60 protein-coding genes (1 of these 60 cut by a window edge) are annotated in these 54,706 nt (G+C 74.2%); 25 read left to right on the top strand and 35 right to left on the bottom strand.

Annotated features, from left to right (window positions below; translation table 11 throughout):
- Positions 1 to 53: 53 nt before the first annotated feature.
- From NFX44_RS03000 to NFX44_RS02985, 4 genes are all read left to right on the top strand, one after another.
- The gene (locus tag NFX44_RS03000; RefSeq protein ID WP_262282003.1) at positions 54 to 1,184 is read left to right on the top strand and encodes a sensor histidine kinase; all 1,131 of its coding nucleotides are present in this window, start codon (positions 54 to 56) and stop codon (positions 1,182 to 1,184) included.
- The gene (locus tag NFX44_RS02995) at positions 1,181 to 1,846 is read left to right on the top strand and encodes a response regulator transcription factor (RefSeq protein WP_262281914.1); all 666 of its coding nucleotides are present in this window, start codon (positions 1,181 to 1,183) and stop codon (positions 1,844 to 1,846) included. Before NFX44_RS03000 ends, NFX44_RS02995 begins: the two co-directional genes overlap by 4 nt.
- Positions 1,847 to 1,934: 88 nt before the next feature.
- Positions 1,935 to 2,651, top strand: a complete 717-nt coding sequence (locus NFX44_RS02990; RefSeq protein ID WP_262281913.1) for an NADPH-dependent F420 reductase — start codon at positions 1,935 to 1,937, stop codon at positions 2,649 to 2,651.
- Complete coding sequence (locus NFX44_RS02985) at positions 2,648 to 3,715, top strand: LLM class flavin-dependent oxidoreductase (RefSeq protein ID WP_262281912.1); 1,068 nt, start codon at positions 2,648 to 2,650, stop codon at positions 3,713 to 3,715. Before NFX44_RS02990 ends, NFX44_RS02985 begins: the two co-directional genes overlap by 4 nt.
- A gap of 41 nt (positions 3,716 to 3,756) precedes the next feature.
- Here the strand turns inward: NFX44_RS02985 and NFX44_RS02980 are convergent, their stop codons facing one another.
- Positions 3,757 to 4,221, bottom strand: coding sequence for a MarR family winged helix-turn-helix transcriptional regulator (locus NFX44_RS02980; protein WP_262281911.1), 465 nt, complete (start codon positions 4,219 to 4,221; stop codon positions 3,757 to 3,759).
- Positions 4,222 to 4,359: 138 nt separating this feature from the next.
- Here NFX44_RS02980 and NFX44_RS02975 point away from each other — a divergent pair, with 138 nt between their 5' ends.
- On the top strand, positions 4,360 to 4,920 hold the full coding sequence (locus tag NFX44_RS02975) for an NADPH-dependent FMN reductase (protein WP_262281910.1): 561 nt from the start codon (positions 4,360 to 4,362) through the stop codon (positions 4,918 to 4,920).
- A 99-nt stretch (positions 4,921 to 5,019) separates the two neighbouring features.
- Here NFX44_RS02975 and NFX44_RS02970 read toward each other — a convergent pair whose 3' ends face one another.
- Positions 5,020 to 5,775 carry a GAF and ANTAR domain-containing protein gene (locus tag NFX44_RS02970; RefSeq protein WP_262281909.1) on the bottom strand — a complete coding sequence of 252 codons (756 nt, stop codon included), beginning with the start codon at positions 5,773 to 5,775 and terminating at the stop codon, positions 5,020 to 5,022.
- 218 nt (positions 5,776 to 5,993) lie between these two features.
- On the opposite strand from NFX44_RS02970, the gene NFX44_RS02965 reads away from it, so the two are divergent.
- On the top strand, positions 5,994 to 6,356 hold the full coding sequence (locus tag NFX44_RS02965) for an STAS domain-containing protein (RefSeq protein ID WP_262281908.1): 363 nt from the start codon (positions 5,994 to 5,996) through the stop codon (positions 6,354 to 6,356).
- Between the two features lie 87 nt (positions 6,357 to 6,443).
- Here NFX44_RS02965 and NFX44_RS02960 read toward each other — a convergent pair whose 3' ends face one another.
- Genes NFX44_RS02960 through NFX44_RS02925 form a run of 8 tightly spaced genes read right to left on the bottom strand, consistent with a single transcriptional unit; the run spans position 6,444 to position 13,836 of the window.
- The gene (locus NFX44_RS02960) at positions 6,444 to 7,748 is read right to left on the bottom strand and encodes a MalY/PatB family protein (protein ID WP_262281907.1); all 1,305 of its coding nucleotides are present in this window, start codon (positions 7,746 to 7,748) and stop codon (positions 6,444 to 6,446) included.
- Positions 7,749 to 7,758: 10 nt separating this feature from the next.
- The gene (locus tag NFX44_RS02955; RefSeq protein WP_262281906.1) at positions 7,759 to 9,009 is read right to left on the bottom strand and encodes an acyl-CoA dehydrogenase family protein; all 1,251 of its coding nucleotides are present in this window, start codon (positions 9,007 to 9,009) and stop codon (positions 7,759 to 7,761) included.
- Positions 9,009 to 10,037, bottom strand: a complete 1,029-nt coding sequence (locus tag NFX44_RS02950; protein ID WP_262281905.1) for a phosphotransferase family protein — start codon at positions 10,035 to 10,037, stop codon at positions 9,009 to 9,011. Before NFX44_RS02950 ends, NFX44_RS02955 begins: the two co-directional genes overlap by 1 nt.
- Complete coding sequence (locus NFX44_RS02945) at positions 10,034 to 10,486, bottom strand: MaoC family dehydratase (protein ID WP_262281904.1); 453 nt, start codon at positions 10,484 to 10,486, stop codon at positions 10,034 to 10,036. The genes NFX44_RS02950 and NFX44_RS02945 overlap by 4 nt, the downstream gene beginning before the upstream one ends.
- 15 nt (positions 10,487 to 10,501) lie before the next feature.
- Positions 10,502 to 11,257: a 3-oxoacyl-ACP reductase FabG gene (fabG, locus tag NFX44_RS02940; protein WP_262281903.1), complete on the bottom strand. Its 756-nt coding sequence runs from the start codon at positions 11,255 to 11,257 to the stop codon at positions 10,502 to 10,504.
- 52 nt (positions 11,258 to 11,309) lie between these two features.
- Positions 11,310 to 12,293: an NADPH:quinone oxidoreductase family protein gene (locus NFX44_RS02935; protein ID WP_262281902.1), complete on the bottom strand. Its 984-nt coding sequence runs from the start codon at positions 12,291 to 12,293 to the stop codon at positions 11,310 to 11,312.
- Positions 12,290 to 13,072, bottom strand: a complete 783-nt coding sequence (locus tag NFX44_RS02930; RefSeq protein WP_262281901.1) for an SDR family oxidoreductase — start codon at positions 13,070 to 13,072, stop codon at positions 12,290 to 12,292. Before NFX44_RS02930 ends, NFX44_RS02935 begins: the two co-directional genes overlap by 4 nt.
- The gene (locus NFX44_RS02925; RefSeq protein WP_262281900.1) at positions 13,072 to 13,836 is read right to left on the bottom strand and encodes an SDR family oxidoreductase; all 765 of its coding nucleotides are present in this window, start codon (positions 13,834 to 13,836) and stop codon (positions 13,072 to 13,074) included. The genes NFX44_RS02930 and NFX44_RS02925 overlap by 1 nt, the downstream gene beginning before the upstream one ends.
- Before the next feature lie 173 nt (positions 13,837 to 14,009).
- On the opposite strand from NFX44_RS02925, the gene NFX44_RS02920 reads away from it, so the two are divergent.
- Positions 14,010 to 14,606, top strand: coding sequence for a TetR family transcriptional regulator (locus NFX44_RS02920; protein ID WP_262281899.1), 597 nt, complete (start codon positions 14,010 to 14,012; stop codon positions 14,604 to 14,606).
- Between the two features lie 6 nt (positions 14,607 to 14,612).
- Here the strand turns inward: NFX44_RS02920 and NFX44_RS02915 are convergent, their stop codons facing one another.
- The gene (locus NFX44_RS02915) at positions 14,613 to 15,428 is read right to left on the bottom strand and encodes a hypothetical protein (RefSeq protein ID WP_262281898.1); all 816 of its coding nucleotides are present in this window, start codon (positions 15,426 to 15,428) and stop codon (positions 14,613 to 14,615) included.
- 95 nt (positions 15,429 to 15,523) lie between these two features.
- Here NFX44_RS02915 and NFX44_RS02910 point away from each other — a divergent pair, with 95 nt between their 5' ends.
- Both NFX44_RS02910 and NFX44_RS02905 read left to right on the top strand, forming a co-directional pair.
- On the top strand, positions 15,524 to 15,835 hold the full coding sequence (locus NFX44_RS02910; protein WP_262281897.1) for a hypothetical protein: 312 nt from the start codon (positions 15,524 to 15,526) through the stop codon (positions 15,833 to 15,835).
- Complete coding sequence (locus tag NFX44_RS02905; RefSeq protein ID WP_262281896.1) at positions 15,829 to 16,131, top strand: hypothetical protein; 303 nt, start codon at positions 15,829 to 15,831, stop codon at positions 16,129 to 16,131. Before NFX44_RS02910 ends, NFX44_RS02905 begins: the two co-directional genes overlap by 7 nt.
- A 13-nt stretch (positions 16,132 to 16,144) precedes the next feature.
- Here the strand turns inward: NFX44_RS02905 and NFX44_RS02900 are convergent, their stop codons facing one another.
- Complete coding sequence (locus NFX44_RS02900; RefSeq protein WP_262281895.1) at positions 16,145 to 17,773, bottom strand: isovaleryl-CoA dehydrogenase; 1,629 nt, start codon at positions 17,771 to 17,773, stop codon at positions 16,145 to 16,147.
- The gene (locus tag NFX44_RS02895) at positions 17,770 to 18,369 is read right to left on the bottom strand and encodes a TetR/AcrR family transcriptional regulator (RefSeq protein ID WP_262281894.1); all 600 of its coding nucleotides are present in this window, start codon (positions 18,367 to 18,369) and stop codon (positions 17,770 to 17,772) included. Before NFX44_RS02895 ends, NFX44_RS02900 begins: the two co-directional genes overlap by 4 nt.
- A 215-nt stretch (positions 18,370 to 18,584) precedes the next feature.
- On the opposite strand from NFX44_RS02895, the gene NFX44_RS02890 reads away from it, so the two are divergent.
- From NFX44_RS02890 to NFX44_RS02875, 4 genes are all read left to right on the top strand, one after another.
- Positions 18,585 to 19,403, top strand: a complete 819-nt coding sequence (locus tag NFX44_RS02890; protein WP_262281893.1) for a basic amino acid ABC transporter substrate-binding protein — start codon at positions 18,585 to 18,587, stop codon at positions 19,401 to 19,403.
- 79 nt (positions 19,404 to 19,482) lie between these two features.
- Positions 19,483 to 20,277, top strand: a complete 795-nt coding sequence (locus NFX44_RS02885; protein WP_262281892.1) for an amino acid ABC transporter permease — start codon at positions 19,483 to 19,485, stop codon at positions 20,275 to 20,277.
- Between the two features lie 4 nt (positions 20,278 to 20,281).
- Positions 20,282 to 21,121 carry an amino acid ABC transporter ATP-binding protein gene (locus tag NFX44_RS02880; protein ID WP_262281891.1) on the top strand — a complete coding sequence of 280 codons (840 nt, stop codon included), beginning with the start codon at positions 20,282 to 20,284 and terminating at the stop codon, positions 21,119 to 21,121.
- A gap of 40 nt (positions 21,122 to 21,161) precedes the next feature.
- Positions 21,162 to 21,584 carry a thioesterase family protein gene (locus NFX44_RS02875; protein ID WP_262281890.1) on the top strand — a complete coding sequence of 141 codons (423 nt, stop codon included), beginning with the start codon at positions 21,162 to 21,164 and terminating at the stop codon, positions 21,582 to 21,584.
- A gap of 5 nt (positions 21,585 to 21,589) precedes the next feature.
- On the opposite strand, the gene NFX44_RS02870 is transcribed toward NFX44_RS02875, so the two are convergent.
- Both NFX44_RS02870 and NFX44_RS02865 read right to left on the bottom strand, forming a co-directional pair.
- Complete coding sequence (locus tag NFX44_RS02870) at positions 21,590 to 22,249, bottom strand: response regulator transcription factor (protein ID WP_262281889.1); 660 nt, start codon at positions 22,247 to 22,249, stop codon at positions 21,590 to 21,592.
- Positions 22,237 to 23,526 (bottom strand): histidine kinase, encoded by a 1,290-nt coding sequence (locus tag NFX44_RS02865; protein ID WP_262281888.1) that lies wholly within the window; start codon positions 23,524 to 23,526, stop codon positions 22,237 to 22,239. The genes NFX44_RS02870 and NFX44_RS02865 overlap by 13 nt, the downstream gene beginning before the upstream one ends.
- Positions 23,527 to 23,659: 133 nt before the next feature.
- Here NFX44_RS02865 and NFX44_RS02860 point away from each other — a divergent pair, with 133 nt between their 5' ends.
- The 6 genes from NFX44_RS02860 to NFX44_RS02835 all read left to right on the top strand — a co-directional run bounded on the left by NFX44_RS02860 (position 23,660) and on the right by NFX44_RS02835 (position 29,150).
- A complete protein-coding gene (locus tag NFX44_RS02860) occupies positions 23,660 to 24,307 on the top strand; it encodes a DUF998 domain-containing protein (RefSeq protein ID WP_262281887.1) in 648 nt (215 codons plus the stop codon).
- Positions 24,308 to 24,311: 4 nt separating this feature from the next.
- A complete protein-coding gene (locus tag NFX44_RS02855; protein WP_262281886.1) occupies positions 24,312 to 24,599 on the top strand; it encodes a DUF1905 domain-containing protein in 288 nt (95 codons plus the stop codon).
- A gap of 87 nt (positions 24,600 to 24,686) precedes the next feature.
- Positions 24,687 to 25,850: a low temperature requirement protein A gene (locus NFX44_RS02850; RefSeq protein WP_262281885.1), complete on the top strand. Its 1,164-nt coding sequence runs from the start codon at positions 24,687 to 24,689 to the stop codon at positions 25,848 to 25,850.
- A gap of 68 nt (positions 25,851 to 25,918) precedes the next feature.
- Positions 25,919 to 27,271, top strand: a complete 1,353-nt coding sequence (locus NFX44_RS02845; protein ID WP_262281884.1) for an extracellular solute-binding protein — start codon at positions 25,919 to 25,921, stop codon at positions 27,269 to 27,271.
- A gap of 8 nt (positions 27,272 to 27,279) precedes the next feature.
- Entirely contained in the window at positions 27,280 to 28,230 is a 951-nt protein-coding gene (locus tag NFX44_RS02840; RefSeq protein ID WP_262281883.1) for a carbohydrate ABC transporter permease, read from the top strand.
- The gene (locus NFX44_RS02835) at positions 28,227 to 29,150 is read left to right on the top strand and encodes a carbohydrate ABC transporter permease (protein ID WP_262281882.1); all 924 of its coding nucleotides are present in this window, start codon (positions 28,227 to 28,229) and stop codon (positions 29,148 to 29,150) included. Before NFX44_RS02840 ends, NFX44_RS02835 begins: the two co-directional genes overlap by 4 nt.
- Positions 29,151 to 29,156: 6 nt before the next feature.
- Here the strand turns inward: NFX44_RS02835 and NFX44_RS02830 are convergent, their stop codons facing one another.
- Together NFX44_RS02830 and NFX44_RS02825 are read right to left on the bottom strand one after the other, a co-directional pair.
- Entirely contained in the window at positions 29,157 to 29,927 is a 771-nt protein-coding gene (locus NFX44_RS02830) for an alpha/beta fold hydrolase (protein WP_262282002.1), read from the bottom strand.
- Between the two features lie 185 nt (positions 29,928 to 30,112).
- On the bottom strand, positions 30,113 to 30,877 hold the full coding sequence (locus NFX44_RS02825; RefSeq protein WP_262281881.1) for a DUF427 domain-containing protein: 765 nt from the start codon (positions 30,875 to 30,877) through the stop codon (positions 30,113 to 30,115).
- A gap of 167 nt (positions 30,878 to 31,044) precedes the next feature.
- Between NFX44_RS02825 and NFX44_RS02820 the strand changes: the two genes are divergently transcribed.
- Positions 31,045 to 32,268, top strand: coding sequence for a multidrug effflux MFS transporter (locus NFX44_RS02820; RefSeq protein ID WP_262282001.1), 1,224 nt, complete (start codon positions 31,045 to 31,047; stop codon positions 32,266 to 32,268).
- A gap of 61 nt (positions 32,269 to 32,329) precedes the next feature.
- Entirely contained in the window at positions 32,330 to 33,259 is a 930-nt protein-coding gene (locus NFX44_RS02815) for a diacylglycerol kinase family protein (protein WP_262281880.1), read from the top strand.
- 4 nt (positions 33,260 to 33,263) lie between these two features.
- Here the strand turns inward: NFX44_RS02815 and NFX44_RS02810 are convergent, their stop codons facing one another.
- The 4 genes from NFX44_RS02810 to NFX44_RS02795 form a co-directional block, all read right to left on the bottom strand.
- Positions 33,264 to 33,533 (bottom strand): hypothetical protein, encoded by a 270-nt coding sequence (locus tag NFX44_RS02810; protein ID WP_262281879.1) that lies wholly within the window; start codon positions 33,531 to 33,533, stop codon positions 33,264 to 33,266.
- Positions 33,534 to 33,549: 16 nt separating this feature from the next.
- Positions 33,550 to 33,948 (bottom strand): DUF2267 domain-containing protein, encoded by a 399-nt coding sequence (locus NFX44_RS02805; RefSeq protein ID WP_262281878.1) that lies wholly within the window; start codon positions 33,946 to 33,948, stop codon positions 33,550 to 33,552.
- A gap of 101 nt (positions 33,949 to 34,049) precedes the next feature.
- Positions 34,050 to 34,799: a L,D-transpeptidase family protein gene (locus tag NFX44_RS02800; RefSeq protein WP_262281877.1), complete on the bottom strand. Its 750-nt coding sequence runs from the start codon at positions 34,797 to 34,799 to the stop codon at positions 34,050 to 34,052.
- 82 nt (positions 34,800 to 34,881) lie between these two features.
- Positions 34,882 to 35,214: a hypothetical protein gene (locus NFX44_RS02795; protein ID WP_262281876.1), complete on the bottom strand. Its 333-nt coding sequence runs from the start codon at positions 35,212 to 35,214 to the stop codon at positions 34,882 to 34,884.
- A gap of 128 nt (positions 35,215 to 35,342) precedes the next feature.
- Between NFX44_RS02795 and NFX44_RS02790 the strand changes: the two genes are divergently transcribed.
- From NFX44_RS02790 to NFX44_RS02775, 4 genes are all read left to right on the top strand, one after another.
- Positions 35,343 to 36,095, top strand: a complete 753-nt coding sequence (locus NFX44_RS02790) for a dienelactone hydrolase family protein (RefSeq protein WP_262281875.1) — start codon at positions 35,343 to 35,345, stop codon at positions 36,093 to 36,095.
- A 49-nt stretch (positions 36,096 to 36,144) separates the two neighbouring features.
- The gene (locus NFX44_RS02785) at positions 36,145 to 36,780 is read left to right on the top strand and encodes a maleylpyruvate isomerase family mycothiol-dependent enzyme (RefSeq protein WP_262281874.1); all 636 of its coding nucleotides are present in this window, start codon (positions 36,145 to 36,147) and stop codon (positions 36,778 to 36,780) included.
- Positions 36,781 to 36,859: 79 nt separating this feature from the next.
- The gene (locus NFX44_RS02780; protein ID WP_262281873.1) at positions 36,860 to 38,179 is read left to right on the top strand and encodes an FUSC family protein; all 1,320 of its coding nucleotides are present in this window, start codon (positions 36,860 to 36,862) and stop codon (positions 38,177 to 38,179) included.
- Positions 38,180 to 38,260: 81 nt separating this feature from the next.
- Positions 38,261 to 38,974 carry an RraA family protein gene (locus NFX44_RS02775; protein WP_262281872.1) on the top strand — a complete coding sequence of 238 codons (714 nt, stop codon included), beginning with the start codon at positions 38,261 to 38,263 and terminating at the stop codon, positions 38,972 to 38,974.
- 13 nt (positions 38,975 to 38,987) lie between these two features.
- Here NFX44_RS02775 and NFX44_RS02770 read toward each other — a convergent pair whose 3' ends face one another.
- From NFX44_RS02770 to NFX44_RS02705, 14 genes are all read right to left on the bottom strand, one after another.
- Positions 38,988 to 39,614 carry a response regulator transcription factor gene (locus NFX44_RS02770; protein ID WP_262281871.1) on the bottom strand — a complete coding sequence of 209 codons (627 nt, stop codon included), beginning with the start codon at positions 39,612 to 39,614 and terminating at the stop codon, positions 38,988 to 38,990.
- The gene (locus NFX44_RS02765; RefSeq protein WP_262281870.1) at positions 39,611 to 40,873 is read right to left on the bottom strand and encodes a sensor histidine kinase; all 1,263 of its coding nucleotides are present in this window, start codon (positions 40,871 to 40,873) and stop codon (positions 39,611 to 39,613) included. The genes NFX44_RS02770 and NFX44_RS02765 overlap by 4 nt, the downstream gene beginning before the upstream one ends.
- 101 nt (positions 40,874 to 40,974) lie before the next feature.
- Positions 40,975 to 41,910, bottom strand: a complete 936-nt coding sequence (locus NFX44_RS02760) for a hypothetical protein (protein WP_262281869.1) — start codon at positions 41,908 to 41,910, stop codon at positions 40,975 to 40,977.
- Positions 41,911 to 41,993: 83 nt separating this feature from the next.
- Positions 41,994 to 42,803: a TIGR02452 family protein gene (locus NFX44_RS02755; RefSeq protein ID WP_262281868.1), complete on the bottom strand. Its 810-nt coding sequence runs from the start codon at positions 42,801 to 42,803 to the stop codon at positions 41,994 to 41,996.
- Positions 42,800 to 43,195: a VOC family protein gene (locus NFX44_RS02750; protein ID WP_262282000.1), complete on the bottom strand. Its 396-nt coding sequence runs from the start codon at positions 43,193 to 43,195 to the stop codon at positions 42,800 to 42,802. Before NFX44_RS02750 ends, NFX44_RS02755 begins: the two co-directional genes overlap by 4 nt.
- 21 nt (positions 43,196 to 43,216) lie before the next feature.
- A complete protein-coding gene (gene dinB, locus NFX44_RS02745) occupies positions 43,217 to 44,404 on the bottom strand; it encodes a DNA polymerase IV (RefSeq protein ID WP_262281867.1) in 1,188 nt (395 codons plus the stop codon).
- Positions 44,405 to 44,442: 38 nt separating this feature from the next.
- Positions 44,443 to 45,360, bottom strand: a complete 918-nt coding sequence (locus NFX44_RS02740) for an NADP-dependent oxidoreductase (protein WP_262281866.1) — start codon at positions 45,358 to 45,360, stop codon at positions 44,443 to 44,445.
- Between the two features lie 100 nt (positions 45,361 to 45,460).
- On the bottom strand, positions 45,461 to 45,955 hold the full coding sequence (locus NFX44_RS02735; RefSeq protein WP_262281865.1) for a DUF2231 domain-containing protein: 495 nt from the start codon (positions 45,953 to 45,955) through the stop codon (positions 45,461 to 45,463).
- Between the two features lie 54 nt (positions 45,956 to 46,009).
- Positions 46,010 to 48,160, bottom strand: coding sequence for a glycogen debranching N-terminal domain-containing protein (locus tag NFX44_RS02730; RefSeq protein ID WP_262281864.1), 2,151 nt, complete (start codon positions 48,158 to 48,160; stop codon positions 46,010 to 46,012).
- A 42-nt stretch (positions 48,161 to 48,202) separates the two neighbouring features.
- Positions 48,203 to 48,949: an ABC transporter permease gene (locus NFX44_RS02725; protein WP_262281863.1), complete on the bottom strand. Its 747-nt coding sequence runs from the start codon at positions 48,947 to 48,949 to the stop codon at positions 48,203 to 48,205.
- A gap of 61 nt (positions 48,950 to 49,010) precedes the next feature.
- Positions 49,011 to 52,205 (bottom strand): penicillin acylase family protein, encoded by a 3,195-nt coding sequence (locus tag NFX44_RS02720; RefSeq protein WP_262281862.1) that lies wholly within the window; start codon positions 52,203 to 52,205, stop codon positions 49,011 to 49,013.
- A gap of 196 nt (positions 52,206 to 52,401) precedes the next feature.
- Entirely contained in the window at positions 52,402 to 53,487 is a 1,086-nt protein-coding gene (locus tag NFX44_RS02715; RefSeq protein ID WP_262281861.1) for an endonuclease/exonuclease/phosphatase family protein, read from the bottom strand.
- 95 nt (positions 53,488 to 53,582) lie between these two features.
- A complete protein-coding gene (locus tag NFX44_RS02710; protein WP_262281860.1) occupies positions 53,583 to 53,996 on the bottom strand; it encodes a VOC family protein in 414 nt (137 codons plus the stop codon).
- A 143-nt stretch (positions 53,997 to 54,139) separates the two neighbouring features.
- On the bottom strand, positions 54,140 to 54,706 hold the 3' end of the coding sequence (locus NFX44_RS02705) for an N-acetylmuramoyl-L-alanine amidase (protein WP_262281859.1). 567 nt of this gene lie beyond the right edge of the window; only the last 567 of its 1,134 coding nucleotides appear in the window; the start codon falls outside the window, past its right edge; its stop codon occupies positions 54,140 to 54,142.

Below are 54,706 nucleotides of genomic sequence, written 5' to 3'. Positions count from 1 at the left end.
GGGGAGGCCGGGTCCCCGCCGGGGGGACGACACCGGGGTCGCGGCCGGTGAGAATGGCGGGCGTGAAGGGGATCGGGCCGGCCTCGGCCACGGCCGCCCTCGGCGCCGTGGCGGTGATCGAGGCGATGGCGGGCGCGTACCACCGCCGGCCGGCCGCGATCGCGGTTCTCCTCGCGCTCGCCGTGGTCGCCCCCGTCGCCCTGGTCCGGCTCTGGCCCGCGACGGCGGCCGTCCTGTCCGCCGCGGCGACGCTCTCCGGCCTGATGATCTCCTATCCGGTCACCGTCGCGGGGGCCACCGCGCTGGCGGTGCTCTACGGGATCGCCGGCCACCGGCGTCCACTGAGCACGGCCGGCGCCCTGGTCCTGCCCCTTGCCGCGTACGCGGCCGCGCCGCTGTCCGGCGACCGGCCGGGCGGGCGGTCCGTGGCCCTGCTCCTGCTGGCCGTCGCGGCGGTGGCGGCGGCCACGGGGGCGGCGGTGCGGCTGCGGGACGAGCGGCGTCGCCACCGGGCCGACGAGCAGTCGTCGGCGGTGACGCTGATGGAGTACGCGGCCCGCGGCGAACGGGCCCGCATCGCCCGGGAACTCCACGACGTGGTGGCGCACCACATCACCATGATCGCCCTGCAGGCCGAGGCGGCCCGCCTCGCGACGCCGGGCCTGCCCCCGGAGGGGGCGCGGCGGCTGACCGCCATCGGGGACACCGCGCGGGTCGCGCTGACGGAGATGCGGCGTCTGCTGGGCGTGCTCCGGGAGGACGTGGACGCCGAGCCGACCCGCCGCCCCCAACCCGGGCTCCGCGAGCTCAACGCCCTCCTCGACGAGGTACGCGACGCGGCCGTGGGCAGTGGCGTACGCCTGATCGTGAGCGGCGCCGTCGAGCCCCTCGATCCCGGCGTCGAGCTGACGGCGTACCGCATCGTGCAGGAGGCGCTGACGAACGCCCGCCGCCACGCCCCCGGCGCGGCCGTCGACGTCGAGCTGCACTACCGCGGCGACGACCTCAGCGTGCGGGTCTACGACAACGGCCCCGGCCCCGCCCCGGCCGGTGACCGCGGGCACGGGCTGGCCGGGATGCGGGAACGGGCGGCCATGGTCGGTGGCCAGGTCACGGCCGGCGCGGCACCGGGCGCCGGGTTCCTCGTCGAGGCCGTCCTGCCGACGAAGGGAGCCGCGCCGTGACCGCCACCCGGATCGTCGTGGTCGACGACCAGGACGTCGTGCGCGCCGCCTTCGAGGTCCTGCTGGCGACCCAGCCCGACTTCACGGTCGTCGGTTCGGCCGCCGACGGCGGGCAGGCCGTGCGGATCTGCCGGCAGGTGCGCCCCGACGTGGTGCTCATGGACATCCGGATGCCGGGGATGGACGGCATCGAGGCCACCCGGCGGTTGCTCGCCGACCCGGAGCCGCCCCGGGTGCTGATGCTGACGACGTTCGACCTCGACGAGCACGTGTACGACGCGCTCGGCGCCGGCGCGAGCGGTTTCCTCCTGAAGGACGCGACCGCCGAGCGGCTGTTCGACGCCGTCCGGGTCGTCGCCGCGGGCGAGGCGCTGCTCGCCCCGACGGTGACGCGGCGACTCGTCGCCGAGTTCGTCCGGATGCGGGTACGCCGCCGGGAGCCGGACGCGGCGCTGCGCACGCTCACCGCCCGGGAGACCGAGGTGCTGCGGCTGATCGCCGAGGGACTGTCGAACCCGGAGATCGCCGCCCGGCTGGTCGTGGGGGAGGAGACGGTGAAGTCCCACGTCAGCCGGGTGCTGGCCAAGCTCGGCCTGCGCGACCGCACCCAGGCCGTCGTGGTGGCGTACGAGTCCGGCCTGGTCGTCCCCGGGGACCGGTGACCGCGCCCGGACCCCGTGTGATCGAGATTTCCTTGACCAGTCAAGCATAGGAGATATGTTTGACCGGTCAAGGAAATGAGGTGCAGGCATGCGTGACGACGATCCCGCCGCGGCGGGCGTCGCCCCGGCCGCGACGACGACGCTGTCGTCCCGGCCGCGGGTGGCCGTGCTGGGCGCCGGGCACACCGGACCGGTGATCGCCCGGGTGGCGATGGCCGCCGGGTATCCGGTGACGATCGCGGCCTCCGGCGACCCCGCGAACATCGCCCTGATCGCCGGCGTGCTGGCTCCCGGCGCCGAGGCGCGCTGGGCGGCCGACGCCGTCGCGGACGCCGGGATCGTCGTGCTGGCGATACCGCTGCACCGGTTCCCGGACCTCGATCCCGCCCTGCTCGCCGGCCGGCTCGTCGTCGACACGATGAACTACTGGCCGCCCGTCGACGGCGTCCAGGAGATGTTCGACCACCCGGCGCACGGCAGCAGCGAGATCGTCCAGCGGCGGCTCGCCCGGTCGACGGTCGTGAAGACGTTGAACCACATCGGCTACCACGAGCTGGAGGACGACCGCCGCCCGCCGGGAGCGCCGGACCGCCGCGCGCTCGGCGTCGCCGGGGACGACCCCGCCGCCGTGCGGACCGTGGCCGACCTCGTCGAACGCGTCGGCTACGACGCCGTCCCGCTGGACGGCCTGCGCGCCGGCCGCCTGCTCCAACCCGGCGGCCCGGTCTTCGGCGTGTCCCTGGGCCGGACCGAGTTCACGCGGGCGCTCGCCCGCACCGACCACACAGACAGAGGCTCATCGTGACCACAGCACCGTCGGATCCGGTACGCCCGGCCGCCTTTCCCCTCGTGCTCGGCCTGGACACCTTCGGCGACGTCACCCACGACGCCGACGACCGGCCGCTCTCGCACGCCAGCACGATCCGCGACATCGTCGAGCAGGGCGTCCTCGCGGACCAGGTCGGCGTGGACTTCTTCGGCATCGGGGAGCACCACACCGACGACTTTCCGCTCTCCGCCGCCGACGTGGTGCTGGGCGCGATCGCGGCCCGTACCAGCCGGATCCGGCTCGGCTCGGCCGTCACGGTGCTCAGCTCCGACGACCCGGTACGGGTCTTCCAGCGCTACTCCACCCTCGACGCGGTCTCCGGCGGCCGGGCCGAGGTGATCCTCGGCCGCGGGTCCAGCATCGACTCGTTCCCGCTGTTCGGCTACGACCTGGCCGACTACGAGCGGCTCTTCGAGGAGAAGGCGCAGCTCTTCGCCGAGCTGCGCAAGGGTGGACCGGTGACCTGGAAGGGCACCGTGCGGGCGCCGCTGCACGAGCAGGACGTCGTGCCGCACACCGAGTCGGGACCCTTCCCGGCCTGGATCGGCGTGGGCGGCAACCCGCAGTCGGTGATCCGGGCCGCCCGGTACGACTACGGCCTGATGCTCGCGGTCATCGGCGGGTCGCCGGCCCGCTTCGCCCCCTTCACCCGGCTGTTCCACCAGGCGCTCACCCAGCTCGGCAAGGATCCCCTGCCGATCGGCGTGCACTCGCCCGGGCACGTCGCGGCGACCGACGAGCAGGCCCGCGAGGAGTTCTTCCCCCGCTACCAGGAGGTGATCGGCCGGGTGGCCCGGACCCGCGGCTTCGCCGTACCGACCCGGGAGTCCTTCCTGCGCGAGGTCGGGCCGCACGGCGCGCTGTACGTCGGGTCGCCCGAGACCGTCGCCCGGAAGATCGCCGCGAACCTCGTCGTGCTCGGCGCGAACCGCTTCGAGATGAAGTACGGCATGGGTGGGCTGTCGCACGAGGCCCTGATGACCGGCATCGAGCTGTACGGCACGCGGGTCGTCCCGCGCGTCCGGGAGCTGCTGAGCTGACCGGCGCACGGTCCGGGTCGCCGGGGTGGCCGCGTGAGGATTCAGTCGGCGGTTCCGACGCGCTGGAACGCGCGGGCCAGTTGGACGAGGTCGATGCCCTCGAAGTGGTCGAGGAACCGCCGCCGCACGCTGGCCAGGTGACTCGGCCAGGAGTCCTGGAGCCGGGCGAGACCGGCGTCGGTGAGGACGGCGTTCCACCCGCGCGCGTCCTCGGGGCACTTGACCCGCTCGACCAGGCCCTGCGTCTCCAGCCGGCCGATGGTGCGGGTCATCCCGCTCAGGGAGAGCTGGCACGCCGCGGCGAGTTCACTCATCCGCATCCGCCGGTCGGGTGTCTCGGAGAGGTGCATGAGCGCCGTGTACTCGGTGAGGGGCAGCTGGCGGTCGCCGACCATGTCGGCGTCGATGGCGCGGGGCAGCACGTGCATGATCCGGCCCAGCGAGCGGACCAGCGCTTCCTCCTCGGCGTCGAGGGGGCGCGGGGACTTCGGTGCGGCGGCGGACATGTCCCCATCCTACTTGCTTGACCGAGCAATGACATGCCGGAACGGTGACGACCGCCACGGCCCAAGAGATTGCTTGACGAAGCAACAAACGGCTAGCTTTTCCTTGACCAGGCAAGTACTTCGGAAGGGCCTCACGACATGACCAGGATCGGAATCATCCTCGGCAGCACCCGCCCGGGTCGCAACGGCGAGGCGGTCGCCCGCTGGGTGTTCGACGTCGCCAAGCAGCGCGGCGACGCGGAGTTCGAGCTCGTCGACCTGCTCGACCACCAGCTGCCGCACCTGGACGAGGCGTACCCGCCGGCGATGGGCCAGTACACCCAGCCGCACACGCTGCGCTGGGCCAGCACCATCGCGTCGTTCGACGGGTTCGTGATGGTCACCCCGGAGTACAACCACTCCACCTCGGGTGCCCTGAAGAACGCCATCGACTTCCTCTACGCCGAGTGGAACAACAAGGCCGTCGGGTTCGTCAGCTACGGCTCCGCGGGCGGCACCCGGGCCGTGGAACACCTGCGGCTGATCGCCGGCGAGCTGCAGATGGCCGACGTGCGCTCCCAGGTGGCGCTGTCGCTGTTCACCGACTTCGAGAACTTCAGCGTCTTCAAGCCCAGCCAGTTCCAGCACGACGCGCTCACCACCACCCTCGACCAGGTCGTGGCCTGGAGCACGGCGCTGGCCCCGCTGCGCAACCGCTGAACACCCTCCGACCGGCGACGGCCGCGGGCATCGTCCGCGGCCGTCACCGTACCCGTCGTGGCCGCCGCCGGCCGGGCCGCGTCGCGACCCGTGCCTCCCTCAGGACTGCTGACGCGGCGGCACGAATTCGGGAGCCGGCTGCGGGGACTTGCCGCTGACCTGGGTGATGATCTCGGCGGCCACGTCCCGCAGCTTGCGGTTGCGGTGCTGCGACGCCTTCCGGAGCAGGGCGAACGCCTCCGCCGCGGTGCACCGCTGCTGACCCATGACCACCCCGAGGGCCTGGTCGATGACGCTGCGGGAGACCATCGCGTCGTTGAGCTGCCGATGCAGGAGGGCCTGGTCGGCCTGACGGAGGATGACGCTCAGCGCCGCCGACCCCTGGTCCGTGAACGCCAGGGCCTGCCGCCGCGCCCGCTCGGTGAACGCGTGCGGCTCGGTGGCGTAGAGGTTCAACGCGCCGACGACCTCGCCGTCGACCGTCACGGGCAGCGACAGCGAGCTGGCCACGCCGAGGCGGAGCGCGTGTTCCCGGTAGTCGCACCAGCGGTCGTCCGTACGCAGGTCGAGCACCTCCACGACCTGCCCCTGGCGGAGGGCCTCGAGACAGGGGCCCTCGTCCGCCCCGTACTGGATCTCGTCGCCCTGCGCGGCGAGGTCGCCGCTGCTCGCGACGGTGAACGCGCCGCCGTCCCGACGCATCGTCAACCCGCAGCCCACGGCGGGAGCGACGACCTCCGTCGCGACCCGGACCAGCTGGTCCAGGAACACGTCGACGTGCGGCGAATCGGCGAGCAGCGTCAACAGCCGGCCGTAGGCCGACGCCAGATGCCGGTCAGCAGCATCAGACGGCACCGCTACCTCCTGAACTTCCGTGCCGGCTCCCTGCGGAGCCGTGACCACTGCCTTCCTTTGTCGGGGAGCAAACATTTCCCCGATCGGCAGGGTGCCAATCGGGCGGGACGCGGCTAGGGTCGAGGTGGGTTCGGACATGAGCCCAGGACCAGTGCCCGGTCGCCGACGAGCGAGCCGGGCATCAACCCGGTCCGCCACCCTCACGCGAGGAGCAGCTCATGTCCGTCCATCACGCGCAGCACCCGGCGGCGCCGCAGATCACCCGCCGGGCGACCCTGTCCCTGGCGCTGGCCCGGGAAGGCCCGGCGGTCGTGGTGGAGGTCGGTGGCCCGGTCGACATGGCAACCGTCGACCCGCTCGTCCGCCTCGTCGACCGGCTGCTGTCCGGCCATGCGCCCCCGGTGCTGGTTCTCGACCTGAGCGCGGTGACCTTCTTCTGCGCGGCCGGTGTCAACGCGCTGCTGACGATCCGCGCGCGGGCCGGCTCGGCCGGGTGCACCCTGGTGCTGCGCAGGCCCTCGCGGATCACCGTGGCGGTCCTCGCCATCGTCGGCCTCACGGACGAATTCACCACCGAGTGACCCTGCCCTTCCCTCCACAGCTGTCGCGCACGGTGGCGGTCACCTCGGACCCCCACCGGCGGGCAGATCGCAGGTACCCGAGGTGGATCAACCTGAAACGGCGGGACACCCGTGAGTCGGGCCACCGGAGGTTGCCTTCGCCGGTGCCCTGGGGACCGGTGGATCGAGCTCGTCGACGGCCCGGCCCATCCGGGTGACGGCCTCGGTGAGGATCTCCGGGGAGGTGGCGAAGTTGAGGCGTACGAAGCCGGCGCCGCCGGTGCCGAACACGTGGCCCGAGCTGAGGGCGACCCGCGCCCGGTCGAGGAACATCTTCGCCGGCCCCGCGACGTCGCTGGCCACCCCGGGCCCGCCGGGCGGCTGCTCGGTGGCGAGGCCCAGCGCCGTGCAGTCCAGCCAGGCGAGGTAGGTCCCCTCGGGACGGTGGTGGGTGACCGCCGGGAGGTGCTTGGCGAGCAGGTTCTCCAGCAGGGCGCGGTTGGCGTCGAGGCCGTCGAGGAGAAGGTCGAGCCACGGCCCGCCGGCACGGAACGCGGCGGTGTGCGCGAGGACGCCCAGGTGGCTGGGACCGTGGCCGACCTCCTCCGGCATGCGGCGCAGGTCGGCGGCGGCCCGTGGCCCGGCGACCGCGAGCGCCGCCTTGAGGCCGGCGAGGTTCCACGCCTTGGAGGCGGAGGTCAGGGCGAAGGCGTCCTCGGCGCCGGCCACCGTGAGGTACGGGGTGAAGCGCGCCCCGGGAAGCACCAGCGGAGCGTGGATCTCGTCGGAGACCACCCGCACGCCGTGCCGGCCGGCCAGGTCCGCCACGGCGTCGAGTTCGTCCCGGCAGTGCACCACACCGGTCGGGTTGTGCGGGTTGCACAGCAGGAACGCGGGCCGGGGGCCGAGGGTCCGGGCCCGCCGGAACGCCTCGTCCAGGGCGGCGCGGTCCATCCGCAGGTCGGGTCCGAGCGGAGCCTCGACCACCTGCCGGCCGGCGTGGCTCACGAAGGCGTAGAACGGCGGGTAGACGGGGGAGCAGACCACCACGGCGTCGCCGGGGTCGGTGACCAGCCGGAGCACCTCGACGATGCCCATCATCACGTCGGGCACGACGGTGGTGTGGTCGACGCGGAAGCCGTGCCAGCCCCAGCGCTCGGCGGCGAACTCCCCGAGCGCCTCGGCGTACGCCGTCCCGTGCGGGTAACCGGTGTCACCGAGGTCGATCACCCGGCGCAGCGCGTCGGCCACCGGGGGAGCGAGGGGCACGTCCTGCTCGGCGACCCAGAGGGGAAGCACGTCCGGCGGGTGCATCCGCCACTTCACGCTGCTGCGCTCCCGGAGCTCGTCGAGGGTGAGCACGGTGAGTGGATTCCCGGCGGCGGCGGCGGCGGAGGGGGTGGGGCCTGCCATGCCCACCACCCTAGGCCGTGGGCCCCCCGGTGTCGTTCCGCTGCCGCGCGGCGGCCTGGCGCCGCAGCTCGTGCCGGGCCAGGGCGTTGCGGTGCACCTCGTCGGGGCCGTCGGCGAACCGCAGGGTGCGGATGCCGGCGTACGCCCGGGCCAGCGGGAAGTCCTGGGACAGGCCGGCGGCGCCGTACACCTGGATCGCCTTGTCCAGGATCCACTGCACGGTCGCCGGGGTGGCGATCTTGATGGCCTGGATCTCGGTGTGCGCGCCCTTGTTGCCGACCGTGTCCATCAGCCAGGCCGTCTTGAGCACCAGCAGGCGCAGCTGCTCGATGCGCACCCGCGACTCGGCGATCCACTCCCGGACCACGCCCTGCTCGGCCAGCGGCCGGCCGAACGCGACCCGCTGCTCAGCCCGGGCGCACATCAGCTCGACGGCCCGCTCGGCCAGGCCGATGGAGCGCATGCAGTGGTGGATGCGGCCGGGGCCCAGCCGGGCCTGCGCGATCGCGAAGCCGTCGCCCTCGCCGCCGATCAGGTTCTCCACCGGTACGCGCACGTCGTGGAACACCAGCTCGGCGTGCCCGCCGTGGTCGTGGTCGTCGTACCCGAACACCTCCATGCCGCGGACGATCTCCAGGCCGGGGGTGTCCCGCGGGACCAGCACCATGGACTGCTGGCGGTGCCGCTCGGCGGACTGGTCGGTCTTGCCCATGACGATGAAGATCCGGGCGTTCGGGTTCATGGCGCCGGTGATCCACCACTTCCGGCCGTTGATCACGTAGTGGTCGCCGTCCCGCTCGATCCGGGTGGCGATGTTCGTGGCGTCCGACGAGGCCACGTCGGGCTCGGTCATGGCGAACGACGACCGGATCGCACCGTCGAGCAGCGGCTCCAGCCACCGCTCGCGCTGCTCGCCGGTGCCGAACATCGCCAGCACCTCCATGTTGCCGGTGTCCGGGGCGGCGCAGTTCAGCACGGCGGGCGCCAGGTGGCTGCGCCCGGTGATCTCCGCGAGCGGGGCGTACTGGAGGTTGGTCAGGCCGGCGCCGTGCTCGCCCGGCAGGAACAGGTTCCACAGGCCACGCTTGCGGGCATCGGTGCGCAGCTGCGCGAGCACGGGCACCGAGTCCCAGGCCCAGGGGTCGCCGAGCTGACCGAGCTGCTCGTGGAAGACCGCCTCGGCCGGGTGGATCTGGCGGTCCATGAAGTCCAGGAGATTGTCGCGCAGCCCCTCGGTCCGCGGGTCCAGCGAGAAGTCCATCAGTGCTCCTTCAGGTAGGTCAGGCCGGTGTCGAGGAGGAGCTCGGTGACCTCGCCGAGCTGCGCGAAGCCGGCGCCGACGGTCTGGCCACGCAGGTGGCGGAAGTGGATGCCCTCGAGGATCGCGGCCAGCTTGAAGGCCGCCAGGCCGAGGTGGAAACCGAGGGACGGAAGGGCCCGGCCGCTCGCCGCCGCGTACCGTCCGAGGATCTCGTCCTCGGTCAGGAAGCCGGGCGCGGAGGACGCCTCGGCCACCGCCGTCCCGACGAGCCGGCCGAGACGCTGGTAGAGCACCAGCAGCGCCAGGTCGGTGAGCGGGTCGCCGAGCGTGGCCATCTCCCAGTCGATGACCGCGGCGAGGCGGTCGCGGTCGTCGACGAGCACGTTGTCGAGGCGGTAGTCGCCGTGCACGATGCCCGGCGCCGAATCGGCCGGCACGCCGGACGCCAGGCGGGCGTACAGCTCGTCGGCGGCCGGCAGGTCCCGGCTGCGCGACGCGTCGAGCTGCTTCCGCCACCGCCGCACCTGCCGGCCCAGGAATCCGTCGGGCCGGCCGAAGTCGGCCAACCCCACGGCCGCCGGGTCGACCGCGTGCAGGGTGGCCAGCGTGTCGACCAGGCGGGCGGCGATGTCCCGGGTGCGTTCCGGGCCGAGCGGCTCCAGCTCGGCCGCGTGCCGGTACGCCGTGCCGGCGATTCGCTCCATGACGTAGAACGGCGCGCCCAGCACGCCGGCGTCCGGGCAGAGCGCGTACGTCGCCGGCACCGGCACGTCGGTGGCGCGCAGCGCCGACATGACCCGGTACTCCCGGGCCATGTCGTGCGCGGTCGACAGCACGTGCCCCAGCGGGGGCCGCCGCACGATCCACGCCGACCGCCCGTCGCCGACCTCGTAGGTGAGGTTGGACTTCCCGCCGGTGACCAGCCGGGCGGTCGACAGCCGCGCCGCCCCCGGCACCTCGGCCGCGAACCAGTCGCCGAGCCGGGCCAGGTCGAGGCCGGGCGGGTCCTGCGGGGCCGGACCGGTCACGGGACCAGGATGCTGACGGTCTCGACGACGCAGGCCGGCTTCGCGGCGCCGGCCACCTCGACGGTCACCTTCGCGGTCAGCTGGTAGCCACCGCCGCCGGGCACCAGCGACAGCAGCTCCACGCCGGCCCGCACCTCCGAGTCGACGGGAACCGGGGCGGGGAAGCGGAGCTTGTTGGCGCCGTAGTTCACGCCCATGCTCAACCCCTCCACCCGGTAGACCTGCCAGACCAGCATGGGCACCAGCGACAGCGTCAGGTAGCCGTGGGCGATCGTGCCGCCGAACGGGCTGCGCGCCGCCCGCACCGGGTCGACGTGGATCCACTGGTGGTCGCCGGTGGCCTCGGCGAACGCGTCGATCTGCTGCTGCGTGATCCGGTGCCAGCCGGAGTGCCCGAGGTGGGTGCCTACCGCCCCCTCCAGCTCCTCGATGCCCTGGAAGACCTTCATCGTCGCCGCCTCCTCTCAGGCCTTCGGCCCGCCGGCCACGTACAGCACCTGGCCCGACACGAAGCCGGCCGCCTCGCTCACGAAGAACGACACGGCGTGCGCGATGTCCTCCGGCGTGCCGGTGCGGGCGACCGGGATCTGCGCCGCGGCGGCCTGCTTGAACTCCTCGAACGGCACGCCGAGCCGGGCCGCGGTGGCGGCGGTCATCTCGGTCTCGATGAACCCCGGGGCGATCGCGTTGGCCGTCACCCCGAACTTCCCGAGTTCAAGCGCGAGGGTCTTCGTGAAGCCCTGCAGCCCCGCCTTCGCGGCCGCGTAGTTGGCCTGACCCCGGTTGCCCAGGGCGGAGGTGCTGGACAGGTTGACGATCCGCCCCCAACCGGCCCTGGTCATGTGGCCCTGCACGGCGCGGGTCATGAGGAACGAGCCCCGCAGGTGCACGTTCACCACCGCGTCCCAGTCGTCGGCGGTCATCTTGAACAGCAGGTTGTCCCGGGTGATGCCGGCGTTGTTGACCAGGACGGTGGGCTCGCCCAGCTCGCCGGCGATCCGGTCCACGGCCGCCCGCACCGCCCCCTCGTCGGCGACGTCGGCGCCGACGGCCAGGGCCCGGCCGCCCGCGGTCCGGATCTCGTCGGCGACCGGCTCGCCGGCCGCCTCGTCCAGGTCGACGACGGCGACGGCGAAGCCGTCGCGGGCCAGTCGCCTCGCGACCCCGGCCCCGATGCCACGGGCCGCTCCGGTGACGACGGCGGTGCGGGTGATGGTCATGGCGGTCAACTCCTCGCTGGGTACGGACGGGACAGGTCGGCGCCGAAAACGGTCACGGGACGTACACCACCCGGCCGACGGTGGAGCCGTCGGCCAGCCGCTGCACCCCGTCGGCCACCTCGGCGAGCGGGAGGCGCTCACTGACCAGGGGCCTTACGGCGCCCTGGGTCGCCAGCTCGGTGAGGGCACGGTGGCACTCGACGACGGCGGCTGGGTCGTGGCGCTGGTAGAGACCCCAGTGCAGGCCGACGATCGAGTAGTTCTTCACCAGCGCGTGGTTGAGCGCGGCGGACTGGATCCGGCCACCGGCGAAGCCGACCACGAGGATCCGGCCCTCGAAGGCGACACACTTCGTCGAACGCTGGTAGGTGTCCCCGCCGACCGGGTCGTAGACGACGTCGGCGCCCCGGCCGCCGGTCTCGGCCTTGACCACCGCGACGAAGTCCTCGGCGCGCCGGTCCACCACCACGTCGGCGCCGAGGGCGCGGGCCACCTCCGCCTTCTCCGGGCCGCCCACCACCCCGATGACGCGGGCGCCGGCCGCCTTGCCGAGCTGGACCGCCGCGCTGCCGACGCCGCCGGCCGCGGCGTGTACCAGCAGCGTCTCGCCGGCGCGCAGCCCGGCCCGCCGGTGCAGGCCGAACCAGCCGGTCTGGTAGCCGATGTAGAGGGCCGCCGCTTCGGCGTCGTCGAGCGCCGCCGGCGCGGGGAACGTGCTCGCGGCGTCCAGCAGCGCGTACTCGGCGAACCCGCCGTGCGGCAGCGTCGCGCCGCCGAGCACCCGGTCGCCGACGGCGAACCCGGTCAGCCCGGCGCCGAGGGCGACGACCTCGCCGCACAGCTCGACCCCCGGGGTGAACGGCAGTTCCGGCTTGACCTGGTATTCACCGCGGCACATCAGGACGTCGGGGAAGTTCGCCGGGCTGGCCAGCACCCGGACCACGAGCTGCCCCGGGCCCGGGGCCGGGTCCGCCACGTCGACGAGCCGCAGCACGTCGACCGGCTCGCCGAGCGCGGTCACCCGCCATGCCTTCATCGGAGGCCTCCCTGGTCCTCGATCTGCCGCTGGAGCTTGTTCATGCCGTCGAGCCAGCGGTCGGTGTCGGTGGCGCGGTGCCGGTAGTAGTCGGCCACCCGGGGGTGCGGCAGGACCAGGAACCGGTCGTCGTGCAGGGCCTGCCACGTCGCCTCGGCCACGTCCTCGGGGGTGAGCGCGCCGTCTCGGCTGATCAGCTCCCGCAGCGGTCCGCTGTTGTCGAGCATCCGGGTCCGTACGCCCTGGGGGCAGATGGCCTGCACCACGACCCCGCGATGCCGGTAGGTCGCCGACAGCCACTCGGCGAAGGCGACGCAGGCGTGTTTGCTGACCGCGTACGCCGGGTTCCCGAGCGTCGTGAGCAGCCCGGCCGCGGACGCGGTCACCACGAAGCGGCCCGCGCCGCGCTCGACCCAGCCGGGGATCAGCAGTCGCGCGGCGCGTACGTGGGCCATGACGTTCACCTCGTGGCTGGCCGCCCACTCGGCCTCGGCGGCGTCCAGCCCGCGCCCGCGGTCGATCCCGGCGTTGCCGAACCAGGCGTCGATGTGGCCCAGGTGGCCCCGGGCGGTCTCGACCAGCGCGGCGACGCCCTGCTCCCCGGCGGCGTCGCCGGGAGCCGCGAAGCCGCCGACCGCCTCGGCCACCCGCAGGGCCGCCTCGGCGTCGAGGTCGTTGACCACGACCCGCGCGCCCCCGGCGGCGAGCCGGGCGGCCAGCGCGCGGCCGATGCCGTGCCCGGCGCCGGTGACGACGACGCCCCGGTCCCGCACCGGCATCAGACACCTCCGGTGAGGGTGAGGCCGCCGTCGAGGACGAGCAGCTGGCCGGTGATCCAGGCGGCGTCCTCGGAGAGCAGGAACGCGACGGCGCCGCCGACGTCGGTGGGGACGCCGAGCCGCCGGAGCGGGTACGCGGCCGCCACCTCCTCCTCGCGGCCCTCGTACAGGGCGGTGGCGAACCGCGTCTTCACCACGGCCGGGGCGACCGCGTTCACCCGGATGTCGGGGCCCAGCTCGACGGCGAGCTGCTGGGTGAGGTGGGTGAGCATCGCCTTGCTGGCGCCGTAGAAGCCGATGCCGGCCGCCGGCCGGACGCCGGCCACCGAGGAGACGTTGACGACCGCGCCGCCGTGCTCGCCCATCCACGCCCGGTGGACCTGCTGCACCCAGGACAGCGCGGCGAGGCAGTTCACCTCGAAGACCTTGCGGGCGGCGGCCAGGTCCAGGTCGACAAGCGGCCCGTACGCCGGGTTGATGCCGGTGTTGTTGACCAGGAGGTCCGCGCCGCCGAAGGCGTCGACCGCCCGGGCCACCACCGCGGCCTGGTGGTCGGGGTCGTCGGCGTGGCCGGCGACGCCGACCGCCTGCCCGGCGCCCAGCCGGGCGACCGCCTCGTCCAACGCCGCCTGCTTGCGGCCCGTGATCACCACCCGGGCGCCCTCGGCGACCAGCCGCTCGGCGACGGCCAGGCCGATGCCGCGGCTGGCACCGGTGACGATCGCCGTGCGGCCGGCGAATCTGCTCGACGGGGCCTCCGACACGGCCACCTCCTCCGACTTACTAAGCGCTTGCTTAGAATGTGTCTGAGGGAGTGTGCGACAGCCCGACGGGCCTCGTCAACAGGTCCCCCCGGCCGGGCCTCGTCAACAGGTCCACCCCGGCCGATTTGTGGTATCAATGCCGGCCGAGGCTCAGGAGGGGAAGGACGGACGTGGTGACCGACAGCGCCGAGCAGTCCCGCGCCGACGTGACGCGCGCCCGGCTGCTGGACGCGGCCGTCAGCGCGTTCGCCGAGCGGGGCTTCCACGGCACGACCACCCGGGACATCGCGGCGGCGGCCGGGCTGAGCCCCGCCGCGCTCTACGTGCACCACCGGTCCAAGGAGGAGCTGCTCTACCTGATCTCGCGGTCGGGGCACGAGCACGTGCTGCGGCTGGTGCGGGAGGCGGTCGCCTCGTCCGCCGACCCGGCCACGGCGCTACGGCGGGTGGTCCACGACTTCGTCGTGACGCACGCCCGCGACCACACCACCACCCGGGTGGTGAACTATGAGCTGGCCGCCCTCAGCCCCGCGCACCTGGCCGAGATCCGCGAGATCCGCCACCACATCGAGCAGGCGATCCGGCAGCTCGTGGAGGCGGGCGTCACGGCCGGGGTGTTCGAGACCCCGGACCCCCGGATGGCGGCCGCCGCGCTGCTGTCCCTCGGCGTCGACGTGGGCCGGTGGTACCGGGACGGCGGCGACCTGGTGCCCGAGTACATCGCCGCCCGGTACGCCGAGATGGCGCTGCGCATCGTCGGCGCCCGCTGACCGACCTCACCAGACGCAGGATCGGGGCAGGAACGCCCAGGCGATCCCGGCGGCGAACCGGTTCCCGCGCCACTTCGCCATGATCCACTGGCGATCCCTGGTGACGTAGCGGATGTCGATCTGCGCACCGGCCGGAGCCGTGCCGAGCGGGTGGACGGCGACGGCGGGACCCGACCCGTACGCCGCGGCGGCGCCGATGTTGCCGTACGCGGCGCAGGCCGTGCGGGCGGTGGTGGCCTTGAGCCCGCCGCCCTTGTTCTCGCTCCACACGCCATAGGGGCTGCACAGCGGGTCGACGCCGTTGGCCGTGCAGAACACCTGCTCGGAATGCCACCAGCGCAGCTGGTCGGGGGTGCCGTCGGCGTTGCTGGAGCCGCTCACGGTGGGACCGCCGGCGCAGCTCGAGGACGAGAATCCGCTGCGCTCGATGGCGAACTTGCGCGTGCCGTAGGCGTAGGCGCACCCGTCGAAGCTGCCGCCGGCGAAGCCCCACGGCCACCGGGTGATGCCCTCGGTGTTGCCGGCGCTGGCGTCGCCGGTGTCGCGGATGTCCATGTGGTCGAAGCTGGACTTGACGGTGCCGTCGGCGAACACGAAGTCGCGGGCGAACAGGTAGCCGACCATCGGGCCGTTGGCCTTGTAGCTCAGCAGCACCCAGCCCGGTCCCATGCCGGTCTGCGCCCAGGAGTCCTCGGCCGCCGTCTGCACCCGGTTGACGCCGTATCCCCAGGCGGCCGCGGGGGACGGGGCGACCAGGGCGGTCACCGCGAGGGCGGCGGCCAGCGCCGTCACGATCCGGGTCACGCCACGCCACCGAGCCATCGTCACTCCTCGATCCGGTTGGCGAAAATCTACAGCGTTGTAGCGGGCCGTGGCAATCTGCTACGTTGCCCGCACCTCCAGCGAGGGAGTTGAATATGCGAATGTCTGCCAAGGCGGCTGCGGCCGTGACGGCGCTGGGCGTCGTGCTGGCGGCGCCTCCCGCCGCCCAGGCCTACGTGGTGCCACGCCACGCCGTCACCATCTGCCAGAGCGCCAGCTTCTACGACAACTACGACTCGGCCTCGGGCCCCTACGGCCTCAAACGGGTGCTGGAGTACGGCAACAAGATCGGTCACACACCCGGTGCCCACCCGGTCTACAACGGCTGGGCGGCGACGTTCGACTTCGGCCCCAACGACTGGGGCTACCTGCGCATCGAGTGCATCGGAGGGTACGACTCATGGTGACCTCGTCCTCCCGGTCCAGGCGGCTGGCCCGCCTGGGGGTCGCCGCCGCGACGGCCGTCGCGCTGCTGGCGGTGTCGTCGCCGGCGCTGGCCGCGAACGGCACCATCGGCGTGCGCGAGACCGTGTGCGCCGAGTCGTTGTTCGTCCGCACCGAACCGCTGGGCGCCTGGATGGGCACCCTGTACGCCGGGCAGACCTTCCAGGTGAAGGGGCCCAGGAGCGGCGGCTACATCTACGGCTTCGCCTACGGCCACGTCAACCGCAACGGCTGGGTGCAGGACGGCTGGTTCTGCTGACCCGCGGCTCCGGTCAGCCCACCTTGGGCGCGGCGCGGGCGATGATCGCGGCGAAGTCGACACCGCCGGGCAGGGTGCCGAACGCCTGGCCGTGGTCACCGCCGAGGCGGGAGGCGCAGAAGGCGTCGGCGACGGCCGGGTGGCCGTGCCGCACCAGCAGCGCGCCCTGCAGGACCAGGGCGAGCCGCTCGACGACCCGGCGGGCCCGCAGTTCGAGGTCGTCGTGGTTGGACAGGTCGGCCTGCACCCGGCGCAGCGCGGCGTCCAGCCGCGGGTCCGCGCCGGCGGCAGCGGTCACCTCGACCCGGAACGCCTCCACGACCTCGGGTTCCTTCGCGACCGCGCGCAGCACGTCCAGCGCGGCCACGTTGCCGGAGCCCTCCCAGATCGAGTTCAGCGGCGACTCGCGGAACAGCCGCGGCATGCCCGACTCCTCGACGTAGCCGTTGCCGCCCAGGCATTCCAGGGCCTCGGCGGCGTGCGCCGGCCAGCGCTTGCACACCCAGTACTTGCCCACGGCGAGGGCGAGCCGCTTGAAGGCCGTCTCCCCGGCGTCGCCGCGCGCCGACCGGTCGGTGGCGCCGGCGAGCCGCATCATGAGGACGGTGGCGGCCTCCGACTCGACCGCCAGGTCGGCGAGCACGTTGCGCATGAGCGGCTGGTCGACCAGGTAGCGGCCGAAGGTGCGCCGGTGGGTGGCGTGGTGGACGGCCGTGATCAGCCCCTGGCGCATCCCGGCCGCCGCGCCGATCACGCAGTCGAGGCGGGTCAGGTTGACCATGTCGATGATGGTGCGCACCCCGCGGCCCTCGTCGCCGACGCGCCAGGCGACGGCGTGCTCGTACTCGATCTCCGCGGAGGCGTTGGACCGGTTGCCGAGCTTGTCCTTGAGGCGCATGAGCCGCATCGGGTTGCGCGTGCCGTCCGGCAGGACGCGCGGGACCAGGAAGCAGGTGAGCCCGCCCGGCGCCTGGGCGAGGGTGAGGAAGACGTCGCACATCGGCGCCGACGTGAACCACTTGTGCCCGACGAGCCGGTAGGCGCCGTCCGGGTCGGGGTGGGCGACGGTGGTGTTGGCGCGCACGTCCGACCCGCCCTGCTTCTCCGTCATCGACATGCCGGCCAGCAGGCCCCGCTTGGCGAGCGGCGGGCGCAGCCCGAAGTCGTACGCCGTCGCGGTGAGCAGCGGCTCGTACCGCGCGGCCAGGTCCGGGCTGTGCCGCAGGGCGGGCACGGCCGCGTAGGTCATCGAGATGGGGCAGCCGTGGCCGGCGTCGGGTCGCCACACGTAGAACTTGGCCGCCCGGGCCACGTGGGCGCCCGGCCGTTCGTCGGCCCACGGCGCGGCGTGCAGGCCGTGGCCGACGGCCGTGCGCATCAGCTCGTGCCAGGCCGGGTGGAACTCCACCTCGTCGATCCGGTGGCCGTGGCGGTCGTGGGTGCGCAGGACCGGCGGGTGCTCGTTCGCCAGCCGCCCGTGCTCGATCGCCGGCGCCGAGCCGCCGAGCCGGCCGAGCTCGTGCACCTCGGCGGCGGCCCAGCCGGCGCCCTCCCGGTCCAGCCCGTCGAGCAGTGCCGGGTCGTCCGCCGCGTCGTGGCCGGCCAGCGGGGGAACCTGGTTGAACACCTCGTGTGTCGTCACGGCGATACTCCCAGCGCGCGGTGGATGAACCGGATCAGGTCGGGGATGGTGCCCGGGCCGGCGACCCCGGCGGCCAGCGGGCCGACCATGGCCTCGGCCAGGGCGCCGACCAGCGCGGTCGCGGTCAACTCGGGGTCCTGGGCGGGCAGTTCGCCGCTCGCCACGCCCGCCGCCACGTGACCGGCGATCAGGTCGGCGTAGGCGCGGCGGAAGGTGAGCCGCTCGGCGTCGACCGCCGGGTCGACCGGCTCGGCGAGCAGCGCGTACGCCAGCCGGGGGGACTGCAGGGCGCGGCCGGCGAACGTCTCGACGACGGCCGACATCCGCGCGGCGACGGTGGCCCGCTGCGCCGCGGCGCGCGCCACGGCGTCCACCTCGCGCTGCGAGGCGGTGCGGAACACCTCGGCGAAGAGGTCGGCCTTGGTGGGGAAGTGCCGGTAGACGGTGCCCGTCGCGACGCCGGCCCGCTCGGCGACGGCCGCGACCGAGCAGCCCGCGTAGCCGTGGCCGGCCATGATCGCCAGCGCGGCCGAGATGATCCGCTGCCGGGAGGCGCTCAGCCGGGCCTTCACCCGCTCGGTGCTCCGGTACGCCACGGGAAGAAGTGAACCACCGTTCAATCCTTGTGCGCAAGGTCCGTCCGGTTGCGTCCCGGGTGCCGGGATCACTCGGCGGAATCGGTCACAGCTTGGGTGCGGTCGCCCGTCATGATCTTGGTGCGACTCCACCGATCGGGTACCGTCCCCTGTCACACCGTCGTGCACCAGCCCTGGCTGGCTGTCATACCAGGGTCGAACGGAGGGACACTGCCGTGACGTTCCAGAGCGCAGTCCGCAGGGCTGGCATCGTCGTGGCGATCGCCGCCCTCGCGGCGAGCGCGGGATGCGCCAAGAAGGAGGACGGCGAGACCCAGGCGAGCGGAGTCAAGCTCGTCGAGAAGGGCAAGCTCACCGTCTGCACCCACCTGCCCTACGCGCCGTTCCAGTCCAAGGACGCGAGCGGCAAGGTGGTCGGGTTCGACGTCGACCTCATGGACCTGGTCGCCAAGGACCTGGGCGTCGAGCAGAAGATCGTCGACACGCCGTTCGAGGGGATCAAGTCCGGCCAGGACCTGAACACCGGCAAGTGCGACGCCGCCGCCGCCGGCATGACGATCACCGAGGAACGGCAGAAGGTCATGAACTTCTCCGACCCGTACTTCGACGCGACCCAGGCCATGCTGGTCAAGACCGGCAAGGCGTACAAGACGCTCGACGACCTGCGGGGCAAGAAGCTCGGCGTCCAGGCCGCGACCACCGGCCGCGACTACGCCAAGAAGGTCGCCGAGGAGAAGGGCCTCCAGCTCGTCGAGTTCGAGGACCTCGCCGCCGAGCAGCAGGCGCTGGCCAACGGCCAGATCGAGGCCGCCATCAACGACCTGCCGGTCTGGACCGAGTACATCAAGGAGCACCAGGGCGGCTTCGAGGTCGCGGCCGAGTTCGACACCGGTGAGCAGTACGGCTTCTCGGTGAAGAAGGACGGCAACCCGGAGCTGCTGAAGAAGATCAACGACGCGCTCGCCAAGGCGAAGCAGGACGGCACCTACAACACGATCTACGAGAAGTGGATCGGCAAGAAGCCGACCGCCTGAGCCACCCACCCGGCCGGAGGGCGCGCCCGGCGCGCCCTCCGCCCCGGCACCCCTCCGCACCTCCCAAGGAGCGCCGAACGTGAAGCTGCGACGCCGCCAGCGAGAGCGGCTGTCCCTCTGGCTCCAGTACCTGGCCTTCGTGGCCGTCATCGCCGTGGTGATCCTCGCGGCGGACTGGGGCCGGCTGCGGGAGGCGTTCTTCCGCGTCGACATCATCGAGTCGATGTTCCCGACGGTCATCACCGTCGCGCTGCGCAACACGATCCTCTACACGCTGGGCGCGTTCGCCTTCGGCCTGGTCTTCGGCACCATCCTGGCGCTGATGCGCCTGTCCCGGGTGGCGCCGTACCGGTGGGTGGCGACGGCGTACATCGAGCTGTTCCGGGGCCTGCCCGCGCTGCTCGTGCTCTTCCTGGTCGGCTACGGCATCCCGATCGCCTTCCCCGAGCGGGAGATCCCCGGCGGCGTCTTCGGGTCGATCGCGATCGGCCTCGGGCTCACCGCCGCCGCGTACATGGCCGAGACCATCCGGGCCGGCATCCAGGCCGTGCCGAAGGGGCAGATGGAGGCGGCGCGCACCCTCGGCATGTCGCACTTCACGGCCATGCGCACGATCGTCATCCCGCAGGCGTTCCGGATCGTGATCCCGCCGCTGACCAACGAGCTGATCCTGCTCACCAAGGACTCGTCGCTGGCCTACGTGCTCGGCGTGACGGCGCAGACCATCGAGGTCACGAAGTTCGGCCGGGACACGCTCAACGACCGGGTGAACGCCACCCCGCTGCTGGTGGCCGGGCTGACCTACCTGATCATCACCCTGCCGCTCTCCCAGGTGGTGCGCCGCCTCGAACTCCGCTACGCCAAGGCTCGGTGACCCGATGACGTCCAGCCCGTCCCAGCCCGCCGTCGAGATCCGCGACCTGCACAAGTCCTTCGGGCCGCTCGAAGTGCTCAAGGGCATCGACTTCGAGGTCGGCCACGGCGAGGTGGTCTGCGTCATCGGCCCCTCCGGGTCCGGCAAGTCCACCCTGCTGCGGTGCGTCAACCTGCTGGAGGAGCCGACCGCCGGCAAGATCTGGGTGAACGGCACCGAGATGACCGACCCGGACGTCGAGATCGACGCGGTACGCCGCGGCATCGGCATGGTCTTCCAGTCGTTCAACCTCTTCCCGCACCTCACCGTGCTGGACAACCTCACCATCGCCCAGCGCCGGGTGCTGCGGCGCGGCCGCGCCGAGGCCGAGCGGGTCGCGCGGGCCAACCTGGACCGGGTCGGCCTGAGCGACAAGGCCGGCGCGTTCCCGGCCCAACTCTCCGGCGGGCAGCAGCAGCGGGTCGCCATCGCCCGGTCGCTGTCGATGGACCCCGAGCTGATGCTCTTCGACGAGCCGACCTCCGCGCTCGACCCCGAGTTGGTCGGCGACGTCCTCACCGTCATGCGCAAGCTGGCCGAGGACGGCATGACCATGATGGTGGTGACCCACGAGATGGCGTTCGCCCGGGACGTCGCCGACCGGGTCGTGTTCATGGACGGTGGCGTGGTGGTGGAGCAGGGCCCGCCGGAGGAGGTGCTGGGCGCGCCGCGGCACGAGCGGACCCGCTCGTTCCTCTCCCGGGTCCTCGACCCGACCCACGTCGCGCAGCTCGGCCGGCCCGGCGAGTCCGCCGAACCGCCCGAGGCGCCCGGCCTGCCGGCCGACGACCGCCACCAGCTGTGACCGCCGCGGCGGTGTCGTACCCCTGGCTAGGCTCGACCCCATGGGAGATCCGTTCCGGGTCCGCGTCACCGTCCGCGGCTACGAACTCGACACGCAGGGCCACCTGAACCAGGCCGTCTACCTCCAGTACGGCGAGCACGCCCGGTGGGAGTGCCTGCGGGCGGCCGGCATCCCGCAGGACCGGCTCCTCGCCGGCGGTGTGGGGCCGGTGGCCCTCGAGGTCACCCTGCGCTACCTGCGGGAGCTGCGCGGCGGCGACGAGGTGGATGTGTCCTGCGAGTTCCGCTGGGGCGAGGGGAAGACGTTCCAGATCGTGCAGGACCTGACCCGCCCGGACGGCACCCCGGTCGCCACCATCACCGGGGTGGGTGGCCTGCTGGACCTGGCCTCCCGGCGGCTGGTGCCCGACCCCCGCGTGCGGTTCCGCCAGCTCGCCAGCGACCCGGCGCCGATGAACCTCTGAGCCGCCTAGCGGCCGGCCCGCAGGTAGGCGAGCACGGCCAGCACCCGCCGGTTGGTGTCGTCGGCGGGCGGCAGGTCGAGCTTGGTGAGGATGTTCCCGACGTGCTTGCCGACCGCCGCCTCGGTGACGTGCAGCCGCGCCGCGATCGCCCCGTTGGAGTGGCCCTCGGCGACCAGCGCCAGCACCTCCCGCTCCCGGGGCGACAGGGCCGCCAGGGGATCGCGGGGGCGGCGCAGCAGGTGCCGCACCACGTCGGGGTCGACCGCCGTGCCGCCGGCCGCCACCCGGCGCAGGGTGTCGGCGAACTCGGCGACGTCGGCGACCCGGTCCTTGAGCAGGTAGCCGACCCGCCGGCCGTCGCCGCTGTCGAGCAGCGCGGCCGCGTACCCGCTCTGCACGTGCTGGCTGAGCACCACCACGGCCAGGTCGGGTCGCTCCGCGCGCAGCGCGACGGCAGCGCGGAGCCCGTCGTCGCGGTGCTCGGGCGGCATGCGGATGTCGGTCACCAGCAGCTCCGGCCGGTGGGCGCGGGCCGCGTCGAGCAGCTCGGGCGCCGTGCCCACGGCGGCGACCACGGCGAAGCCGAACCGGGTCAGCAGCCCGACCAGGCCCTCCCGCAGGAGGACCTCGTCCTCGGCGAGCACCACGCGGGTCACGGGCGGCACGGCAGCTCCACCCGGACGAGGGTAGGGCCACCGGGCGGGCTGGCGAGCAGCAGCCGCCCGTCCACCGCGGCGACCCGGTCGGCCAGCCCGGTCAACCCGGTGCCCCGGGCCGGGTCGGCCCCGCCCCTCCCGTCGTCCTCCACCTCCACGACCAGGCGGCGCTCGGGGCGGGTGAGCCGCACCTCGGCGCGGGTCGCCCCGGCGTGCCGGGCGACGTTGCCCAGCGCCTCGGAGACCACGTACCAGGCGGTGGTCTCCACCAGCTCCGGGACCGGCCGGGTGAGGTCGGCGCGCACCGTGACCGGCACGGTGGCCCGGGCGGCCAGCTCGCCGACGGCGCCGGCCAGACCCAGCTCGGCGAGCTGCTGCGGGCGGATGCCCTGCACGATCCGCCGGAGCGTGACCATCAGCTCCTTGGCCTGCTCGTGGGCGATCGCCAGCGGCTTCGCGGCGGGGGAGTCCTCGGGCACGTCGAGCCGGGCCAGGCCGAGCTGGAGGGTGAGGCTGGTCAGCCGCGGCTGCGCCCCGTCGTGCACGTCCCGCTCGATACGGCGGCGTTCCGCCTCGTACGCGCCGACCAGCCGGGCACGGGAGCGGGTGACCTCGCGCAGCGCCGGCCCGTCGGACGGGGCACCGAGCAGCCAGCGGGCCACCCCGGCCTGGGCCGCGACGAGCAGGCCGGCCAGATAGCCCAGCCCCGGCACGGCGAGCAGCGCCGCGACGGCGTACGGGACCGCCGCGCGTGGGGTGTCCACGGTGGTCCACCCGAGCGCGATCCGGTCGGCGCCGCCGGCCGCCCACGGACCCGCGAGCAGGAGGACGTCGACCAGGACGAGCAGCGCGAACATCCCGTACGCCAGCGGCACGGCGCCGCCCAGCCAGGCCGCGTACGCCACCTCGCGCCACGCCGCGCCGGTGGTGTACCGCGCGGCCAGCCCGCGCACCACGGGCCCCGGCAGCGGGCGCCCGTCGACCAGGCCCAGCCGCCAGCGTTCGACCACGGCCAGCGGGGCGCTCGCCAGCGGGGCGACGGCCACCGCGGCCAGCGCGACGACGGTGAGCACGACGACGAGGGGGAGGGCCACGGGGCGGCCCCGCTGCGCCGCGGTCACCACCGCGAGCAGCGGCGCCCCCACCACGAACAACCCGACCGCGAGGACGGCGGCGATCGGCACGGTGGTGACGGCGTACGCCAGCGCGCGCCACGGCCAGGCGGAGATCAGGTAGTGGCGCCGGCGCAGGGCTCCCGCCAGGTCCCGGGGTTCGTCCAAGGTCATGTCGTCACGCTAGCCAGGCGGTGTCCGCGCAGCCCAGCCGTCTGGACCCCCTCCCGAGGTATGCCTGGCCCTACCCTGTTCCGGCCCGTCACGCCCCGTGCGCCGGTCGCCCCTCGCACGTTGGACTGGACGCATGGATCGTGACCGTCTCGGCGCCGCCAGCTGGCTGCTCGCCGCACCCCTGTTCCTGGCCGCGAACGTGGTCGTCGGGCTGGCCTGGCGCCAGCCGCCGTTCAGCTGGGCCACCAACAACATCAGCGACCTCGGCAACGTGACCTGCGGGCTGTGGGACAGCACCCGGCCCCGCCCGGTCTGCTCGCCCTGGCACGGCGTGATGAACGGCGCGACGGCCGCCACCGGAGCCCTCCTCGCCCTCGGGGTGCTGCTCACCTGGCCGGCGCTCGGCCGCGGGGCCGCCGCCACGGGGTCGCGGCTGCTCACCCTCGCGGCCGCGGGCGGTTACGCGCTGGCCGCCGCCGCCCCGGCCGACGTCGACGAGAACCGGCACTTCCTGGCCGCACTGCTGATCTTCGTGCTGGGCAACCTCGCCATGCTGGTGGCGGCGCTGGCCCGGCGGTCGCCGGTGCTCGGCGGGATGCGGGCGGCCAGCCTGGTCCTCGGGTCCACCGGGGTGGCCGGCGTGCTGCTCTTCCTCGCGCAGGCCGACCTGGGCATCGGCGTCGGGGGGATGGAACGGGTGGCCGTCTTCCCGCTGCTGGTGTGGACCGTGCTGGTCGCGGTGCGGATGGTGCGGGCCGGGCGGGATCGACGCCTATCCTGAGCGGGTGGAGCTGGAGTTCAGCGGCGAGGTGTGGTTCTGGCGGGGGCCCGCGCCCTGGCACTTCGTCACGGTGCCCGACGAGCTGTGCGGGGAGCTGGAGGCGGCCTCGGCGTCGGTCACCTACGGCTGGGGGATGATCCCGGTGACCGCGCGGATCGGCGGGACCGGATGGGCGACGTCGCTCTGGCCGAAGGACGGGCGCTACGTCGTGCCGGTGAAGACCGCGGTCCGCCGGGCCGAAGGGATCGCGCTGGGCGACCGGGTGGACGTCCACCTGACCGTCACGCGGTGACGGACGGCGACGGGCGTGGCGCGGGACGGGAAACGGCGGGGTCCGGTGTGGCCGCGCCCGCCCGCTCCGGCGCCGGCCGGACGCCGGGTGACGCCGTTCGAGATCTTCTTCGACCTCGTCTTCGTCTTCGCCCTCACCCGCATCATGGGGCTGATCGGGCAGCGACCCACCCCGACCACCATGGTGCAGGGGCTGATCCTGCTCGTGCTGCTCTGGATCGCCTGGTCCTCGTACACCTGGTTGGGTAACCACACGCGGGCCGAGGTCGGGGTGGTCCGCGCCGGGTTCCTGGTTGCGATGGCGGCGCTGTTCGTGGCGGCGCTGGCCATGCCGGAGGCCTGGACACCGGGCCCGGGCCTGGACGGGCCGCTGCTCGTCGCGCTCGCCTACGTGGTGCTCCGCGTCGTCCACCTGGGGCTCTACCACTGGGCGGCGGCCGGTGTGCCGGGGCTGCGGGCGCGGATCCGGTTCTTCGCGGCGGTCAGCGCCGTCGGTTGGGTGCCGCTGCTGCTCGGCGCGCTGCTGAGCGGGACGGCGCACGCGGTGCTGTGGGTGGTCGCGTTCGTCATCGAGATCGGCGGGCAACGCCTGTCGTACGCGCGCCGCGGCACCTGGCCGCTGCGCAGCGCCAGCCACTTCACCGAGCGGCACGGGCTGGTGCTGATCATCGCGCTCGGTGAGTCGCTGGTCGCCGCCGGGGTGGGCGCCGCGTCGGCGGTGACCGCGCTGCCGGTCCTCGGCGTGGCGCTGGTCGGCTTCGCGATCACCGCCTGCCTGTGGTGGCTGTACTTCGACCGGGCCGGGCCGGCCGCCGCCCGCGTCCTCGCCGGGGCCACGGGGGACCGGCGGGACCGGCTCGCCTCGGACGCCTACAGCCAGACCCACCTCCTGCTGATCACCGGGGTCATCTACCTGGCCCTCGGCGTCGAACAGGTGCTCGGGCTGGTCGCCGGGCTGCACGGCGGCGACGAGCACGGTGGGGCCGCCAGGCTGACCTGGTCCGCCTCGGTCGCGCTGCACGGGGGTGCCGTGCTCTTCCTGGGCGGCCGGCTGCTGTTCCTCCGGCTCACCGGGCAGGCGGTCCCGCCGGCGCAGCCGGCCGTCGTCGTGGTGGTCGCGCTCCTGCTGCCGCTCGGTGTGCTGCTGCCGCCCGCCGCGGCTCTCGGCGTGCTCGGTCTGCTCCTGCTCACCGCGGTCGCCGTGGAGCGGCTGTCCGGGCGGCGCGGGACGACTTCTCCGCCCCGGGTTTGAAATTCCCGGGAACCGGAGAAGTGCTGGTCGCGCGGGCAGGGTGGCCCGTGTGACTACGGGAGGTGGCCATGTCACGGAGACTGCGGGCGACCGCGTTGGCCGGGGTGCTGACCCTGGCGATCAGCGGCTGCGGCGGCGTGGGCGGCGGGGGTGACTCCGGCGGCGGCGCCACCAAGGGCAGCGGTGCCCTGAGCACCATGGGCTTCGGTCTCTCGGACGAGATCGCCAAGACACGGGTGGACGCCTTCAAGAAGGACCACCCGGACGTCCAACTGAAGATCACCGAGGGCGCCTTCGACGAGCAGCAGTTCCTCTCCGCGGTGGCCTCCGGCAACCCGCCGGACCTGGTGTACATGGACCGCAAGCTGATCGGCACGTACGCCAAGCGCGGTTCGATCCAGCCGCTCACCGACTGCGTCGAGAAGCAGCAGATCGACCTGGGGCAGTACCGGCAGGCCGCCAAGGACCAGGTCACCCTCGACGGCACGGTCTACGGCATCCCCGAGTTCTCCCAGGTGCGCGTGCTCTACCTCAACGAGACGGTGCTGAAGGAGGCCGGCCTCACCGCCGACGGCGTGAACCTCGCCGACTGGGCGAGCCTGCCGGCGGCCAACACGAAGCTGGCGAAGGTCTCCGGCGGCCGGCTCAGCCGGATCGGCATCGACCCGAAGATCCCCGAGTTCCTGCCGATGTGGGCGAAGGCCAACGGCGCCGAGATGATCTCGGCGGACGGCGCCAAGGCCAACCTGACCGACCCGAAGGTGGTCGAGGCGCTGACCACCGGCCTGAAGCTCATCCAGGACCAGGGCGGCTGGGGCAGGTTCAAGTCCTTCCGGGACACCTTCGACTTCTTCGGCGCCGAGAACCCCCTGGCCAAGAACCAGATCGCCGCGTGGCCCATGGAGGACTGGTTCCTCAACCAGGCCGCCAAGAACAGCCCCAAGGCGGAGTTGGTCGTGAAGCCCTTCGTGGACCGGCAGGGCAAGCCGCTGACCATGTCCTCCGGCCAGGCGTGGGTGGTCACCAAGGGCGCCAAGAACCCGGAGGCGGCCTGCGCGTTCGTCAAGCAGATGACCGCCACCGACACCTGGTTCGCCGCCGCGAAGGCGCGGGCCGAGGCCCGCAAGGCCGCCAACCTGCCGTTCACCGGCGTCTGGACCGGAAACACCGCCGCCGACAAGAAGATCTTCGACGAGCTGTACCAGCCGACCGGCAACAAGCGCTTCGACGACGCGGTCGCCACCATTCGTGCCGCCCAGGACTCCGCGTTCGCCATGCCGGCCTCGCCGGCCGGCGCCGAGTTCGACAAGGCCTGGACCGACGCGGTGAACCGGGTGCTCTCCGGCCAGGCGCAGCCGGCCCAGGCGCTGGCCCGGGCCCAGCAGGAGGCGACCGCCGCGCTGGACAAGGCCGCGGGCTGAGCCCGGCCATGGCCACCACCGCCACCCCTTCCGTCGCGGGCCGGCGGCGCCGCACGCCGCTGGCCCGGCGGGAGGCCCGCTGGGCGTACGTCTTCCTGGCGCCCTGGATCGTCGGGTTCCTCGTGTTCACCGCCGGCCCGATGGTCGCGAGCCTCTGGCTGAGCTTCACCGAGTACGACGTCATCAACGCGCCGCGCTGGAGCGGGCTGGACAACTACCGGCAGCTCATGTCGGACCCGCAGGTGGCGCGCAGTCTCGGCAACACCGTCTACTACACAGCGCTGCACGTGCCGCTGGTGATGCTGATCTCGTTGGGGCTGGCGCTGCTGCTCAAGCGGGTCGGCCGCTGGCAGGGCTTCTTCCGCACCGTGTTCTACCTGCCGGTGATGACCCCGGCGGTGGCCGTCGGCATCCTCTTCCTGCTGCTGCTCAACACCCAGGACGGGCTCATCAACCGCGGCCTCGCGCTGATCGGGATCGACGGTCCGAGCTGGACCACCGACCCGGGCTGGGTGATGCCCGGGATCGTGCTCATGAGCCTGTGGAGCCTCGGCTCCACGGTGATCATCTACCTGGCCGCGTTGCAGAACGTGCCCCGCGACCTGTACGAGGCCGCCGACCTCGACGGGGCGGGCGCCTGGGCCCGGTTCCGCCACGTGACCCTGCCCATGATCTCGGGCTCGCTCTTCTTCACGTTGATCGTCAACACCATCGCGTCGCTGCAGATGTTCACCGAGGTCTACACCATGTACTTCGGCAACCGGCAGACCCAGAACTCCTTCAACAGCGACGCGGCGTCGTTCTACGTGATCCACCTGTTCCAGGAGGCGTTCCAGTTCCTGCACATGGGCTTCGCCTCGGCGATGGCCTGGCTGCTCTTCCTGATCATCCTGATCATCACGGCGGTACAGGTGAAGCTGAGCAACCGGTTCGTCTACTACGAGGGGGAGGACGGGTGACGACGACGAGTCAGCCGGTCGGCACCGGCGTCGCGAGCACCGTGGTGGCGCCGGCGGCGGCGCCCCGGCCCGACGCCCGGGAGGAGGGCCGGCGACCGCGCTGGCAGCGGATCCTGTTCGTGCTCGCCCTGGTGGGCGCGGCGGTGCTCTTCCTGCTGCCGTTCGTCTGGCTGATCAGCGCCTCGCTGCGCCCCCGGGAGTACGTCTTCGCCCCCGGCTTCCTGCCCACGCCGTTCGCGCCGGACAACTACGCCGAGGCCTGGCAGGCCATGCCGCTGCTCACCTGGCTGTTCAACAGCGTGGTGGTCGGTGTGGCGGCGGCCGCCGCGGCGACCCTGTCCAGCGCCTGGGTGGCGTTCGGGTTCGCGTACTTCCGCTTCCCCGGCCGGAACCTGCTCTTCGGCCTGGTGCTCGCCACCATGATGCTGCCGTTCGCGGTCACCATGATCCCGACCTACCTGATCTGGAACCGGCTCGGCCTCATCGACACCCAGGTGCCGCTCTGGGCCGGCAACCTCTTCGGGTCGGCGTTCTACATCTTCCTGCTGCGGCAGTTCTTCCTCTCGCTGCCCCGGGAGTATTTCGAGGCGGCCCGCGTCGACGGGGCGAGCTATCCGCAGCTGTTCTGGAAGATGGCGTTCCCGCTGATCCGCCCGGCCCTGCTGGTGGCGTTCGTCTTCGAGTTCAAGGCGAGCTGGACCGACCTCGTCAAGCCGCTCATCTACCTGCGCAACGAGCAGCTCTACACCCTGCCCCGCGGGCTCAAGGTGATCCTCGACCGGTTCGGGTACGGCGGCGAGCAGCAGTGGGAGATCGTCCTCGCCGGCAGCGTGATCGCCACCGTACCCATGATCATTCTGTTCTTCCTGGCCCAGCGGCACTTCGTGGAGGGCATCGCCACCACCGGCCGCAAGGGATGACCGCCCTCAGCCCGCCGGCTCGTCGAGGAACGCGAGGGTGACCGCGGCGAACAGCGGCGAGCTGAAGATGCTGTAGTGGGTCAGCCCGGGCAGGATGGCCAGCGCGTGCCCACCCTTGGGCCGGCCCTCGTTCGCCCAGCCGCCGTCGCGCAGGCCGCCGTCGAGCAGCTTGAAGACCTCCACGTAGTGGCTCGGCGGCGCCATGTCGGCGTCAGCGGCGACGATCAGCGTCGGCACCCGCAGGTTGCGGACCTCCTCGGTGAGGTCGAAGTCCTCCGCCATCAGCGCGCCGATCTTGTCGAGCAGCCGGGGGAAGTCCTCCGGGCGCGGCGCCACCCGCTGGTAGAGCTGGTACATCGGGGTGTCCTTCATGAACTCCGCGGCGGCGCCGGTCACCTGGCCCTGCTGCGCGCGCATCTCGGCGTAGATCGCGTCCGACCGGACGTGCGCGGACGCCGCGACGAGCCGGCCGAGCTTCTCCGGGTGGGCCACGGCGGCGCGCAGCGCCACCCCGCCGCCGAGCGAGTAGCCCACCAGGTCGGGCCGGTCCAGCCCGAGGTGGTCGATGAGCGCGGCGATGTCGTCGCCCATCGTCCCCAGGTCGAGCGGGCGGTCGACGTCGGCGGTGCGGCCGTGACCCTGCAGGTCGACGGCGATGACCTGGTGCCGGGCGGCCAGCGCGGGCAGCACCGGCCCGAACATCTCGCCCGACCCGAGCCCGCCGTGCAGCAGGATCAGCGGGTGCCCGGTGCCGTGCGTCTCGTAGTAGAGGTTGATGCCGTTGACCTCGGCGTATTGGCCGACGCCCGCGGCGTCGGTGGTCCAGTCGGTGGCGGTCACGGTGACGCTCCTCCCGTCCGGGGATGGTGGCGGCTGGACCCCGGCGGCACCGGCCGCGAGGTCACGACTGCGGCCTCACCCTATGCAGCCGGCGCGGCCCCTCGCTGCCCCGCCGCGCCGGCTCAGGAGAAGTGCGTCCGCGGCCGGGCGAGGCGTTCCCCGTCCACGACCAGGTCGACCTTCTCGTTGTAGAAGGCCACCAGCCCGGCGATCGGCAGCAGCGCCGCGGTGGGGAAGTCGTACGACCAGGCCAGGTCCGGGTGGACCCGGTCGCCGACGTGCACCGACCAGTAGTCGCTGGTGCGGCCCTTGTACGGGCAGGCGGTCCGGGTCTGCGACGGCACCAGGTGCCGGAAGCGCACGTCCGTGCGGCTCAGGTAGTAGCGGGTCGGCAGGCCGGTCTCGAAGACCAGCACCGGCGAGGTCGACTCGGCCAGGACCGTCCCGTCCAGCTCCACCCGGACGTGCCGGGTGGAGCGCAGCGCGTCCACCCGGGAGTACGGGCTGCGCGGGTGCACGAAGACCTCCTCGTCCTCCTCGAACCAGGCGTCCAGCGCCGACCAGTCGAAGCGGATCGTGTCCGCCAGGCCGGGCGGCGCGTCGGCGCCGTACCAGCGGGCGCAGGAGGCCCGGACGAACTCGCCGACCCGCAGCCCGTGCAGCCGCGCGGCGCCACGCCGGGTCTCCTCGGTGCGTCCCTCGTCGACCAGCAGGCCCGGGCGCACGTCGGCCGCCGGCACGTAGTACTGCGGGTAGGGCGGCCACTCCCAGACGTACCGGGCGCGGGTGGTGTCCAGCACCAGCTCGCCGGCCAGGAAGGCGCGGACCCGGCGGGGCGCCGGCTCGATCCGGCCGACCTCGGCGGCCGGACGCGGGTAGTCGGACACGGTGTCTCCTCCCGGTGGGAATGTGCGGCGGACGGTTCAACGAGCCGATGTGAGCTGGGGCACCTTCGGTGGAGGCGGGAATGAGATCGGCCGCCGGGGATTTGCTGCCAGGTGTGACAACTGCGCAGTCCACACCCGCCCCGACCGTCGAGACACCCGGTGACCTGATGAGCCGCGGGCAGCAGCTGCGCCTCGTGCTGGTGCTCGGCTCACTCATCGCGATCGGGCCGCTGACCATCGACATGTATCTGCCCGCGCTGCCGGCCATCACCGCCGACCTGGCGACCACCTCGGCCGCCGTGCAGCTCACCCTCACCGGCACCCTCGCCGGCCTGGCCCTCGGCCAGCTGCTGATCGGCCCGCTCTCGGACGCGGTCGGCCGGCGCCTGCCGCTGCTCGCCGGGCTCGCGCTGCACATCCTGGCCTCGCTGCTCTGCGTGGTCGCGCCGACCGTCCAGGTGGTGGGCGTGCTCCGGGTGCTCCAGGGGCTGGGCGTGGCCGCGACCACCGTGGTCGCGACGGCCGTGGTCCGCGACCTGTTCAGCGGCTCCGCCTTCGCCCGGCTCTTCTCCCGGCTCATGCTGGTGATGGGCGCGGCGCCGATCCTCGCACCCACCCTCGGCTCCGCGCTGCTCCGCTGGTCGGACTGGCGGGGCGTGTTCGTGGCCCTCGCCGTCTTCGGCCTCCTGCTGGTCCTGGTCGCGGCGGTCGGCCTCCGGGAGACCCTGCCGCCGGAGCGCCGCCGGCACGGAGGCGTGGCCGCCGTCGGCCGGGACTACCGCGCGCTGCTGCGGGACCGGACGTTCGTCGGGCTCGTGCTGGTCGCCGGGCTCGCCATGGCGGCGCTCTTCGCGTACGTGGCCGGATCGTCGTTCGTCTTCCAGCAGCGGTACGGGCTGGACGAGCAGCAGTTCGGGCTGGCGTTCGGCGCCGGCGCGGTCGGGCTCATCACCGCCACCCAGCTCAACGTGCGGCTGCTGCGCCGGTACACCCCGCAGCGGATCCTGGTCGCCGCGCTCACCGTCGGCACCGGGGCCGGGCTGGTCCTGGTGAGCTTCGCCGCCACCGGCGTCGGCGGCCTCCCGGCCGTGCTGGCGTCCCTCTGGGTGGTGCTCGCCGCGGCCGGACTCGCCATGCCGAACGCGCCGGCCCTGGCGCTGTCCCGGCACGGGGAGGCGGCCGGCACCGCCGCCGCGTTGCTGGGCGCCGTCCAGTTCGGCGTCGGCGCGCTCGCCGCTCCACTGGTGGGGGTGCTCGGCACCGGCAGCGTGGCGATGGCCGCGGTGGTCGCCGGTGGCATGGCGGTGGCCCTGATCGTGCTGCTCACCGTGGTCCGACCGGCGCGCCTGGCCCCGGTCGAGCCGGCCGCGGTCGCCGTGGCCGTGCACTGATCGCGGACGGTGGCCCGCCGTTGCCACCGCGGCGGCGGGCCGGCCGATAGGGTCGGGAACCGTGCGGACCAAGCAGGAGCTGGGGGCGGCGATCCGGGAGCGGCGGCGGGCGGCGCTGGTCGTCAACGCGCACTCCCGCCGGGGCCGCCGGCTCTACGACGCCGTCCACTCCCGACTGCGGGCGGCGGGCTTCACGCTGCTCGGCGCCTACCCGGTGCACCGGCCCGGCGAACTGGACCGGGTGCTCGCCGAGGCCGCCGACCTCGGGCCGGACCTGTTGGTCGCCGGTGGCGGCGACGGCACCATCGGCGCGGCCGCCCGGCTGCTCGCCCACCGGGACATGGCGCTGGGCCTCCTGCCGCTGGGCACCACCAACAACTTCGCCCGCACCGTCGGCGTCCCGCTCGACCTCGACGCCGCCGTCGGGCTGTTCACGGGCGGCAAGGTGATCGACGTCGACCTGGGGCTCATCGGCGACACCCGGTTCACCAACCACGTCGGGATCGGGCTGTCGGCCGACATCATGCTGACCGCGCCGCCCCGGCTGAAGCGGGTGGTCGGGCGGCTCGCGTACCCGCTGACCGCGCTGGGGTTGCTGGCCCGGCACCGGCCGCTGCGGGTCACCGTGCGCGCCGAGGGGCGGGAGCACGGCTTCGACACCCACCAGGTGTACGTGGCCAACGGCGGCTTCCACGCCGGCCGGCCGATCACCGCGGACGCCAACGCCGACGACCGGCTGCTGGTCGCGTACCCGGTGGGCGGGCCCACCCGGCGTGGCCTGCTGCGCGAGACGGCGCGCAACGCGGCGGCCGGGCACCGCCGCACCCTCGGCGACGAGCCGTTCCTGGCCGTCCGCCAGCTCTGGCTGGAGACGGACCGGCCCGCGCGGATCGAGGTCGACGGCGAGCCCTACGGCCAGACGCCGGTGCGCATCGGGCTCGACCCGAACGCACTGCGCCTCATGGCCGCGGCGGACAGCCCGGACCGCTGAACGATCAGTCCCGGCGGTCCTCGTCGGGGGTCGGGATCTCCTGGTTCTGCTCCACCGCGTCGGCCGGCGTGACGTCGCCGCGCACCGCGTCGGGCAGGCCGGTGGCGTCGCTGGGCGGGACCAGCACGCCCTGCTCGGCCAGGTCCGCCTCGGTCGCCTCGGGCACCGCGTCCGTGACCGTGTCCGGCGGGCCGACCACCGTCTCGTCCTGCCGCTGCTCCTGCGCGTCGGCCTCCGGGGGCCGGCGCAGCGGATCCTCGTCGCCGATGCTCATCGCGGTCCCCGGCCCGTCACCGGCCACGCTGGACGTACGGCGCGGTCTGGTCGGCCACCTCGCCGTACTCGGTGGGAAGCTGGGCGACCACGTCCTCGTAGCCGGCGGGGTCGACGGCGTCGCGGAGCACGTCGAACACGGCGGTCACCCCGTCCTTGGCCCGGTCCACGTCGATGTCGGCGCGCTCGCTGACCCGCTCCACGAACGCGTCGAGCCCGAACCGCTCACCGGTCTCGCTGCCGCCGAACGCGTACGCCCGCAGCGCCTCGGGAAGCCGGTCGGCCAGGTCCCGGGCCTCTCCGCCGTCGATCCGTTCCGCGAGTGTGGTCAACGTGGCCCTCGTGACGGCCGTGGCCTGCTCCGACGACATGCCGCAGCGCTTCGCCACCGCGCCGATGAACTCGTCCTGGTTCACCTCGACGCCTCCCTCTCGGCTGGAAGAAGCCGTCTTCCCGCGCTCCGCCGCCGCAAACGGAACGGCGGCCCCGGCGCACCGGGGCCGCCGTCGACGGACCGTCAGCGGTAGACGTGCACGGGCGTGCCGATGCGGATGGTGGCCCAGAGCCGGTCCATCGCGGGGACGGGCACCCGGACGCACCCGTGGCTGGCCGGGTAGGTGGGCACGGAGGTGGCGCCGTGCACCGCGTAGCCCCGGTAGAAGTAGTTCGGCCGCCACAGCAGGCCGAGGTCGCTCTGCCGCCAGCCGTCGATGCGCCGCTGCACCGTCCAGTTGCCGGTCGGCGTGGGGGTGCTGGCCTTGCCGCTGGAGGCGTCCAGGATGCGGACCACCACCCCGTTCTTGGCCAGGTAGACCACCTGCCGCGCGAGGTTGGCCTCCACCGAGTAGCCGGGGTGGGTGTACTTCGGCTTCGGCACGACCGGACGGTCGAGCGCCGCCCAGGTGCGCGGCCCCACGATGCCGTCGCGGGCCAGGCCGTTGACCTTCTGGAAGGCGACGACCGCGTGGTGCGTGGACGGCCCGAAGATGCCGTCCACCCCGCCCACGTCGTAGCGCAGGGCGGTGAGCCGCGTCTGCAGTGTGGTGACCGCGGCGCCCCGGGACCCCTGCCGCAGGGTCGGCCTGCTGGTGACGGCGAGCGTGACGGCCGTGGCGGTGGCCGGGGCGACCGACGCGGCCGGGGCGGCCGACGCCGGGGCGGCGGCGGCCGGGCCGGCCACGCCGGCCAGGCCGGCGGCGACCAGGAGGGCCGTCCCGAACGCGGCGGGATGGCGGTGGCGCCTGGTGTGTGACGAGACGGGAATCATCGTCCCTCCCTTCCGAACTCCTACCCGGAAGGTAGTTCGCGGAAGAGGAAAAGTCTGCGCGTTCGTCCGGTTCCTGCCCCGATCAGGCGACCCGGGGCGCCGGTAGAGGCGGCAGGGCCACGCGCCGGGTCGTACCCGAGACGTCGCCCGTGCGTTCGACGGACGGCTCCGGGGCCGCGCCCTCGACGGCGAGGGTCCCCGGCCCGGCCGGGTCGCTCCCGTCGCCGGCGGCGCGGACGGCGGTGAGCAGCGCGACCAGCCGGCCCACGTCGTCGGCGGGCATCCGGAACGAGCCGCGGCACGTCGTGCCGCTCCACAGCGACAGCACCACGGCGCCACGGTCGGGGTGGTAGCTGACCCGCAGCGTCCGGTCCTCGCCGCGCAGGTCGGTGAACAGGTCCCCGAAGCTGGGCATCGGTCGCACCTCTCCCATCCACCCAGGATGCCCGGTCGCGGCGCCCGGTGGAAGGGCTCGCCGCGCCGGCCGCCGCGGGCGGGGGTAGCGTGCACCGCGGAAACGCGCAGCGCAGGGAGGTCCGGACAGTGCAGACGACAACCGTGGACGTGCCGACCGGCGACGGGGTGGCGGACGCCCTCCTCGCCCGGCCCGACGGGGACGGGCCCTTCCCGGCGGTCCTGGTCTTCATGGACGCGTTCGGGCTCCGGCCCAGGATGGCCGAGATGGCCGAGACGATCGCCGCCCGCGGCTACGTGGTGCTGGTGCCGAACCTGTTCCACCGCTTCGGCCGCGCCCCGCTGGTCGACCTGTCCGGCCTGCACGACGAGAACCGGCGCGGCGAGCTGTTCGAGAAGATCTCCCCGATGATCGGCGCGCTGACCCCGGACGTCATCGCCCGGGACACCACCGCCTACCTGGACTTCCTCGCCGGGCAGCCCGGCGTGGCGCCCGGCCCCGCGGCCCTCACCGGCTACTGCATGGGCGGCACCAACGCCCTGCGGGCCGCCGAGGCGCACCCGGACCGGATCGCCGCGGTGGCCGCCTTCCACGCCGGACGCGTGGTGACCGACGCACCGGACAGCCCGCACCTGGGTGTCGGCGCGGTCACCGGCGAGCTGTACTTCGGCCACGCCGACCAGGACCCGTCGATGACCGCCGAGCAGATCGCCACCCTGGAGAAGGCCCTGGACGCGGCCGGCGTCACCTACCGCTCGGAGGTCTACGCCGGGGCCCGCCACGGCTACACCCAGGCCGACACGCCGATGTACGACGAGGCGGCCACCGAGCGGCACTGGGCCGCCCTGTTCGACCTGCTCGGCCGCACCTTCCGCCGCTGACCCCGCCCGGGGCGCCGGCGGGGTGGCGGCCGCCGGTCAGAATGGGGCGGTGGAAACCGACCTGCTGCCGATGATCGCCGCCGAGCGGCGCCGGACGGCCGACCTGATCGACTCGCTCACTCCGGCGCAGCTGGACACCCCGAGCCTCTGCGGCTCGTGGACGGTTCGGGAGGTCGCCGGGCACCTGGTGTCGCCGCTTGTCGGATCACCGTGGACGCTGCTGCCGCTGGTGCTGCGCGCTGGTTTCCGGCCGCATGTGGCCAACGCCCTGCTGGCCCAGCAGGTGGCCCGGAGACCCGCCGCCGAGCTGGCCGCCGCCCTGCGCGAGCACGCGGAGCGCCGGTTCCGGCCGCCCGTGGTCGGATACTTCGGCCAACTCACCGACCTGCAGGTGCACGGGCTCGACATCCGCCGGCCGCTCGGCCTCCCCGCCGACCTGGACCCCGACCGGGTGCGCACGTCGCTGGACTTCCTGACCGGCGGCCGGGCGGTCGGCTTCGTGAACCGGCGCCGGGTGGCCGGGCTGCGGTTCGAGGCCATCGACCTGGGCTGGGCGTCCGGGGCCGGGCCGGTGCTGCGGGGCACCGGCGAGGCGATGCTGCTGACGCTGACCGGTCGCCGGGTGGTCCTGCCGGAACTGGACGGCGACGGCGTCGCGGTGCTGGCCGGCCGCTGGCCCGGCTGACGCCCCGCAGAGCCGGCCGGCGGAGCAGCCGCGCCGCAACCCGGACGATTCACCCGCGCCGCGCCGGGTAACCGCCGCCATGGCCGACGAGCGCCCCGACACCGTCCGCTCGCCTCTCGACCAGGCTGCCGACCGGGCCGGGCGGGAGCTGGCCCACGTCCGCGCCGAGGGCTTCGCGGCGGGCCGGCTGCGGCTGCGGCAGCTGGAGGTCACCATCGTGATCGCCGTGCAGGCCGGGCTGGCCGCGGCGCTCGCCGCGCTGCTCGCCCAGCGCCTGCTCGGTCCCGGCGCACACGTCTTCGCACCGGCCGCCGCGGTCGGCACCATCGCCACCGCCATCGGCCAGCGGGCCCGGCGCACCTTCGAACTGCTGGTCGGGGTGGGGCTCGGCATCGTGGTCGGCGACGTGCTGCGCGACCTGCTCGGCTCCGGGTCCTGGCAGACCGGCCTGGTGGTGACCCTGGCCATCGCGACCGCCCTGCTGGTCGCCGGGCGCGGCGGCGCCCTGGTCGGCCAGGCCGGCGGTACGGCCGTGCTGATCGCCACCCTCGCCCCGGTCGAACCCGGTCTGGAGCTGCCCCGGATCTTCGACGCGCTGGTCGGCGGCATGGTCGGCCTCCTCGTGGTGGCACTGCTGCTGCCGGTCAACCCCCTGCGGGTGCTGGACCGGGCGACCGAGCCGGTCGTCACCACGCTCACCACCGAACTCGATGCCGTCGCCCGGGCGCTGGCCACCCGGGACGCCGACGCGGCCATCCGCTCCCTGGAGCGGATGCGGGCGCTCGACGCCGACGTGGGGCGGCTCAACGACGCGCTCAGCGGGGCCGAGGAGGTGGTCACCCTGGCGCCGGTCCGCTGGCACCGGCGCGCCCGGTTCCACCGGTACGCGGAAGCCGCGCAACACCTGGAGCGGGTGATCCTCTACGCCCGCTCGGTGGCCCGCCGCTCCGCCACCGCCCTGCAGTACGGCGAGCCGATCCCGCCGACCCTGGCCGAGGCCGTGACCCGCCTGAGCGAGGCCGTCCGCATGATGCGCCACGAGTGCCGGGGCGCCGAGGACCTGACCGACACCCGCCGGCTGGTCCGGGAGAGCGCCGAGCTGGCCGGCCGGGCCTGGGCGCAGGGGGTCCGCTCCTACGGCGACGGTGTCGTCACCGACCTGCGTACGGCCGACAGCGAGGTGCTGCGGGCCACCGGGTGCGACCCGGACGACGCCAACCGGATCGTGCGCACGGCGGCCGGGGCGGGCGAGGCGGAACTGCGCCCGCCGCTGCGGGCCCACCTGGCCCGGGCGGTTCCGCGCGACCCGCGGGCCCGGCGGCTGACCCGGGTGGCCCGGCGCCGGCGTGGCCGCCCCGACGCGTTCCGCCCGCCGACGCGCACACCCCGCCCGACCTGATCCCGACGCGCCGGCGAACCGGAGCCACGGGCCGGGAAGTGGCCGCTCCCACGCACCGCTCCCGCTGGCTAGCGTCGGCCCATGAGCATCGACCGCGCAGAGCTGTCCCGGCGCTTCGCCGCGCTGACCACCGCCCACGTGGCCGACGCCTGCCTGCGGGCGGCTGTCCCGGTGCGCTGCGCACCGGCCGGCGTCCGTCCCGTGCTGGCCGGCGGCCGGCTGGCCGGCCGGGTGCTGCCGGCCCGGCACGTCGGCAGCGTCGACATCTTCCTCGAGGCGATCGACCGGGCCGCCCCCGGCGACGTGCTGGTGGTGGACAACGACGGGCGCTGCGACGAGGCGTGCGTCGGCGACCTCGTGGTGCTGGAGGCGCGGGCCGCCGGGCTGGCCGGCCTCGTGGTCTGGGGCCTGCACCGGGACACCGCCGACATCCGGGCGGTCGGGCTGCCGGTGTTCAGCCTGGGCGCCACCCCCACCGGCCCGCAGCGGCTGGACCCGCGGCCGGTCGAGGCGCTGGCCTCGGCGCGGGTCGGGCGGTGGACGGTCGACCCCGGCGACGTGGCCCTGGCCGACGAGGACGGGGTGCTGTTCGTTCCGGCCGGCCGGGCCGGCGAGCTGTTCGGCCTCGCCGAGTCCATCCGGGACACCGAGCGGCGGCAGGCCGACCGGATCCGGGCCGGCGAGCCGCTGCGGGCCCAGGTCGGGTTCGGGGCGTACCTGGCGGGCCGGGCCGACGACCCGGCGCTGACCTTCCGGGAGCACCTGCGCGCGGTGGGCGGCGCCATCGAGGAGTGAGGCCGGCCGGCGCTCAGGCGCCGCGGGCCCACAGGGCCAGGCGCACCCGGTTGGGACTGTCCGTCTTGGTCATGAGGCTGGTGATGTGGGTCTTGACCGTGGTGACGCCGATGTGCAACCGGTCGGCGATCTCGGTGTTGGACAGGCCCTCGGCCACCAGGTTCAGCACGTCCCGCTCGCGGGTGGTCAGGCCGTGCGCCGGCCGCGGCGCGTCGGCGCGCGCGTGCACCGCCCGCTGGACCAGCCGCCGCAGCACCTCCGGGCTGAACGGGCTGTCCCCGGCGGCCGCCCGGCGGATGCCGTCGAGCAGGTCGGCGGGCGGTGCGTCCTTGAGCAGGAACCCGCAGGCGCCCGCGGTCAGCGCGGGATAGAGGTGGTCGTCGTCGCCGAACGTGGTGAGCACCAGCACCCGGGTGGCGGGACGCTCGGCGAGGATCCGGCTGGTCGCCGTGATGCCGTCGACGCCGGGCATCCGCAGGTCCATCACGACCACGTCGGGCAGCAGCCGCGCGGCGAGGTTGACCGCCTCCCGGCCGTTGTCGGCCTCGCCGACCACCGTCAGGTCGGGCTGGGCGTCGCACAGCATGCGCAGGCCGGCGCGGATGAGGTGCTGGTCGTCGACCAGCAGGACGCGGATCACGCCGGCTCCGGCGCGTGCGGGCCGGCGGGCCGCGGGCGGGGCGCCACCGGCTCCGGCGGGCGGGCCGCCGGATCGGGCGGGCCGTCCGGTGCGGTGGCCGCCGCCGGCAGGACGGTCCGAACCCGCCAGCCGGCACCGCTGGGACCGGCCTCCAGCCGCCCGCCCAGCACCTCGACCCGTTCCCGCATCCCGGTGAGGCCGTGGCCGCCGCCGGCCGGCACCGCGGCGGGCGTCGGCCCCCGCCCGTCGTCGGACACCTCCCAGTGGACGGCGCCGTCGACCACCGCCACGGTCAGCCGGGCCCGCGCCGCGGTGCCGGCGTGCTTGGCCACGTTGGTCAGCGCCTCCTGGGTCAGGCGCAGGACCGCCTGGCCGCGCACCGCGTCCAGCGCCCCGACCGCCGGGTCGACGTCGGCCTCCACGGTGACGCCCGCCTGCCGGGCCCGGTCCACGGCCGCGTCCAGCGCCGCGGGGACCGCCGACGGCTCGATCGCGGTCAGCGCGGCGTCGCGGACCCCGGCGGGGTCGCGCAGCACCGCCACCAGGCGGCGCAGGTCCTCCAGCGCCGCCGCCCCGGTGCCGTGCACGTCGTCGAACACCTCGCTCACCCGCGGATCCAGTTCCGGCAGCACGTGCCGGGCCACACCGACCCGCAGCACCATCGACGCGACGTGGTGCGCCACCACGTCGTGCAGCTCCCGGGCGATGGCGCTGCGCTCGTCGGCCCTGGCGGCGCGGCTCTCCGACTCCCGCCGGCGCTGCTCCGCGGCGGCCCGCTCCTCGGCCTGCCGGGCCAGCTCCCGGCTGGTGCGGATGAGCAGGCCGAGCAGCAGCGGCACGCCGACCTCGACGATCAGCCCGAACACCCCGGACAGCATCCGCCGGACCGGGTCGCCGATCGAGTCGGTCAGGTCGACCACGACCAGCAGCCCGGCCGCCAGCCAGATGGTGCGGGACCGCTCGGCCCGCATGGTCAGCTCCAGCAGAGCCCAGCTGGCACCGACCTGGTTGATGGTCGTGTCGTCGACCAGCGTGAAGGCGACCGCCAGCAGCGCGGCCTGCGCCACCAGGTTCACCAGGGGCCGACGGTGGAACAGCGGGGCGGCGGCGAACGCGGTCAGGGCCAGCGCCCACTGCGTGGCCGTCGGCACCTGATGGCCCTGGGCGCCGAACACCAGGTAGCCCAGGCCGCTGAGGTCCAGCAGCAGCATCCGCGCGAGCGTGTCCCGCGTGTCGAACAGACGACTGACCGAGCCCACGACGCCAGCCTAGGCGGTGGGGTCGGCGGCCGGGGGGACCGCCGGCCGGCCCCACGCGGCGCGCGGTCCGAGGTGGGCGGCCAGGCCGGTGCCGGTGCCGGTCATGCGGCCACCACCACCGGCTCCGGCCGGCGCTGCGCGCGGGCCAGGACCGCACCGGTGGCGGTCGCCGTCGCCGCGACCAGGGCCGCCGCGACGGCCAGGGTGAGCGCGTCCGGACGCAGCAGCGGCTGGCCGCGCAGCGCCTGCCAGGTGAGCAGGAGCGTGGCCCCGCCGTACGCCGCGCCGGCGACGAGCACCAGGCGGGCCCGGGCCCGCTCGTCCAGCCGGGTGCGGAGGAAGCGGTCGAGCAGGATGGCCAGCAGCGGCAGCGCCTGGAGGGCGTGCAGCCCGACGAAGTGCCCGATCCGCAGGTCACCGCCCGTGGTGCTCCAGCCGACCAGCGGCAGCCCGGGCCCGCCGTCCGCCACGCCGACGCTGTGCGCCCCGCTGATCCCCTCGGCCGCCGACTCGGGCGTGCGGGTCACCATCGGGACGGCGACCAGCATGCCGAGCAGGGACAGGCCGAGGCCCAGCCGGACGGCGTACCCGGCGGCCCGGTCCGCCGCGCGTCCCATGAGCGCCACGATCCCGATCACCAGCTGGGCGACGAAGAGCACCATGATCGCCGCGCCCATGGCCGAGAACAGGGCGGCGTTCAGCGGGGTGGTGCCGTTGAAGTGGCTGGTGGTGCCGCGCAGCACCTGCGCGACGATGATCGCCATCTCCACCACGGCCACCGCGACGATCAGGGTGGCCGCCCACTCGGCGACCCGGCTGCGGCGCGGCAGCAGGGTGAGCATCCAGGCGAGGGTGATGCCGTACAGCACGAACGAGACGGCGAACTTCAGCGGCTTGAGCCAGATCGGCGCGCCGGTGAGCACCCGCGGGTCGGCCACGACGCCGACCGCCGCGACGACGGTGAGCGCCGCCATCGCCACGACGAAGAGTACGAGGGGGCGGTGCCAGCGCGCCGCCCGGTTCAACACGGTAGTCATGCCTGTAGATGCTGGTGGGCCGGCCGCCCGGTCGCGCCCGACCGGAGGCCCCGATGCCGGCCGCAGGTCGGAGCCGCCGCCTCCTACCCGGGGAGGAGGCGGCGCGCGAACGCCGCGTACGTGGGCCCGTCGGCCCGGTCGAGGACGGCGAAGGTGACCTGGTCGAACCAACCCGGCGCGTCGGCCAGGGCGGTCGCGAACGCGTCGGCCACCGTGCCGGGGTCGTTGCGGAACACCCCGCAGCCCCAGGCGCCGAGCACGAGCCGCCGGTGCCCGTGCGCGGCCGCGACGGCGAGCACCCGCCGTGCCCGGGTACGCAGCGCGGGCGCCACCCGGTCGGCGTCGGCGGGCTGCTGGCGCACCAGGGCACCGCGGTTGGGCGCGGCCGCGGTCAGGAACGACACCTCGTGGACGGCGTCGAGCAGCCGCCCCCGGTCGTCGCGGAACACCGGCACCCGGGGCGAATGGATCACCCGGTCGCTGTAGAGCAGGTCTCCCTGCTCCCGGTGGTACGCGTAGAACTCGGGGACGGCCGTCAGGCAGGGGTACAGCGCCGAGGCGCGGGCGATGCTCTCCTCCTGGGCCTGCGCCCCGGTGCGGAAGCCGCCGCCCGGGTTCTTCGCGGAGGCGAAGACCAGCGCCGCCACCCCGCCGTCGGCGGCCAGCCGGCGGGCGGCCGCGAGGGTGCTCTCCCCGGTCACCTCGACCGTCGGGGTGCCGGCGCGGGGCACGGGGGCGGGCAGCGGCTCGTCGGGCAGGTGCAGCCGGGTGCCGGCGACGGCGGCCCGCACCGGCTCGGCGAGCGGCACGGTCCGGCCCCGGCCGTCGACGTACCCGCCGGCGTCGAGGACGGCCAGCGTGTCCGCGGCGAGCGCCCGCAGCCGGGCGCTCACGAGGGGTCGGCGGGCAGGTGCTGCACGAGCTGGACCGGGTTGCCGTCCGGGTCGGCCGTCCAGGCGATGAGCAGCCGGCCCAGCCAGACGTGCGGGGCGGCGAGCGCCGGCGCGCCCGCGGCGGTCAGCGTCGCGTACGCGGCCGCGGTGTCGTCGGTCCAGAGGATCACGGCGGCGCGCTGCCCGCTCGGCACCGGGTCGAGCCCGTGGTCGTCGCGGGTGGACGCCACCGAGGCGATGCCGATCCGGTAGCCGTCCAGTGTCAGGTCGACGTGGATCGGCGTGCCCTCGGCGGGCACCCGGAAGGTCTCGGTGAAGCCCAGCCCGGCGTAGAAGGCGGCAGCCCGGGGCACGTCCTCGCTGAACAGGATCACCTGCGGGGTGCGGAACATGGACACCGGTGGACCGTACCGTCAGTCGGGCAGCATGGGCATCTCGAATCCGGGGTCGCGGCCGAGCAGCACCCCGCGGGTCAGCGCCCGCGACCCGAACCGGTCCCGCACCGCGTCCACGGCGGCGTCCAGCGCCGGCCCGGGGTCGCGGGCGAACGGCAGGGTGAGCTGCACGTGCCCGTCGTCCAGGTTGCCGACGGCGACCCCGATGAGGGTGACGCCCCGGGTCTCGATCTCCGGAAGCGCGGCCCGCAGCAGCGACCGGGCGGTGGCCCGCAGCGGCCCCGTCTGGGCGGTCGGCTTGTCCAGGGTGCGCGCGCGGGTGGCCCGGGTGTAGTCGGCGAACCGCAGCCGCAGGGTCACCGTGCGGCCGGTGCGCCGGGCCGCCCGCAGCCGCCCGGTCACCCGGTCGACCAGGCCGGCCAGCACGGCGTCCAGCTCGGCGGGGGAGTGCGGCTCCCGGCCCAGGGCGTGCTGCGCGCCCATCGAGGAGCGCCGCCGCCCGACCTGCACGGCGCGCGGGTCGCGGTTGTGCGCCAGGGCGTGCAGGTGGCGGCCGGCCCCCGCGCCGAGCAGCGACACCAGGGTCGGCTCGTCGAGGCGGGCCACCTGCCCGACGGTGCGCAGGCCCCGCTCGCGCAGCTTCGCGGCGGTGACCGGGCCGACGCCCCAGAGCCGCTCCACCGGCAGCGGGTGCAGGAAGGCCAGCTCACCGTCGGGCGCGACGACCAGCAGCCCGTCCGGCTTGGCCACCCCGCTGGCCACCTTCGCGAGGAACTTGGTCCGGGCCACCCCGACGGTGATCGGCAGGCCCACCTGCCGGCGTACCTCCCGGCGCAGCTCGGCCGCGATCCCGGCGGGCGGGCCGACCAGCCGGCGCAGCCCGCCCACGTCGAGGAACGCCTCGTCGATGCTGAGCCCCTCGACCAGCGGCGTGGTGCGCCGGAAGATCTCGAACACCGCCCGGCTGGCCGCCGTGTAGGCCGCCATCCGGGGCGGCACCACGACGGCGTCCGGGCAGAGCCGCCGGGCCTGCCGGCCCCCCATGGCGCTGTGCACCCCGCGCGCCTTTGCCTCGTAGCTGGCAGCGAGGACCACGCCGCCGCCGACGATCACCGGCCGACCCCGCAGCCGGGGGTCGTCACGCTGCTCGACGGAGGCGTAGAACGCGTCCAGGTCGGCGTGCAGGATGGTGGCCTCGCTCGACACCAGCACATGTTCGCACAGATGTTCGAACGCCGGGCTGGTCAGGGCAGGCTGATCGCCAGCTTGCCCAGGGCGCCGCTGAACTCGGACAGGGCCCGGGGCACCTCGGCCAGCTCGTAGCGGCGGTCGACCGGCACCCGGACCCGATCGGCCAGCACGTCGTCGGCGAGCCGGTCGAGCGTCCCGCGCTCCGGCTTGCCGAAGATCGAGACGGCTGCCGGGTGCTGGTCGGGGCCGAAGCCGATGGTGGACGCCAGCCGCCCGCCGGTGGCGAGCAGCCCCGCCAGCGGCGCACCCTCGCCGGCCAGGTGCGCCACCGCCGAGACGCCGTCCGGGGCGAGCGCGCGCACCTGCCCGGCCAGGTCGCCGGTGTAGTCGACCACCTCGTCGGCGCCCAGGTCCCGGACGAAGTCGGTGGCCGGCCCGGGGCGGGCCGTGGCGACGACGCGGGCGCCGGCCAGCCGGGCGTACTGCACGGCCAGCGCGCCGACGCCCCCGGTCGCCCCGGCCACCAGCACCGTGTCGCCGGGCCGGACGGCCAGCGCGTCGAGCGTGTCGAGTGCGGTGGCGCCGGCCAGGCCGAGCACGCCCGCCGTGGCGAGCTCGATACCGTCGGGGACGCGGGCGATGCCGTCCGCACCGCCGGCCGTCACGTACTCGGCCCAGGTGCCGTCGCCCAGGTAGGAGCGCATGAGCACCCCGAACACCGGGTCGCCGACCCGAAAGTCGCTGGTACCCCCGATCGCCTCGACCTCGCCGGCGAAGTCCTTGCCGAGCACCACCGGGTACCGGTAGTCCATGGCCCCGCGCAGCGCCCCGTCCGCCGCCTTGCGGTCGAAACCGTTGACCGAGGAGGCCCGCACCCGCACCAGGACCTCGTCCGGGCCGGGGCTGGGGCGCGCGAGGTCGTCCCGGACGGTCGGCGCCGCCCCGTCCCGGTCGAGAGTGATCGCCTGCATCCGCTCGTCCCTTCTCCCGCGCCCGGCGGCGCCCGGTCGGTCGCCGAGCCGGGGCGGGTTTCCCGGGGAGGGAGCGGCTACACCCGGCCCGCGCGACGGGTCAGGCGCCGCGGGCGCGCGACCGGTGGGACAGTGAACTCGGCGCGTTCAGGCCCGCGTCGTCGCTCACGCTCACCCCCAGCCGCTCGACCAGTTCGCCGCCGAGCCAACCCGTGAACCCGGCCAGCACGATGCCGGCGAAGCTGCAGACCAGCGCGCCGGCGTTCGGCTCCCAGTTCTCCGCGCCCCGGCGCAGCAGCCAGCTGATCGCGAACAGCACCACCACGACCACGTTGCCGAGGCCGTGCGTCGCGCCGACCCGCTTGGCGCGGGTGCCGGCCGGGATGGCCCGCCAGTCGATCAGGCCGAACACCGCCGCGACCAGGCCGCCGATCACGCCGGCGGCGATGGTGTACGCGGCGGAGACCTGGAAGCCCGTCCGGTCGGTGATCAGGTACAGGATGTCGAAGATCACCGAGGTGGCGAACAGTCCGAGCGGGAACACGATCAGGGTGGGGTGGATTGCGTGCCCCAACGACTTCGCGCGACTCTCCATGCCGGTCCTTCCTTCTCGGCCCCAGGCGCCGCCGGTTTCCCCGTCCGGCGTCGCCTACACCTCCCGGCGGGCCAGGGCGATCGCCTGCCGGGACGGGCGGCGCAGCACGGCGAGCCGGTCGCCGCGCACCCGCACCGAGGTACGCCCGCCGCGCCGCCGCCGCACCGTCAGGTCCACCGTCGCCCCGCCCACCCGTACGCCCTCCAGCCGCAGGTCGGGCAGCCACTCGGGCAGGTGCGGGTCGACGAGGACCGCGCGCAGCGGCGCGGCCGGGCGCAGCGCCAGCAGGGCCTGGACCAGGGCCACCACCGCGCTGGCCGACCACGCCTGCGGGGAACACGAGTTCGGGTAGACCCCCGGGTGCGGGTGGGCCGCGTCCCGGGGCAGGCCGCTGAGCACCTCCGGCAGCCGGTGCTCGGTGAACAGCGCCGCGGCGGCGAACATGCCCTCGGCCAGCCGGTGCACGTGCGGCCAGCAGCCGTACCGGGCCAGCCCCAGGCCGATGGTCCCCGCGTCCACCGGCCAGACGCTGCCCCGGTGGTAGCTGAACGGGTTGTAGGCCGGGTGCTCCGCGGACAGCGTCCGCACCCCCCAACCGCTGAACATGTCCGGGGCCAGCAGCCGGTCGGCCACCCGCTCGGCGACCCGGGCCGGCACGATGCCCGTGGCGAGCAGGTGACCGTCGTTGGAGTTGGTCGAGCGGACCGGGCGCTTGTCCGGCCCCAGCGCCATGGCGTAGCAGCCCCGCTGCGGCAGCCAGTACGCCCGATGGAACCGCCGGCCCAGCGCCCGGGCCCGGGCCAGCAGGGCGGCGCCCCGCGCCGGGTGCCCCGTGACGGCGTACACGACGGCGGCGTGCCGGAGGGCGGCGTACCAGTAGCCCTGCAGCTCGCTGCTGGCGATCGGGTTCGGCACCACCTCGCCCCGCTCGTCGACGATCGCGGTCTCCGAGTCCTTCCAGCCCTGGTTCTTCAGCCCGCCGGGGGAGCGGCAGTGGTAGTCGAGGAAGCCGTCGCCGTCCGGGTCGCCGTACCGGTCGATCCACTCCAGGGCCCGGCCCGCCGTGGGCAGCAGGTCCCGCACGGTGTCCAGGTCGCCGGTCCACGCCAGGTACTGGCCGAGGAACACCAGAAAGTCCGGCGCCGTGGACCAGTCGCCGTAGTAGGCCGTGAACGGGTTCAGCCCGAGCAGCGAGACCGGCCCCTGCCGGGCCTCGTGCAGCGGCTTGCCGGGTTCCTCGTCGCGCCAGTCGTCCAGCCGCCGGCCCAGGTGCTCGGCGTTGAGCCGGAGGCTGTCGGCCAGCATGGTGGGGCCGGCCAGCAGCGCCTGCCAGGAGGCGGTCATCGTGTCCCGGCCGAAGATCTCCTGGTAGATGGGGAGGCCGGCGATCGGCGCCGTGGGGCCGGCCGGCTCGCCGAGCGGCAGCACGGCCAGGTCGCGCACGGCGCACCGCCAGGCCGCGGTGACGTCGAAGTTGCTGCTGGACAGCCGGGCGAGCTCGGCGTCCAGCCGGGCCCGGGCCCGGGCGCCCGGATCGTCGGGCTCGGCGAACGTGGCCGGCGGGGCGGGCAGCCGGGTCCCGTCGAAGACCGGCTCGACGAGCAGTTCGGCGCCCGCGCTGCCGCCCGGCGGTACCGCCAGCTCGACGGTGAACCCGCCGCCGTCGTACGTGACCGGGGCGTCGGCGCGCAGCCGGACGGCCACCGCCCGGTCCAGTCCCTCGTGCCGGTAGCTGAGCCGCAACTCGGCCGAGCCCGGATCCCACCCGGTGTGCACCGCGCCGACCTGGAGCCGGCGGCCCGCCTCGGCCTCGCTGGTGTCGGCGAAGTCCGCCTCGACCGCCACCATAAGGCGAAACCGCAGCGGCCGGGCGGCGTAACTGACCACGGTGAACCGGCTGCGCAGCCCGGGGCCGACGAACCGCTCGACGGTCAGGTACGCGGCCCGTGACGGCAGCGCCTCGCCGTCGCCCAGCTCGGCGTAGGAGAGCTGGGCGTGCCCGCCCACGTTCGCGGTGGCGAACGGCACCGGCTCCCGGCCGTTCACGGTGATCCGCTCCCGGCTGAGCACCCGGGTGTTGCGGGCGAAGAAGCCCTGCGGGTCGACCCCGGCGATCCGGCCCCGGACGTCGGTGACCAGGGTGCTCCAACCGCTCGCCACGTAGAGCAGGTCGGGCCGGACGCGCAGGTTGCGGACCCAGGTCATCCGCCCGCTGTTACCCGCTGGCGTCCCCGCTACGCCCCGGGGTCAGGGCGCGGTGCGGGCGCGGTCCCGGACCAGCAGCTCGACGGCCACCGCGATGGCCACCGCCTCCACGGCCAGCAGGGTCAGCAGGATCAGCAGCTGGGTGGCCCCGGCGCGGACCGGCCCGGCGCCGCCGAGCAGCACCCCGACGAACGCGCCGGGCAGGGTGACCAGCCCGACCGTGCGGGTCTGGTCGAGCGCCGGGACGAGGGCCTGCCCGGCGGCCGGGCGGCAGATCTCCAGCGCGGCGTCGCGGGGGAGCAGCCCCAGGGCAAGCCCCGCCTCGTACTCGCCGTGCCGGGAGCGCAGCTCGTCGAGGGTGCGCCGGCCCGCCAGGCTGGTCGCGGTCATCGCCCCGCCGATCAGGATGCCGGCGGTGGGCAGCACCACCAGCGGGGTCGCCGGCAGGGCCCGGCTCGCCAGGAGCACGGCCAGGCTGGGCGCCACCCCGGCCGCGATGGCCAGCGGCGCGACCCGGGCCGGCCCCTCCGCACCGATCCGCCGGCGGGCGGTGAGCGCGGCGACGACGTACATGAGCAGCACGAACGCGGCGGTGCTCCACCAGGCGCGGAGCACCGCGACGATGACCACGGAGACCGCGCCGAGCTGGACGGTGGCCCGGGCGGCCGCGGTGAGCACGGTCCGGGCCCGGCCGAGCCCGGTGAGCCGCAGCACGGCGGCGCCGGCCAGGGTGAGCGCGGTGAGCGCAACGACCAGAGCCGGGCCGATCGGTACGGTTCCGCCGCTCACCCGATGATCGTATGCCGGTGGCCGGCCGGCGGGTGCGGTCCCGCCGGCCGGCCGACCGGTGTCACCGGCCGTAGACCTCGAATTCGTAGAGCGAGAAGCCGTAGGAGGTGGCCCGCTTGACCCCGTACATCCGCACGTAGCGGGCGGTGACCGGGGCGACTGTCACGTTGTCCGTCCCGCCGTTGCCGGCGGTGGTGCTGAACACCGGCTGCCAGGTGCCGCCGTCCGCGGAGACCTCGATCCGGTACGCGCTGCCGTACGCGGCCTCCCAGCGCAGCACCACCCGGCTCACGGTGCGGGCCGAGCCGAGGTCGACCCGGATCCACTGGTTGTCGTTGTAGCTGCTGGCCCAGCGGCTGCCCAGGCTGCCGTCGACCGCCTTGTCCGGGGTGTGGCTGGTGAGGAACTGCGTGCTCGACGCGGTCGCCGCCCGCCCCTGGGCCAGGTTGGTGACGTCGTCGCCGCGGCGCGCCGGGAACGAGACGACCTGCTGGTAGGTGGGGCGGTTCTGCCAGGCGATCAGCGGGTGGGTGATGCCGCCGAGCCCGGACTGGGCGATGGCGTCGGCGCACCACTGGTCGCCCGCCCCGCACGACTTGTCGCCGGGGTAGACCGTGGCGACGGGCACCGCGGCCGCCTGCGCGAGGGTGTCGAGCAGGCTCTGCCGGCAGCCGCCCAGGTTGCCGTTGCCGCAGTACGCCCGGCCCAGCCCGCCGGCCACCGGGTCGCCGAGCACGGTGCGGATGTCCTTGTCGACGTAGCCCCACCAGCCGTACTGGAAGGAGGAGCCCTTGTGCGGCTGGCCCTGCAACGCCCACACGGCGCTGCCGTCGCGACCGCCGTTCTGGCCGCCCGACGGCGCCTCGTTGACCTCGATGGCGTCCACCAGCGCGGCGTAGAGGTCGGGGCCGAGGCCGGGGCGGAACTCCGCGGCGGCCAGCAGCGGCCACCAGGCGTCGAAGATCCGGATGGCGTCGGCGTGCTGGTAGACCTTGGAACCCGGGGCGGTCTCCACCCGGCGGGCGCCGGCCTGCTGCCAGGCCCGCAGCTTGGTCATGGCGTCGGCCAGCGCCGGGTCGGTGACCGGCGCGCTGCCGAGCACCCGGAGCAGGTCGCCGAGGACCTGCTGGCCGCGCAGGTCGGTGACCGCGGCGTCGGCCATGATCCGCACGACGTCGGCCCGGCCCAGCTTGCGCTGCGCGATGGCGGCGCGCACCGGGCCGTCGAGGAGCTGGGCCCGGTGCACCGAACCGAAGCTGAAGTTGCCGTCGGCCGCGCCGAAGTCCCGGGCCTGCTTGTTGTTCCAGCTGACGTAGTAGTCCTGGTTCACCGACTGCGGGTGGGCGGCGGCCGGCGTGTAGGTGGCGGTGTTGGTGTCCGCGGTCCAGCCGACCCACTCGTTGGCCGCCTCGGCCCGGGTGGGCAGGTTGGGGTCGGCCGTCGACGGCCGGACCGGGTTGGACCCGGAGTTGAAGTAGGCGGCCTCGGTCGAGTTGACGTAGAACCAGTTGAACGCGTAGCCGACGTTCGCGGCGGACTGCTGGAACGCGGCCGCCGAGCCCATCGCGGCCGGGTCGTTGTACGCCTGGAAGCCGATCGCCGAGTCGGCCTCGTGCCGGTAGGTCGAGCGCAGCTTGGTGAACGCGGTCGGCTGCCCGTTCACCAGCCCCCGGTACGCGACGAGCCCGTACTTCGTGCGCAGGGCGCGCAGCGTGTACGAGCCGGCCGGGGTGGAGTCGGCCAGCGTCGGTGACCAGGAGTTGCGGTGTTCGATGACCTCCATGGCCACGCACTGCCCGTGCCACAGGTAGCGGGTGGACGCGAGCGTCGGGGCGCTGCCGTCGGTGGTGCACAGCGGCACCGCGTACGTGTCGGTGAGGTCCTGGCTGGCGGAGGTGGCGCTCCACGCGTAGTCCTGGCCCCGGCCGAGCAGTACGTACAGGTTCAGCCCGGCGAAGGCGGCGCCGCGGGCGCTGACCCCCGGCCCCTGGAGTTCCTGGAGCATGAGCAGTTGCGGCGCGAAGTAGCCGGTCTGCGGGCCGAAGACGGCGACCGGGTTGCCGGTGGTGGTGTGCCGGCCGGAGACCACCACGGCGTTGGACATGCCGTGCGACCGCAGCCCGGCGAGGCCGCTGAGCAGCCCCTGGGTGGTGGCGCTGCCGGCGCCGGCCTTGGCGGCGGCGGCCCCGCCGGTCTGGTCGTAGGCGAGCGGCTCCGCGACGACGCTGCCGGCGTCGGGGAGCACGGCGCCGGTCGCGCCGGCCGGTGTGGCGCCGTACGGGAAGCTCTGTCCGTCGTGGAGGGTGAGCACGGTCTCCGGGTCGTTCTGGGACCGGAAGGCCTGCCAGACCCGGTCGCCCTCGGCGGCGCCGAACTTCGCCCGGGCGGCCACCCGGACCAGGGCGGACTGGATCTCGGAGCCGCCGCCCCCGCCGAACAGGCCGCCGATGACGCCGGCCGTGGCGATCAGGTCGGTCATGGTGAAGTGCGTCGGTTTGCCGGCCCCGGCCAGCACGTATTCGCCGGGGTAGTTGTCGGCGCTGATGGACTGGTCGATGTAGGCGTTGACGCCGGCGATGTAGTCGGTGACGTCGTCGTAGAGCTGCTGGCCGCGGGCGCCCTTCTGGCGCAGCGCGTCGACCTGGGCCTGCAGGTCCGCCTCGGTGTAGGGCGAGTTGGCCCAGATGCTCTGCTCCAGCTCCCGGTTGCCTGGAGCGCCGCCGGCGAAGGAGGTGAGGGTGCCGCGGCCGGCGTGCCGCAGCAGGTCCATCACCCAGAGCCGGTCCTGGGCCCCGGCGTAGCCGGCGCCGAACATGGTGCCCGAGCGGGTGGTGCCGGTGACGTGCGGCACGCCGGTCGCCCGGTCGCGCACGATGGTGACGTCCGCGCGGGGCCGCACGGTGCTCTCCACCTGCCCGTCGGGCACGCCGAACGAGGCGTCGTTGTAGAACTGCGCGATCTGCTCGTCGGTGAGCCCGGCGTAGCCGTAGACCAGGTTCGCGTACTCGTCGAGCTGGTCGCTGGAGTGCGCGGGGCGGGTGCCGAGCGCCTGGTGGGCGAGGATCGCGGCGAGGGTGGCGTTGCCGTTCTCGCCGGGCGGCAGGATGTCGGCGCACTGGCCGAGGCAGTAGTCGTCGGGGGCGAACGTGGTGGCGGCGAGCGCCGGTGTCGGTGGGACGACCGTCAGGGCGCTCGCCGCCGCGGTGAGCGTCGCGGCGAGGGCCGCGAGCCGGGCACGGGTGGTGGGACGGGGCATGGCGGATCCTCCGGATGCGCGGAGTCGGGCCGGGACTGCGCCCGGCTACCGCTTGCCGACGTCTCGCCCTCCGTGCCCGGGCGTCACACCCGGAGGTGAGAGTGACTCATGTCTACCTCCGGGTAATGATTGATGGCGTTCCATGCCTTGGGATAGGTGCCGTTCACCAGGCGCGAATGCCGACGTTTCGGATCGGTCACGGCAATGCGAGCACGGCCTCGTGCCCCAGGTGGTCCGACGCCCACCGGCCGCCCGGGGTCCGCCGCTCGTTGCCGAAGACCTCGCTGGACACCGGCGCCACCGCGCCGCGGACCAGCACCATGTCGATCCGGTGCTCGACGTCGTCGGCCGGCTCGGTCAGGTCGTCGCCCAGGCCGGACGTGTAGCCGGGGTCGCCCGGGTGCAGGACCGGCCAGGTGTCGACCATCCCGCCGGCGACCAGGGCGAGGTAGGCGAGCCGGTTGTTCGGGTCGGGCAGCTCGGGCCCGCTGTTCAGGTCACCGAGGAGGATCAACCGGCCGGGCACGCTCAGCGGGCCGCGCAGCAGCTCCTGCGCCTGCAACAGGCGTACGCCGGGGTGGAACGCCTCCAGGTGGGTGTTGACGAACCGGAACGTGCGGCTGCCCAGCGTGGCGTCCACGGCCGTCCAGCCGCGGGTGCTCGTGGCGGTGCCGCCGGTCGCGGCGAGCGGGAAGACCAGGTTGTTGACGAAGTTGCCCGACGAGGTGGCGTCCACCTTGATCCGGCCGCCGTGCCGCACCAGGATCACGTCGCGCATGGTCAGCCGGACGTCCCGCAGGTGCGGCGCCCCGGCCGGACCCTCCAGGTCCGCCTCGTCCCGCACCACCACGACGTCGTACCGGTGGCCGGACCCGGCCAGCTCACCCATGAGGAGGGCCAGGTAGTCGTAGCGGACCTCGGTGGCCGGGGCCGGGTCGCCGAGCGGGCCGGTGCGCCAGAGGGCCACCTCCTGAAGCCCGACCAGGTCGGGCTTGCGCTCCCGGATCTCGTCGGCGATCAGTGCTGCCCGGGCCGGGAAGTCGACCAGGTCCACGTGGCTCAGCAGGGCGGCGTTGGCGGCCAGGAACGCCGGCAGGTTCGGCGCCCCGATCGACGGCGTGAGGTCGCCGCCCAGGTAGAGGTTGCGGGTCAGCACGGACACCTTGGGCCCGGCTTCCGCATGTGCCGGCGGGGCGACGAGCCCCAGGCCGGCCACCGCGAGGGCGGCCGCGGTGACCAGCCTGGCGAGGCGTCGGAGATGTGCGCGAAGGCTGCCGTCCATGACTGTCGTCCTTCCCGGCGGGATCGTGATCGGCGTACGTTAACGCCGGTCACGCCACCGTGGACACCGCCGTTCGGGCCACCTCCGCCCGGCGGTCAGGCCTGAGGCTGGCCGATGTCCACCATCCAGGAGGTGCCGAACCGGTCCACGCACATGCCGAACTCGTCGCCCCACATCTGCTTCTCCAGCGGCATGGTGACGGTGCCGCCGTCGGCGAGCTGCTCCCACCAGCGGCGCAGGTCGTCCGCGTCGTCGCCGCTCAGGCTGATCGCCATGTTGGTGCCCGGGGTGGATTCCATGCCGGGCGGGGTGTCGGAGGCCATCAGCGTGAAACCGCTGGGAGTCTCCAGTTGCGCGTGCATGATCCGGTCGGCCAGTTGCGGGTCCGGGTTGCCGAAGTCGCCGAAGGTGTTCACCCGCAGGTCGCCGCCGAACACCCGCTGGTAGTACTCCATCGCCTCCCGGGCGTTGTCCCGGAAGCTCAGGTACGGATTGAGTCTGGACGTCATCGTCTCGCCTCCTCGGTGTCGTGACCTGGGCATCGTCGCAGAGGGACGGGCCGCGGCCAACGAGGCGCGACGGGCGAGTGTGGACGGGAGCGGTGGAGGTGGCGCCGTTGCCACCTCCACCGCCTTTCCCCGCCGGTGCGCCGTCAGTTCTTCTGGAACGACTGACGCACCACACCCCCCACCAGGGCGCACCAGGTGGTGGTGCTGACCTTGCCGTTCGGCGCCAGTCCGTGCAGGCGCTGCAGGTCCTGGAGGGCCTTCTTGGTCGGGTGGTCGTACACGCCGGTGATCGTCACGTCGGCGTAGCCCTTGAGGTTGAGCATGAACTGCACGGCCTGCACCGGGATGCCGGTGGCGTCCTTGTCCAGCTCGGGCGCGAGGGTCTCCCACGTCGGGGCGGTGAGGGTGGCGTCGATGTCGACCGGGATGCCGTTGCGCGCCTGCCAGTCCGCCACGGCCGCCACGGTGGCGGCGTCGAACACGCCGGTGACCGGGACGGTGTAGCCGCGGAAGGTGAGCAGGTACTGCGCCACCTGCACCACCGGGCCGCCGACGAAGCGCCAGATGTCCGGCCACCGGCGGGCCGGCACGTCGGCCAGGTCGGTGCCGAGCTTGGCGAAGACCCGGCGGCGCAGCCTCGGGAACTCCCGGTAGAACATCGCGCCCGGGCACTGCGTCGCCCGGAAGTCCCAGTGGCCGAAGATGTCGTG

The organism is Micromonospora sp. MA102 (genome assembly GCF_025460765.1).
GTDB classification, from domain to species: Bacteria; Actinomycetota; Actinomycetes; order Mycobacteriales; family Micromonosporaceae; genus Micromonospora; species Micromonospora halotolerans.
This window is presented reverse-complemented; position numbering and strand designations above follow the sequence as displayed.

Coding starts and splice junctions, on each gene's coding strand:
- NFX44_RS02775 (WP_262281872.1), top strand. CDS start 38,261: ATGAGCATCGACCGCGCAGAGCTGTCCCGGCGCTTCGCCGCGCTGACC.
- NFX44_RS02930 (WP_262281901.1), bottom strand. CDS start 13,072: ATGCCGGTGCGGGACCGGGGCGTCGTCGTCACCGGCGCCGGGCACGGC.
- NFX44_RS02945 (WP_262281904.1), bottom strand. CDS start 10,486: ATGAAGGTCTTCCAGGGCATCGAGGAGCTGGAGGGGGCGGTAGGCACC.
- NFX44_RS02845 (WP_262281884.1), top strand. CDS start 25,919: ATGTCACGGAGACTGCGGGCGACCGCGTTGGCCGGGGTGCTGACCCTG.
- NFX44_RS02880 (WP_262281891.1), top strand. CDS start 20,282: ATGACGTCCAGCCCGTCCCAGCCCGCCGTCGAGATCCGCGACCTGCAC.
- NFX44_RS02760 (WP_262281869.1), bottom strand. CDS start 41,910: ATGACTACCGTGTTGAACCGGGCGGCGCGCTGGCACCGCCCCCTCGTA.
- NFX44_RS02735 (WP_262281865.1), bottom strand. CDS start 45,955: ATGGAGAGTCGCGCGAAGTCGTTGGGGCACGCAATCCACCCCACCCTG.
- NFX44_RS02955 (WP_262281906.1), bottom strand. CDS start 9,009: ATGGACTTCTCGCTGGACCCGCGGACCGAGGGGCTGCGCGACAATCTC.
- NFX44_RS02750 (WP_262282000.1), bottom strand. CDS start 43,195: ATGTTCCGCACCCCGCAGGTGATCCTGTTCAGCGAGGACGTGCCCCGG.
- NFX44_RS02780 (WP_262281873.1), top strand. CDS start 36,860: ATGGCCGACGAGCGCCCCGACACCGTCCGCTCGCCTCTCGACCAGGCT.
- NFX44_RS02875 (WP_262281890.1), top strand. CDS start 21,162: ATGGGAGATCCGTTCCGGGTCCGCGTCACCGTCCGCGGCTACGAACTC.
- NFX44_RS02960 (WP_262281907.1), bottom strand. CDS start 7,748: ATGGCAGGCCCCACCCCCTCCGCCGCCGCCGCCGCCGGGAATCCACTC.
- NFX44_RS02710 (WP_262281860.1), bottom strand. CDS start 53,996: ATGACGTCCAGACTCAATCCGTACCTGAGCTTCCGGGACAACGCCCGG.
- NFX44_RS02980 (WP_262281911.1), bottom strand. CDS start 4,221: ATGTCCGCCGCCGCACCGAAGTCCCCGCGCCCCCTCGACGCCGAGGAG.
- NFX44_RS02975 (WP_262281910.1), top strand. CDS start 4,360: ATGACCAGGATCGGAATCATCCTCGGCAGCACCCGCCCGGGTCGCAAC.
- NFX44_RS02905 (WP_262281896.1), top strand. CDS start 15,829: ATGGTGACCTCGTCCTCCCGGTCCAGGCGGCTGGCCCGCCTGGGGGTC.
- NFX44_RS02990 (WP_262281913.1), top strand. CDS start 1,935: ATGCGTGACGACGATCCCGCCGCGGCGGGCGTCGCCCCGGCCGCGACG.
- NFX44_RS02730 (WP_262281864.1), bottom strand. CDS start 48,160: ATGACCTGGGTCCGCAACCTGCGCGTCCGGCCCGACCTGCTCTACGTG.
- NFX44_RS02915 (WP_262281898.1), bottom strand. CDS start 15,428: ATGGCTCGGTGGCGTGGCGTGACCCGGATCGTGACGGCGCTGGCCGCC.
- NFX44_RS03000 (WP_262282003.1), top strand. CDS start 54: ATGGCGGGCGTGAAGGGGATCGGGCCGGCCTCGGCCACGGCCGCCCTC.
- NFX44_RS02810 (WP_262281879.1), bottom strand. CDS start 33,533: ATGAGCATCGGCGACGAGGATCCGCTGCGCCGGCCCCCGGAGGCCGAC.
- NFX44_RS02715 (WP_262281861.1), bottom strand. CDS start 53,487: ATGGACGGCAGCCTTCGCGCACATCTCCGACGCCTCGCCAGGCTGGTC.
- NFX44_RS02860 (WP_262281887.1), top strand. CDS start 23,660: ATGGATCGTGACCGTCTCGGCGCCGCCAGCTGGCTGCTCGCCGCACCC.
- NFX44_RS02935 (WP_262281902.1), bottom strand. CDS start 12,293: ATGAAGGCATGGCGGGTGACCGCGCTCGGCGAGCCGGTCGACGTGCTG.
- NFX44_RS02720 (WP_262281862.1), bottom strand. CDS start 52,205: ATGCCCCGTCCCACCACCCGTGCCCGGCTCGCGGCCCTCGCCGCGACG.
- NFX44_RS02800 (WP_262281877.1), bottom strand. CDS start 34,799: ATGATTCCCGTCTCGTCACACACCAGGCGCCACCGCCATCCCGCCGCG.
- NFX44_RS02910 (WP_262281897.1), top strand. CDS start 15,524: ATGCGAATGTCTGCCAAGGCGGCTGCGGCCGTGACGGCGCTGGGCGTC.
- NFX44_RS02965 (WP_262281908.1), top strand. CDS start 5,994: ATGTCCGTCCATCACGCGCAGCACCCGGCGGCGCCGCAGATCACCCGC.
- NFX44_RS02840 (WP_262281883.1), top strand. CDS start 27,280: ATGGCCACCACCGCCACCCCTTCCGTCGCGGGCCGGCGGCGCCGCACG.
- NFX44_RS02820 (WP_262282001.1), top strand. CDS start 31,045: ATGAGCCGCGGGCAGCAGCTGCGCCTCGTGCTGGTGCTCGGCTCACTC.
- NFX44_RS02795 (WP_262281876.1), bottom strand. CDS start 35,214: ATGCCCAGCTTCGGGGACCTGTTCACCGACCTGCGCGGCGAGGACCGG.
- fabG (WP_262281903.1), bottom strand. CDS start 11,257: ATGACCATCACCCGCACCGCCGTCGTCACCGGAGCGGCCCGTGGCATC.
- NFX44_RS02740 (WP_262281866.1), bottom strand. CDS start 45,360: ATGCAGGCGATCACTCTCGACCGGGACGGGGCGGCGCCGACCGTCCGG.
- NFX44_RS02865 (WP_262281888.1), bottom strand. CDS start 23,526: ATGACCTTGGACGAACCCCGGGACCTGGCGGGAGCCCTGCGCCGGCGC.